The sequence below is a fragment of the Nocardia nepalensis genome, assembly GCF_048910785.1.
Lineage (GTDB): Bacteria > Actinomycetota > Actinomycetes > Mycobacteriales > Mycobacteriaceae > Nocardia > Nocardia nepalensis.
Genome location: NZ_JBKBET010000025.1, coordinates 1 through 46603, shown reverse-complemented (window position 1 = coordinate 46603; position 46603 = coordinate 1). Strand labels below are relative to the sequence as shown.

The 46603-nt window shown below is 64.3% G+C and carries 42 protein-coding genes and 1 CRISPR repeat array; of the genes, 7 read left to right on the top strand and 35 right to left on the bottom strand.

Annotation, left to right across the window (positions count from 1 at the left end):
* From cas1e to ACHQ4I_RS20560, 17 genes are all read right to left on the bottom strand, one after another.
* On the bottom strand, positions 1 to 827 hold an 827-nt coding region (cas1e, locus tag ACHQ4I_RS20640), incomplete at its 3' end, for a type I-E CRISPR-associated endonuclease Cas1e (protein WP_420771211.1).
* 2 nt (positions 828 to 829) lie between these two features.
* Positions 830 to 1513, bottom strand: coding sequence for a type I-E CRISPR-associated protein Cas6/Cse3/CasE (gene cas6e / locus ACHQ4I_RS20635; RefSeq protein WP_420770344.1), 684 nt, complete (start codon positions 1511 to 1513; stop codon positions 830 to 832).
* Between the two features lies 1 nt (position 1514).
* Positions 1515 to 2240, bottom strand: coding sequence for a type I-E CRISPR-associated protein Cas5/CasD (gene cas5e / locus ACHQ4I_RS20630; RefSeq protein ID WP_420770345.1), 726 nt, complete (start codon positions 2238 to 2240; stop codon positions 1515 to 1517).
* Entirely contained in the window at positions 2237 to 3358 is a 1122-nt protein-coding gene (gene cas7e / locus ACHQ4I_RS20625; RefSeq protein ID WP_420771210.1) for a type I-E CRISPR-associated protein Cas7/Cse4/CasC, read from the bottom strand. The genes cas5e and cas7e overlap by 4 nt, the downstream gene beginning before the upstream one ends.
* Positions 3359 to 3380: 22 nt before the next feature.
* Entirely contained in the window at positions 3381 to 4022 is a 642-nt protein-coding gene (gene casB, locus ACHQ4I_RS20620; protein WP_420773435.1) for a type I-E CRISPR-associated protein Cse2/CasB, read from the bottom strand.
* Positions 4019 to 5677 carry a type I-E CRISPR-associated protein Cse1/CasA gene (gene casA / locus ACHQ4I_RS20615; RefSeq protein ID WP_420773434.1) on the bottom strand — a complete coding sequence of 553 codons (1659 nt, stop codon included), beginning with the start codon at positions 5675 to 5677 and terminating at the stop codon, positions 4019 to 4021. The genes casB and casA overlap by 4 nt, the downstream gene beginning before the upstream one ends.
* Entirely contained in the window at positions 5674 to 8562 is a 2889-nt protein-coding gene (cas3, locus tag ACHQ4I_RS20610; RefSeq protein ID WP_420773433.1) for a CRISPR-associated helicase Cas3', read from the bottom strand. Before cas3 ends, casA begins: the two co-directional genes overlap by 4 nt.
* Before the next feature lie 331 nt (positions 8563 to 8893).
* Positions 8894 to 11062: direct repeats of the CRISPR family, unit length 29 nt; unit sequence CGGATCATCCCCGCATGCGCGGGGAGCAC.
* A 689-nt stretch (positions 11063 to 11751) separates the two neighbouring features.
* Positions 11752 to 11964, bottom strand: coding sequence for a hypothetical protein (locus ACHQ4I_RS20605; RefSeq protein WP_420773432.1), 213 nt, complete (start codon positions 11962 to 11964; stop codon positions 11752 to 11754).
* A gap of 38 nt (positions 11965 to 12002) precedes the next feature.
* The gene (locus ACHQ4I_RS20600) at positions 12003 to 12248 is read right to left on the bottom strand and encodes a hypothetical protein (protein WP_420773431.1); all 246 of its coding nucleotides are present in this window, start codon (positions 12246 to 12248) and stop codon (positions 12003 to 12005) included.
* Between the two features lie 30 nt (positions 12249 to 12278).
* Complete coding sequence (locus ACHQ4I_RS20595; protein ID WP_420773430.1) at positions 12279 to 12713, bottom strand: NUDIX hydrolase; 435 nt, start codon at positions 12711 to 12713, stop codon at positions 12279 to 12281.
* A 272-nt stretch (positions 12714 to 12985) separates the two neighbouring features.
* Positions 12986 to 13501 carry a phosphotransferase gene (locus ACHQ4I_RS20590; RefSeq protein WP_420773429.1) on the bottom strand — a complete coding sequence of 172 codons (516 nt, stop codon included), beginning with the start codon at positions 13499 to 13501 and terminating at the stop codon, positions 12986 to 12988.
* A 49-nt stretch (positions 13502 to 13550) separates the two neighbouring features.
* Positions 13551 to 13730 carry a hypothetical protein gene (locus ACHQ4I_RS20585; protein WP_420773428.1) on the bottom strand — a complete coding sequence of 60 codons (180 nt, stop codon included), beginning with the start codon at positions 13728 to 13730 and terminating at the stop codon, positions 13551 to 13553.
* A 166-nt stretch (positions 13731 to 13896) separates the two neighbouring features.
* On the bottom strand, positions 13897 to 15699 hold the full coding sequence (locus ACHQ4I_RS20580) for an acyl-CoA dehydrogenase family protein (RefSeq protein ID WP_420773427.1): 1803 nt from the start codon (positions 15697 to 15699) through the stop codon (positions 13897 to 13899).
* Between the two features lie 101 nt (positions 15700 to 15800).
* Positions 15801 to 16232 carry a hypothetical protein gene (locus tag ACHQ4I_RS20575; protein WP_420773426.1) on the bottom strand — a complete coding sequence of 144 codons (432 nt, stop codon included), beginning with the start codon at positions 16230 to 16232 and terminating at the stop codon, positions 15801 to 15803.
* A gap of 7 nt (positions 16233 to 16239) precedes the next feature.
* Positions 16240 to 17502: a cytochrome P450 family protein gene (locus tag ACHQ4I_RS20570; protein ID WP_420773425.1), complete on the bottom strand. Its 1263-nt coding sequence runs from the start codon at positions 17500 to 17502 to the stop codon at positions 16240 to 16242.
* A 14-nt stretch (positions 17503 to 17516) separates the two neighbouring features.
* A complete protein-coding gene (locus tag ACHQ4I_RS20565) occupies positions 17517 to 18746 on the bottom strand; it encodes a cytochrome P450 family protein (RefSeq protein ID WP_420773424.1) in 1230 nt (409 codons plus the stop codon).
* Between the two features lie 57 nt (positions 18747 to 18803).
* On the bottom strand, positions 18804 to 19562 hold the full coding sequence (locus tag ACHQ4I_RS20560; protein WP_420773423.1) for a TetR/AcrR family transcriptional regulator: 759 nt from the start codon (positions 19560 to 19562) through the stop codon (positions 18804 to 18806).
* Between the two features lie 826 nt (positions 19563 to 20388).
* On the opposite strand from ACHQ4I_RS20560, the gene ACHQ4I_RS20555 reads away from it, so the two are divergent.
* Entirely contained in the window at positions 20389 to 21402 is a 1014-nt protein-coding gene (locus ACHQ4I_RS20555) for a hypothetical protein (protein ID WP_420773422.1), read from the top strand.
* Positions 21403 to 21411: 9 nt separating this feature from the next.
* Here ACHQ4I_RS20555 and ACHQ4I_RS20550 read toward each other — a convergent pair whose 3' ends face one another.
* The gene (locus ACHQ4I_RS20550) at positions 21412 to 22452 is read right to left on the bottom strand and encodes an NAD-dependent epimerase/dehydratase family protein (protein ID WP_420773421.1); all 1041 of its coding nucleotides are present in this window, start codon (positions 22450 to 22452) and stop codon (positions 21412 to 21414) included.
* Between the two features lie 18 nt (positions 22453 to 22470).
* Positions 22471 to 23601 (bottom strand): M20 family metallopeptidase, encoded by a 1131-nt coding sequence (locus tag ACHQ4I_RS20545; RefSeq protein WP_420773420.1) that lies wholly within the window; start codon positions 23599 to 23601, stop codon positions 22471 to 22473.
* Between the two features lie 134 nt (positions 23602 to 23735).
* On the opposite strand from ACHQ4I_RS20545, the gene ACHQ4I_RS20540 reads away from it, so the two are divergent.
* Positions 23736 to 25025: an IS256 family transposase gene (locus ACHQ4I_RS20540; protein ID WP_420773419.1), complete on the top strand. Its 1290-nt coding sequence runs from the start codon at positions 23736 to 23738 to the stop codon at positions 25023 to 25025.
* Between the two features lie 58 nt (positions 25026 to 25083).
* Here ACHQ4I_RS20540 and ACHQ4I_RS20535 read toward each other — a convergent pair whose 3' ends face one another.
* Complete coding sequence (locus tag ACHQ4I_RS20535; protein ID WP_420773418.1) at positions 25084 to 25506, bottom strand: NUDIX domain-containing protein; 423 nt, start codon at positions 25504 to 25506, stop codon at positions 25084 to 25086.
* Between the two features lie 147 nt (positions 25507 to 25653).
* On the opposite strand from ACHQ4I_RS20535, the gene ACHQ4I_RS20530 reads away from it, so the two are divergent.
* A complete protein-coding gene (locus tag ACHQ4I_RS20530; protein WP_420773417.1) occupies positions 25654 to 26508 on the top strand; it encodes a phosphotransferase family protein in 855 nt (284 codons plus the stop codon).
* Here ACHQ4I_RS20530 and ACHQ4I_RS20525 read toward each other — a convergent pair.
* From ACHQ4I_RS20525 to ACHQ4I_RS20515, 3 genes are all read right to left on the bottom strand, one after another.
* Positions 26501 to 27148: a hypothetical protein gene (locus ACHQ4I_RS20525; RefSeq protein ID WP_420773416.1), complete on the bottom strand. Its 648-nt coding sequence runs from the start codon at positions 27146 to 27148 to the stop codon at positions 26501 to 26503. The two genes, ACHQ4I_RS20530 and ACHQ4I_RS20525, sit on opposite strands and share 8 nt — an antisense overlap.
* A complete protein-coding gene (locus tag ACHQ4I_RS20520; RefSeq protein WP_420773415.1) occupies positions 27145 to 28047 on the bottom strand; it encodes a hypothetical protein in 903 nt (300 codons plus the stop codon). The genes ACHQ4I_RS20525 and ACHQ4I_RS20520 overlap by 4 nt, the downstream gene beginning before the upstream one ends.
* Positions 28048 to 28175: 128 nt before the next feature.
* Positions 28176 to 29423 (bottom strand): glycosyltransferase family 4 protein, encoded by a 1248-nt coding sequence (locus ACHQ4I_RS20515; protein WP_420773436.1) that lies wholly within the window; start codon positions 29421 to 29423, stop codon positions 28176 to 28178.
* Positions 29424 to 30518: 1095 nt separating this feature from the next.
* Here ACHQ4I_RS20515 and ACHQ4I_RS20510 point away from each other — a divergent pair.
* Positions 30519 to 31058: a hypothetical protein gene (locus tag ACHQ4I_RS20510; protein ID WP_420773414.1), complete on the top strand. Its 540-nt coding sequence runs from the start codon at positions 30519 to 30521 to the stop codon at positions 31056 to 31058.
* 216 nt (positions 31059 to 31274) lie between these two features.
* The gene (locus ACHQ4I_RS20505; protein WP_420773413.1) at positions 31275 to 31472 is read left to right on the top strand and encodes a hypothetical protein; all 198 of its coding nucleotides are present in this window, start codon (positions 31275 to 31277) and stop codon (positions 31470 to 31472) included.
* A 432-nt stretch (positions 31473 to 31904) separates the two neighbouring features.
* Here the strand turns inward: ACHQ4I_RS20505 and ACHQ4I_RS20500 are convergent, their stop codons facing one another.
* From ACHQ4I_RS20500 to ACHQ4I_RS20460, 9 genes are all read right to left on the bottom strand, one after another.
* Positions 31905 to 33476 carry a class I tRNA ligase family protein gene (locus ACHQ4I_RS20500; RefSeq protein WP_420773412.1) on the bottom strand — a complete coding sequence of 524 codons (1572 nt, stop codon included), beginning with the start codon at positions 33474 to 33476 and terminating at the stop codon, positions 31905 to 31907.
* A 27-nt stretch (positions 33477 to 33503) separates the two neighbouring features.
* Positions 33504 to 35336, bottom strand: coding sequence for a glutamine--fructose-6-phosphate transaminase (isomerizing) (gene glmS, locus ACHQ4I_RS20495; RefSeq protein WP_420773411.1), 1833 nt, complete (start codon positions 35334 to 35336; stop codon positions 33504 to 33506).
* Positions 35315 to 37270, bottom strand: a complete 1956-nt coding sequence (locus tag ACHQ4I_RS20490) for an aminotransferase class III-fold pyridoxal phosphate-dependent enzyme (protein WP_420773410.1) — start codon at positions 37268 to 37270, stop codon at positions 35315 to 35317. The genes glmS and ACHQ4I_RS20490 overlap by 22 nt, the downstream gene beginning before the upstream one ends.
* Positions 37267 to 38349, bottom strand: a complete 1083-nt coding sequence (locus tag ACHQ4I_RS20485; protein WP_420773409.1) for an acyl-CoA dehydrogenase family protein — start codon at positions 38347 to 38349, stop codon at positions 37267 to 37269. Before ACHQ4I_RS20485 ends, ACHQ4I_RS20490 begins: the two co-directional genes overlap by 4 nt.
* 766 nt (positions 38350 to 39115) lie before the next feature.
* Positions 39116 to 40084 carry a nucleoside hydrolase gene (locus ACHQ4I_RS20480; protein ID WP_420773408.1) on the bottom strand — a complete coding sequence of 323 codons (969 nt, stop codon included), beginning with the start codon at positions 40082 to 40084 and terminating at the stop codon, positions 39116 to 39118.
* A gap of 194 nt (positions 40085 to 40278) precedes the next feature.
* Entirely contained in the window at positions 40279 to 40719 is a 441-nt protein-coding gene (locus ACHQ4I_RS20475) for a hypothetical protein (protein WP_420773407.1), read from the bottom strand.
* On the bottom strand, positions 40716 to 41045 hold the full coding sequence (locus ACHQ4I_RS20470) for a DUF4254 domain-containing protein (RefSeq protein ID WP_420773406.1): 330 nt from the start codon (positions 41043 to 41045) through the stop codon (positions 40716 to 40718). Before ACHQ4I_RS20470 ends, ACHQ4I_RS20475 begins: the two co-directional genes overlap by 4 nt.
* A 165-nt stretch (positions 41046 to 41210) precedes the next feature.
* Complete coding sequence (locus ACHQ4I_RS20465; RefSeq protein WP_420773405.1) at positions 41211 to 41681, bottom strand: hypothetical protein; 471 nt, start codon at positions 41679 to 41681, stop codon at positions 41211 to 41213.
* Positions 41682 to 41835: 154 nt separating this feature from the next.
* A complete protein-coding gene (locus ACHQ4I_RS20460) occupies positions 41836 to 42282 on the bottom strand; it encodes a hypothetical protein (protein WP_420773404.1) in 447 nt (148 codons plus the stop codon).
* 154 nt (positions 42283 to 42436) lie between these two features.
* Between ACHQ4I_RS20460 and ACHQ4I_RS20455 the strand changes: the two genes are divergently transcribed.
* Both ACHQ4I_RS20455 and ACHQ4I_RS20450 read left to right on the top strand, forming a co-directional pair.
* The gene (locus ACHQ4I_RS20455; protein WP_420773403.1) at positions 42437 to 43306 is read left to right on the top strand and encodes a DUF5753 domain-containing protein; all 870 of its coding nucleotides are present in this window, start codon (positions 42437 to 42439) and stop codon (positions 43304 to 43306) included.
* A 5-nt stretch (positions 43307 to 43311) separates the two neighbouring features.
* Positions 43312 to 43662 carry a DUF397 domain-containing protein gene (locus ACHQ4I_RS20450; protein ID WP_420773402.1) on the top strand — a complete coding sequence of 117 codons (351 nt, stop codon included), beginning with the start codon at positions 43312 to 43314 and terminating at the stop codon, positions 43660 to 43662.
* 115 nt (positions 43663 to 43777) lie between these two features.
* Here the strand turns inward: ACHQ4I_RS20450 and ACHQ4I_RS20445 are convergent, their stop codons facing one another.
* The 3 genes from ACHQ4I_RS20445 to ACHQ4I_RS20435 form a co-directional block, all read right to left on the bottom strand.
* Positions 43778 to 44659 carry a phosphotransferase gene (locus tag ACHQ4I_RS20445; RefSeq protein WP_420773401.1) on the bottom strand — a complete coding sequence of 294 codons (882 nt, stop codon included), beginning with the start codon at positions 44657 to 44659 and terminating at the stop codon, positions 43778 to 43780.
* A gap of 76 nt (positions 44660 to 44735) precedes the next feature.
* On the bottom strand, positions 44736 to 45590 hold the full coding sequence (locus ACHQ4I_RS20440; protein ID WP_420773400.1) for an aldo/keto reductase: 855 nt from the start codon (positions 45588 to 45590) through the stop codon (positions 44736 to 44738).
* Positions 45512 to 46465, bottom strand: a complete 954-nt coding sequence (locus ACHQ4I_RS20435; protein WP_420773399.1) for a JmjC domain-containing protein — start codon at positions 46463 to 46465, stop codon at positions 45512 to 45514. The genes ACHQ4I_RS20440 and ACHQ4I_RS20435 overlap by 79 nt, the downstream gene beginning before the upstream one ends.
* Positions 46466 to 46603 lie beyond the last annotated feature (138 nt).

Genomic DNA, 46603 nt, shown 5'->3' with positions numbered 1-46603 from the left:
AGATGCTGGATGTCGCGGGCGCATCGTTCGAGGATCTTCCCGTCGTGCAGGGCATCTCGGACTCGTCTTCGGGTAACGGCTCCGATGTCTTCGACGTCTTCGGTTGCGATATCGAATGCGATCGGTATGGTCACCTCGGCTTTGTACAGGTCGGCGATGTCGTAGACGAACGATCGGTGATGGCCTGTGTGCACGAAACCGAGGGCGGGCGAGCATCCCAGCGCGACTATGACCGAGTGCACAACGCCGTACAGTGCCGAATTCGCTGCTGAGAGAGCCTGATTGACCGGCTCACCGGCATCCCAGTCCTCGACGTCGTAAGTGCGCCGGTTCCATTCGACTCCGGTCCGCTGCGAGTGCTCGCGGTAGACCGCGCGCACGCGGGCGCCCTCGCGCCCGCGTAACTGTTGCATCGATAGTTCTGAGATATTTTCGCCCGGAAAGCGCATGGCATACATCGCCCGCGCGACCCGCAACCGCGACCGCGTGTTGGTCACGGCCTCTGCTTGTGCCTCCAGCAGACGGGAGGATCGCGATAGCCCCACGCCGTGGGCGTAATACCGGACGCCGCGTTCTCCTACCCACACCACCGTTGATCCACTGTCGGACATCAGTGAAATCGCTTGATGGGTGATCGTGGTTCCCGGGCCGAGCAGCAGCACGCCGATTGAGGCGGCCGGTACGTGAACGGTGCCGCGCTCATCGGTCGCGGTGATGGCGTTGCTGTCGCGGTTGACGACGCATCGATCCAGGTACAGGAACGAGACGCGGTCCGATATGCGTACCAGCTCTTTGGATTCCGAGGGTCTGCGCCCGATCGTGCCCACAGCTATTTGTCCGTCTGCGTTGGGTAGGCCAGTGTCAGCAGGCCGCATCCATATGATTTCGCTCGTCCGATTCCGAAGCTGAGTGAATGTCGTAGTGCGGCAACGTCGGTTACCTCGAGGATGCCTTCGAAGGTGGCGGTGGAGATGGTGACGCGTGTGTTGCCGCGAGTGAACCGTCGTACTGAGCGGTCGGTGATGGCGAGTTCGAATTCATTGTCGGTCGCGTCGGGTGCCTGTCGTGGCAGTATTCGGATTCCGATGCGGTCGGCTCGGTCGAGTAGCCATTGTTCTTGTTGGCGGGCGGTGACGTGGGCCAGGGGTTTGGTATCGGCCCAGCCGTCGCGTCTGCCGGAGTGGACGGGGTTGGCGGTGAGGCGGAATTGCCAAAGCTGGCCGACCGTGAGCCGGTCCAGGAGACGGTCGTAGGGTTTGGTGTCCCATGCTTGGGTGGTTGGCCATCCGGCTTGTTCGACGATGTGGGTGAGATCGGGTTTGTCCGGGCTGGCGATGTAGAGCAGGACGCGGTGGGGTCCGTAGTTGTCGAGGCGCCACAGGATTCGTCCCTCCTCGGTTGCCGCGGCCTCGGCGAATCCGCTGCACACCGCGGCGTGTAGTGCTTGTGGGGAGGACAGCAGTATTCGGGCGCCGCGGCGGCGGGGGTTGATCGGCATTCTGGTCAAAAACATCTCACACCTCCAGCACCGACATGGCGTCATGTTCGTCGCCGGGTTCGGTTGTGCCATGGGGATTGGGCACGGTGACGTTGCCGCGCACGACCGAGCGCCATTCGTACTGGCGGTGGTTGGGGTCGAAACTCACCGGTGTGTCTCGGATCATTTCGCCGTCGTCTTCGCCTTCGGCGGCGTCGCGGACGGTTGCCAACCGGACCATAAGGTCGCGGGTGCGGCGCTGGGTCCCGGTGCTGGCAAGCCAGGGGCGTTGTGCCAGCGCGGTCTGCAGGTCCTCGTCGAAGACTCCGAGCGCGATGGGTCCGGCGGGTGGGCAGGATCGGCGTCCGAGGTAGAGCGGGAACTCGGGACTTCGCACGGCGGCGTCGATCGCGCTGATGAGTCCGTGCTCGCCTTCGAGGACTGCGAGATAGACCGCGTCGGAGATGTAGTAGCGATACGACAACGGTAGCGAGGTCCAGGTGGTGGATCCGTCGCGTTCGCGTTTGGGCCGCTGCGCGGTCTGGAAGTCTCGAACCAGCTGCCCGGGTTGGTCGATGCGGACACCGAATCGCAAGCCCAGCAACGTTTCCAAGGGGTCGGTGCGGCGCAGGCCCTTCGCTGCCGCGATGAGCCCGAGCACCCCACTTTTGGTTGGCGCGATCTCGGTGCCTCGTCGCACGAATCGGCTACTGGCTCCCCACGATTGCAGCGGCCCGGCCAAGCGCAGGGCCACCACGGTCATTGATGGTCCCCGAGCCTGGTCCCGACCAGCGCACCTACTTCGGCGACGAGGTCGGCGAATGCGACGTTGGCGCCCAGATCGTCCAAACCGGCGGTATCCGAACCGAGTCGGGTCACCCAGCTCGCGACCGGTGTTTCGGAGTAGGCGCGTTGCACCTCGTGTGCCTCCTCACGCAACAGGTCCGCGGCCCTTTTGACTCGACCACCGGTATTCGATTCCCGCACCGGGCTTTCGAACGCGCCCACGAGGTTGATGGGTTGGGTGTCGCGCACCAGAACCACCACGGCCTCGGGCAGGGTGCGGTTGGCGAAGGTGTTCTGTTTGCCGGTGGGCATGGATCGCACGAAGGACATCAGGAACGCTTCGACCGCGCGGCGGGTCGCTTCCTCGTCGCCGAGGTTGTCGTTGAGCCGATTCACGTCGATGGTCGCGTACCGGTACAGGGTGGAGGAATTGAACTCGATGGTGCCGATCATCCCGGCCCCGGTCTCGTGGTCATCGATATGATCGTCGACGGCGGTGAAGTAATCGAACTCGGTCTCCACCGGATGCACACTGATGGCGTGGGCGACCTGGACAGCGGCGTCGACATTCAGGTCGGCTTGGTCGGCGACCATGCGACCGAACAAGGCGATATCCACCGAATGGTCACGATCGGCCAAGTCCTTGACCTTGGCTTCCCGCAATGCTTTTGCCACGTCCTCGGCCTCGGCCGCGGCGACCGCCGCCTCGGCCAAGGCCCGGATTTGATGGCGGCTGAGGAAGACCAGATATCCGGCTTCGTCGATGGCGTCTTTTTTCGGTGGTTTGACCGTGATTCCGATCGCCTTCATCACCTCCGACGCCAACGCAAGGCTGCGATCCGCCAAATCCTGTGACTGCGTAGTGATCTCAGCTGCCAGCAGGTCGACGACTCGTCGGGTGCGCACGCCGAGTTCGGAGCGATCCAGGTGCTCGTCGAAGGCGGCGCGGGTGGCGCGTTTCCACGCTTGGCTCGACACTCGCGCACGCCGCACACCGCCGTAGATAGCGGTCTTGGGGCTGCCGGTGTCGTCGCGGTTGAGGTTGCTTGGCGGCACGGTCTGCAGGATGTGGAGGTCGATCAGGGTACGGGTCATCGGAGCTGGCCTTCCGTGGGTGTCATTCGGCGGGTTCGGGGTCGGTGCTGTTCGGGGTGCGGTAGAAGTCGCGGCCCCAGACAAGCCGCACGCGTTGGGCGCGGCCGGGGGTGAGTAGATCGCTCACGTCGTCGGCCAACCGTGCATAGTCGAATCCCTTCTTGGCGGTGCGTAATTGGGTGACCAGTCCGCGGATGTGCACGAGCACCTCATCGATGGACTGCGCGGTGGCCACCGCCATGAACCTGCGCGCAACCGCGTCGGTGCTGCGGCCCTCGGTCTGTGCGAGCAACCCGATCGCCCGGCCGAAAGACACCTCAGGCACATGCGCGCGGCCGCTCATCGACTGCTGGTGCAGGGCGAACAAGGTGAGCACCGAGTGCGCGGCTTCCTCGGCGGCACTGGGCGTCCCGTCGTCGAATCGGTCATCGGCATGCAGGGACGCGGGCACCGCGGCGATGGTGAGATCCCAGATCTCAGGGACACTGCCCGCGGGTTTGCCCAGCCCGCGACGTAGTTTCGCCAGTTCCGCACGCGCTGACGATGATCCCCGCAGGTACTCGTCCTGCAGTCGGTTCAACCGCCATTCCAGGGCAGCTCCCAGACGCCCCAAATGCCGCTTCGGCGCGGCCGCAGCGGTTGGTTGCTCCTCGACGGTGCTCACGCCACCACCTCCTTCGATATCGAGCTATCCGATCGTGGGTAGGCCAGCGGCAGCAGCTTCCGCAGGGCGGCATTCAGCCACATTTCCGCTCGCGGGACGTTGAGTAGCTGACCGCGGACCTCTCTGCCCACCCACGCCGACGGCGGTGCCGCCGAAATCAGTTCCGCGGTAACCGGATATGTCGCATCTCGAACGTGACACTGCCATTGCCTGCGGGCCTGGTCGAGGTCACATCCAGGCGCCAGCGAGGTCAGCCATTCCCGGTAGGGGGCGTCCAATGCCGCGTACAGGCGCTCGCGGGCCCGGTCACCGGCACCGGATTTCGGCTCGGCGCCACCGGCCGCAGCGAGGTTCTCCGCGAAGCTCCACACCGAGGACGCGGTGCGCTCGGCATCATCCACCGCATTGGTCGCGGTCTGCCCGGCGGCGGGGCGATCCTCCCGCAGCAAAGTCACCGACATCGGCAACACGTCATCGACAATTTCGGCGAATGTCGCACTCTGCGAACCATATTCGGCACCGGTGATTCGAATCCGAGGCGTATAGCGTGGCGGCAGGACACCGGCGGAACCCAACTCGCCGATCCACTGCAATATCCCTGGCGCCAACCGCGGTTGCGGGTCCCCGCCGTTGTGGTTTGCGCGGCGACCGGAAGTCGCTGGCAGCATCGCGCCGATCCCCCGCCACACCGAACGCTCCGGATCATGGACCAACGGCATATAAACATCGGTCTTGTGCTTTTTCGTCTGCGGCTCGCTGTAGCGCCAACAGGTATGCGGGTCCATCCCGTGGCGATTCTGCGGCACGATCCTGTCCCCGTTGGCCAACACCACCCCGCTCACCCCGCCACGATCCCCCACCAACCGGATCCGTCGGGTCTGCCACGTATACAGGTCGATAGCCCCGTTGGGTGGGCGCTCCTCCCACACCGCGGTGTAACAATCCCGCTCCCATGGCGGAACATCAGCGACGCCGCCGATACGCACGTACGGGTTGTCCTCGTAGGCGACGAGATTCAACAGCAGCGTCTCCCGCAGGTCCTTACCCTGCGGCAGCACTCCCCCGATCTGCCCCGACCACCCCGTACCGATCGGATACCCCTTACCGTTCTTGACCGTCGCATCGCCCACGGCACCAGACTTGATCCCGGACGGATCGAACGCGTGCGCATGCACCAACCACCGCGCCGCCTCCGCAGCATCGATGCGGCGCAGATCAACCGCGGATCGAGTGGTGAACAGAGGTTGCCCGTTGGGCACATCGGCGACGATCTTCTCCAGCCCCGACACCTCATCCTTCGCCGTCCGCAAACCCGCGACCTGGAAGAACGGCCCCTGGGCGTCGAAGAGATCGAACCGGTGCCGCAGCGGCCCGACATACGCGCGAATACGATCCGTCGGCAACGCATCAGCGGCCCACAACTGCTCCCAGGCATCCACATCGGTCGGACCGTCGATCGCCCGATGCAGCACCGCCAGCAACATCCGCGTGATCGCGAAACCCTGCGTAGGAACCTCCCCACCAATCCGCGTCAAATCCCTTGCCTGCTCGAACAATTCAAGGATCGACAACTCGCGCTCGCGGCCATCGACGCCGAGCGCGATGATCCATGGTTCGTCGAGCAGGTTGAATCCGTGTTCATCTGCTGTACTCATCGACGGTTGCTCACTTCTGTTGGCTGACGGTCGGTTTCGGGCGGCTGTTGGCTGGTCGGCGACACCTCGAGCCCTCGATCCGGGGTGTAGCGGATTGCGCGTCCAGCGATTTCGCCGTTACCTTCGCCGTCGATGACCAACACGGGCAGGCGATAGATAAGTGGGGAGAACTCCCAAGCCTCCGGAGTACCCGCCCACAGCGCACTCTCGGCGCCTTCGTTGCTGAATTCCAGCGGCAGCCGCAATGAGCAGGCTGCGATGATCTCGGCCACATCGTCTGACGGAGTCACATCCCTCGGCACGGTGCGGCCGCCGTCTCCGTCCGCCAGCCACGCCGGGGTGAACCACTCGCCGGTCGTCGATTGCTGAACGACAACAACTTCCAAGCTGGGGGCGCCGTCGCGGACTTGGCCCTGACCATGCGAATCATCGTCAGTGTCACCGACATTCGCCGCGACCCAGCCGAGGATCGCCTTACCTGGGCGTGACGGCTGCTTGAGCTGGAACGTCTCGGCTTTCGCGATCCGGGTGGCGGACTTGTCCAGCCAACGTTGCCGCGCGTGCTCCATAGCCTGCTGCCACTGCGCGGGCCCCAGTTCCCCCGCCCCGTAGGCATCCTGCACCAACGGGGCGATGTCACTCGGCAGGTTGATCGTGGCGCCCAGCTTCGGTAACAACACCGCCGCCGCACGCAGCAATACGTGCTCACCGTAGATGTAGCGCGCCGCAGCCGATTCCAGCTCAGGCACACCGTCGGTGAACTCGACACCACTGATAAACGCCTGAGCCGTACGCACTTTCCGCGGCCGGTCGACCTGTTCTTCGCCGCGTTGATGGCGATGTAGCCTGCCCATGCGTTGCAGCAGCAGATCGATCGGCGCCAGATCGGTGATCAACAGATCGAAGTCGACATCCAGGGACTGCTCCACCACCTGCGAGGCGACAACGATATGCCGCTTGGGCCGCGCGAGGGCGCGGGTCGGGGATCCGAATCGGTCGAGCAGATCGATGTCCTTGCGCATCCGGTCAGCCGCGATGAACCGGGAATGCGCGATGCTCACCTCACCGGGGAAGTGTCGCTCGAGGTCGGCGGCTGTTTCCAGCACCCGGCGCACGGTGTTACGGACAATCAGCGCGCACCCACCCTCGGACAGTTTGTCCAGCAACAGAGTCGACAGTGCTTCTCGATCGTCATCAACCTCGCCGCCCAGCGCCCCGACGTGCACGCTCGTGCACCGAGCTGATGGTTCGACCGCTCGCGTGCGCACATCGTTGCCGCTGGTCCACGACACCATCGGATAGCCCACCGCGTCGACGGCTTCGCCGACCCCGTCACGAACGAAACCTCGCCGATAGGCCTCGAGCAGCGCTTGCCGACGATCCGCCGGCAGAGTCGCCGACAACGCGATCACCGGAACCTGGTATGCGCCAAGCCAAGTCAGCACCATCGTGAGGTAGGAATTCATGTAGGCGTCATAGGCGTGGACCTCATCGAGCAACACCACCTTCCCGGCGAGCCCGAGATGCCGCAACATCAGATGCCGCGATTTGAGACCCGCGAACAACAGCTGATCAATGGTGCCGACCGAGAAGTTCGCCAGCTGAGCCTTCTTACGACCGGACAACCACGAATGGGCCACGACCGCGTGAGACGCGGACACCGCGACGCCCCTCGCTCGATGGCCCTGGGATTCATCGCAGCCGATCTCGGCGTCCCGCATCCGCCCCGCGCGCACCAAACCCTGGAACAACCGATTGAACCGGGCCTTGCCATGACCGAGCACGATCGAACCACCGACCTGTTGACCATCGGCACCCAAAGCGTCGAGCCACTCGACCACCCGATGAAACATCGCATCGCTGGTCGCCTGCGTCGGAAGCGCCACCATCAAACCACCAGCGCCCCAACGCTCGGCCAAGATCTCCGCCGCCGCCAACGCAGCCTCGGTCTTGCCCTCCCCCATCGGCGCTTCGATGACCAACAATCCAGGTGTGGCCATCGACCGCGCAACCTCACACGCCGCGATCTGAACCGACCGCGGCTGCGCTCCCTCCGGCAACGAAAACCTCGACGCGAACAACTCCGGCACAGCGACAGGAATCCGCGACGGGGACCACGGACGTGGCAACGACAACGCGGCCAGCGCCCGAACAGACCGCCCGGAATCGGCAATCTCCGCTGGCAATCGAGCAGTGTGAAACGGGAAAAGCTCCTCGTTGCTGGCGATCCAGTCCGAAACGACCACGATCCCCGTCACCAACACCTGGAACCGCGCGGTCAACTTCAGCTCACGCCAACCACCCAGATACCTCAACACACCGGTGCGTTCTGCAATGCGGCCCAACAACTCTCGCTGCACCTGAACCCACACGCCCGCACCGAACAGATCCGGATACTTATCCGGAAACAACGGATCATCCTCATCCGGCGGCGCCCCATGATGACCGCCTAACACAACACCCCACGGCACCGCCCACCGACGAGTCCACCCCTGATCCACCAGCCACCGAATCAGCAGATGATGCCCCGCGACCGTGTGGTGCGCCAACTGCCGGTCCACCAATTCCTGCCGCACCATCGGCATATACAGGCCATGCTCACGCATCCGCTGAGCAAGACCCACATCCTGAATCGCGAACGCCGGCGTCGCTTTCCCGAGATCATGCACACCGGCCAAGAACCGCACCACACACCGGGCCGCCTCACGATCACCACCGAACTCCGCCGCCAGCAACCCCACAACATTCGGCGCGAGCCACTCATCGAACAAGTGCCCGGCAACATCAGCCGAATCGTCCATGTGCTGCCACAACGGAAGCCATCCCCCCGAACCGTTGGGCGACTTCGCCCACACCGCACGCGAAGCCTCGCTCAGCGCCAACATCCACCCCTAAACGATGGTCATCAAACTCCCGCCACGAGAGATGCAACCCAGCCTTGCACCCCCCACCGACAAGCTCTCCGGCCACAAACCCAAAACCGTGACCGCCGAGGAACTTTCGGCCACGCTACGCGCGACCCCAAGCCCACACACGCATTTCGCCCAATTGATCTCAACAACCCCAGCGGGCCTGAACCTGAACCACGTACACCGATCGTCGCCCATGTCCCCGGAAGGACAATCCGCCGAGCCCGCTATGTCGCCTTAGCTGTGGATTCAACCCCGCCGTGCGCGGGGACCACCGGGCGCGGAATTCGTCACGTTCCAGCCCCGCCGGATCATCCCCGCGTGCGCGGGGAGCACCAGCTGCTCGACGACAGCCAGATCAACAGCACCGGATCATCCCCGCATGCGCGGGGAGCACCGCACGGCCCCGAAAGCCGTTGCTGGGTACGACGGATCATCCCTACATGCGCGGGGAGCACGACCACGCGCGCTCATACAGCGCCGACCCGGTCGGATCATCCCCGCATGCGCGGAGAGCACTGCTTCGGAGGGTCCTGGATTACGCCGACGTCCGGATCATCCCCGCATGCGCGGGGAGCACGCGGTCAAGTCTCGGCCCGCAAGACGCTCGGCCGGATCATCCCCGCATGCGCGGGCGGGGAGCACGGGCGCGCGCCAAATCTGTTGTGTCGTCTACGAGGATCATCCCCGCGTGCGCGGGGAGCACCGCACGCTTCGCCGAAACGACCTGATCGGAACCGGATCATCCCCGCATGCGCGGGGAGCACGGCGCGGGCACCGCGCGGGGGCACATCGGTGATGGATCATCCCCGCATGCGCGGGGAGCACGCCCGAACCGGTGACGTGCCGGAATCCGAGCCCGGATCATCCCCGCATGCGCGGGGAGCACCTGCCCAGGCTGGCGAAATGGGCCTGACCGAGGGGATCATCCCCGCATACGCGGGGAGCACTCGAAAGTATTCGGCAATGTTGACTGTCAGCACGGATCATCCCCGCATGCGCGGGGAGCACGAGGTAGCCCAGAAAATCCAACGCGAAGCGTCCGGATCATCCCCGCATGCGCGGGGAGCACGTACGTAACGGATAGGACACGCAGGACAGAGACGGATCATCCCCGCATGCGCGGGGAGCACGATGGCCACGCCGAGGTCAATGTGGTCTTGCTGGGATCATCCCCGCATGCGCGGGGAGCACAAGATCGGCCGGTTCCATGACAGGCATGTGCGGGGATCATCCCCGCATGCGCGGGGAGCACAGCCAGGACTGAGCACACCGGCTAGACCATGGAGGATCATCCCCGCATGCGCGGGGAGCACGGTCACACCGCGGCATCTGCCGCGCCTGGCCTACGGATCATCCCCGCATGCGCGGGGAGCACATGCGGGAACTTTCGGACCCGACCGGGGAACGCGGATCATCCCTGCATGCGCGGGGAGCACCATAGGTCGCGTCGCGCTGTTCGTCATCGGTCAGGATCATCCCCGCATGCGCGGGGAGCACCGGATCCTGGGCCAGCGCCGTGGTCAGGTTTCCGGATCATCCCCGCATGCGCGGGGAGCACGAGTGGCTCGGTGACCCGAAGAGGGTCATCGGCGGATCATCCCCGCATGCGCGGGGAGCACCACTCCAGCACTGCTGTGACGCTGGTGTAGTGCGGATCATCCCCGCATGCGCGGGGAGCACATGTTCCTGCTGTTCGGGTCGCTGGTCTCGTTCGGATCATCCCCGCATGCGCGGGGAGCACCACTGGGCCATCAGAATGTCGATCGCGGGCAACGGATCATCCCCGCATGCGCGGGGAGCACGAGGCCCCGTTGCTCTACGGCTTTATCCAGGGCGGATCATCCCCGCATGCGCGGGGAGCACGGTACCAAGTCGGCCGCCGCGCTTCAGAGGGTCGGATCATCCCCGCATGCGCGGGGAGCACCGCCTTGTAGCGGGTCACGCTCGTGCGGGCACCGGATCATCCCCGCATGCGCGGGGAGCACGCGAGCCGGTAGCCGAACCCAGTCTCGACGAGCGGATCATCCCCGCATGCGCGGGGAGCACATTCGCCAAGGCTCGCGAGAGCGTACGCGACAAGGATCATCCCCGCATGCGCGGGGAGCACGGCGAAGTTGCCGTTCGAGCCGGTTATCGTGGCGGATCATCCCCGCATGCGCGGGGAGCACGCCTGGGACAACGTCGTCCACGCCTGGGACAACGGATCATCCCCGCATGCGCGGGGAGCACTTGGTGACCCACGAAAACACCTGCGTGATCGGCGGATCATCCCCGCATGCGCGGGGAGCACATCGAGACCACCGACGGCGATTACCGCGACGCAGGATCATCCCCGCATGCGCGGGGAGCACATCGGTCAGCACCTCGCGGGCGACGGTCGAGGAGGATCATCCCCGCATGCGCGGGGAGCACAAGAAAGACCAGGAGCGAAAACGCTTCCCGGTCGGATCATCCCCGCATGCGCGGGGAGCACACTTCTTGACCTGGCTTTTCCTTACACGATTCGAAGAATTTCAATCGGTTTGTTCACGTTGTCATCGCATCGGTTAGCTCCTCCAACAAGGCAGGGACAGCCGGGCACTCCAACGACGATATGCTGCTCGATGCGCACATGTCCGATCTCTCGGCTTATCGTCGGCTCGACAGCCCGCGTCCGAAAGCTGTCAGGATGGCATTCGGACACTGGCCTGTGCAGATAGCTGGCCTAATTGTGTGTCGGGCCAGGGCAATTCGTCGCAGCTGCCGAACCTGCAGTGGGATAGAGGGTGAACACATGGTCGCACTCGAGGTTGGAGAAGTGGCAGAACCCGGTGTCAGCGCCGCGCAGCCGCCGAATCGCCGAGACGACCGGCTCCAGTTTCACTCTGCGATGCGCGCCGCCGCGCACCCACACCACTGCGGCGCCGAGCACGAATCGGCGTATTCGTCGGGGGTGATCGCCCATGCCGGTCCTGCATCGGATAGGTTGGCGCGCTGCGAAATCCGACTGGGTGAGATCCGGTAACCAGTGGTGGCGGTCTGTTTCGTGATCGATGAGTCGAAACAGGGGACGAAACTGATCGCGTCCACTGCGGGGGAAGCTCGACAGATAATCCAGAACAGCGGCTGCCCGGCCGCACGGCAGGGGTCACCGCGGTGATGATGCCGACATTTCGGCCGCGCTCAACCGCATCGGTCCAGTGCGGCGACGATGGCAGGGTAGATTTCCTCGCCGTCGTAGCCGACGCGCCAGATGTTTCCGCGGCGGTCGCCGTCGAGGGAGATCCCGACCCGCAAGTAGGGATACACCTCGTCGAACAGGTCCAACCACGAATCGTCCAGGCGGATTCCGTTGGTTTGCAACGTCGCGCGTTGCACCAGCGGCTGTTCGGCCAAGGCGGAGAGCACCTCACGCAGGTAGGGCTGCCCGGCGCTCAGGGGTTCCCGCCGTGCAGCTCCACCACCAACCGACGACCGCCGAACAGCTGCGGCAACCGCGCTATGTCCTGCACACCGATACGGGCGCCGCCCAGGGATTCCTTGCGTTTCTCATAGCAGTAGAGACAGTCGATGTCGCAGGTCTGTCCGCGCAGCTCGAGGATCACCGACACCGCTGTCTCGGTTCCGGTTTGCGTCATCGTCAAGTACGCGCTGTCGTTGTCCCCGTCCACAGGGCTCACTCCCAACCAGAATCGGTGGCTTGGTCTGGCTCAGTCGACGAGGCGGCCGAGCAGAGCGCCCTGTCCCGATTGCAGGACGTGGGCCGCTTCAAGCGGAATCCAGAAGCATTCGAACCGTGTCGGCTCCGCCTCGCCGTCGTGGTCTTCCTGGCTTGCCCACCGGTCCGTCGCGTCCTGGCACACCTCCAGCTCGAAGAAGTGCCGGTGCTGGATCTCGAACCGGTAGGGGCTGATGTCGTACTCGGCTTCTCCGAGCTTGCGTACGATCTTGAACTCCGACAGCCCGGTCTCCTCCCGCGCCTCGCGCAGCGCCGCATCCTCGGGCGTTTCCCCGGCGCGAATGCTGCCGGCGGGCACCTGGATCCCGACTTCCTCCCACGAGTAGTCGGTGTGCCGGAACACCAGCAGCTTGCCGTCGCCAACGACGTAGACCAGTACCTTCTCCTTGACGACCTTCTCAGGCATCAGGGGCAAACCTTCCTGCGAATCATGGAATCAAGGTGGCGTGCAATAAGCGAGCTGCCAGACCGAGCCCAGCCCTGCGACGGCATGTACGGTCGTCTCCAGCCAGGCAGTCTAGTAGCGGATCCCAGGTGGTCACCCTGGCGCCACACCGTCGGTTCTGTCGTCAAATAGCCTGTGTTCCAAACATTTTCGCGCGGCGCGGCCAGCGAGCAGTAGTCATCCAGGCGACGACTCGAAGGATCTGTCCAGTGAGATCGTTGGCGGCGCCATTTCTACGGCCATGCCAGCCGTCGCTTCAGCCATGCTCGTGACACCTGCGCCGAGTGTGCTTGGTGGCGGCGAAAATTCGGTGATCGTGGTGGGGCGGGTTGGCGGCTGTTGTGCTCCCAGTAGCCGACCAGCGCACAGCTGACGGCGGCTATCGCCGCTGACTCGACATCACGAGTCGACGGATGCGCGGCAAGGATGGGGTCCGGGTCGACACCGCTGGCCGCGATCGATGGAGCCAGCGCGACGAGGTCGATCCAGGCTGCGCCGCGGCACGGCCACGACCAGTCGATCACTGCCACTGTGCCGTTGCGGCGCAGGACCATATTGTCCGGACGCAAGTCAGTGTGTAAGAGAGCGGCTGCGAACTTGTTGCGCCCACAGTTTTTCGGGGCCTTCACGATCTCGCCGCGGCCCCGGACGTCGTCGTCACCTGGGGGTCGATCGCTCGCAGCGTTTGACAGCCCTTGGCCGACGCCGGACAGCACCGGCTTGTGTGCCGGTGTCGGTTCCTGCGTCATCACCGATCTCGCAATGCTGGTTCTGGGCCTTCGATCCAGGTGCGGCCGGTCACCAGCATGCGGTACTCGCGTTGCGTGGCAACGACTCGGCGGCGGGCCAGGGTAATCCACCGCTGCCAGCCATCGCAGCGCACAGTTCGTTCACCGTCGGCAGTACCGACGGTATCGGCAGCTGCGGTTTATGGTTCTCGGTCTCGTCGTCGAAGTCGACGCTGGGGATCGGGTGCATTCCTGTCCTCCTGATTCGGTGCTGAGCAACTTCGGGCGAATCCCCCCACCCGTCTGCAGCTCATGGCTGAATTGCGTTGTCGTGTAGAGGGTCCGTGCGGGATGCAGGCAAGTCCGTCGTGCCGTCGACCGGCCCGGTTCGGGCGCCGGACCGGTCGACGGCGGGTTCACGCGGTGTGTCTGTCGGCGGCGCTCGCGCCGTTCCAGATCTGCCGGTACGGCTGCATGTAGTCGCGGGCGAACAACGGGGCACCGGGTAGCCTGGGGATGTCGAAGGCAGCGACGAGTGTCGGAAGGGAGTCGGCCAGGATGCCGCGGTGGCGGGCCAAGTCCTTGCAGACCTGTTCTGCCCCGGCGGTGGTCAATAGACCGTGCGCGGTGTACCAGCCGCCGCGTTCCCAGATCCGGTCCAGCGCATAGGCCGTTTCAGCGGAACAGATCAGCTGACCTGCGGGCAGGTCGGTCGCGGTGGACCCGGCCATGTGCAGGGCGGTCGCCGCGAGCCGTTCCCCGGTCGCGGTCGCTAGTTCGGCGGCTGCGGAGTCCGCGCCCCATACCGGACCGGCCGCGCCGAAATCTCCGCGGTGCAGGCCGTCTGCGATGGCGTGTTCGCGCTCGGTCAGCAACTCGATATGTGTGGGCAGGTGTTCGGGTGTACCGGGGAGCCGCAGCTCGAGCAGAGCGCGGTATTGGCGTCCCGCCGCCTCTCGCATGATCTGGTCGTCGCCCTCGGCGGTCGAGATGCGGTCGGTGTTGGCGTTCCAGTCGGGAATGTAGTTGCTGCGCAAGGTTCCCTGAGCACCGGCGCGGCGTCGGCAGCTGACCAGCACCTGGAAAGCGATGCCGGACAACAACGGTTTCGCCACCATCGGCCACAACGAACACCAGGTCGGTGCATCAGCGGCACGCAGATCTCGAAGTCGGCGGCCCAGGACGCTGGCTGCCCAGACCGCGGCCACCCCGCTGGCCAGGTCGCGTTGGACCGGGCCACGGTCGATCATCACTGTCCTGCCGGGTCGGCGTTGAGGCGCGTAGTTGACCAAGCCTGCCAAAGCCGCACGGGCACTGGCGATGGCGGCGTTGGGCAGGTCCAGGCGGCCGTCGTCGAGCACGGCGCTGGTGCGGGCGAACCGTTCTTCCAGCGGCACAGCACAGTGGAATTCCCCATCGTGGCTGATACCTGCCCAGTCCCCACCCAGCAGTGCCTGGCGGGGTAGTAGACACTGCTCGGGGTCGAACCGAATCAGCGCGTGATCCATTGCTGGGCCGACCGTCTCGGCCAGCGCCGCGACCTGCACACCAGGAGCCAACTGTCCGTCCGCGCCGCGCAACGGCAGCAGGAACGGCAACACCCCTTCATCGTGGTCACCGATGTGCAGGCGTGCTGTGACCACGACGATCTTCGCGACCGAGGAGTCCGCAACATTCGGCATGAACTTGGCGGCGCCGTCGGTGGGCGTCGCTAGCCGGAACCCGCCCGCTGCGGCGTCCCAGGTGGCGGTTGTGCGACAGTTGGCGCCGTTGGTACCGGCCAGTTCGGTCAGTGCCAGCACTCCCACCGCGGCACCTGTGTCGAGGTCAGCAGCGCATCGGCGCACGTACTCCGACTTGCCCGCCGCAGCGGCGACAATGGGCCCTACCAGGTTGAAATGCCCGCTGGAAACCGTCAGCACTGTCGGTGCCGCGATGGCAGCCCACTCGAACATGATGCCCCGCACGCGCGGGTCACTGGCGATGTCGAGCGCGGACCCGCCCATCGTCTCAATCATCACACGTAACAGATCCGGTGCGCGACGGGCTTGTTGGGCATACGTGAGTCCGAACCTCGGCACGTCCCCCACCTTGAGCACCGCCTCGCGCACCCACGCGTGCACAGGGCCGTCGAAGCCGACCAGCACCGCCCGCAAGGCGTCGACCACGGGATCGGCGTCGACCGGATAATTCGGTGTGACCATGGGATGTGTTGTCATGGCTTCCTCACCTTCGGGTTCTACCGCCAGTGACGCACTCCTCGCGCGGGTGTGCCGAGTTGCGTATCACCGAATATTTCTGTGCTGCACGACCTTTCGTGTCAGGCCGTGCAGCGTGCCTGTGGTAGTGCCGGGACGGACGCAATATCGACTGTGGGCCCGCGGACCAGACCTACCGCGCACAAGGCGTCGTCGCGGTCGCTGATCCAGTACCGGTCGATCGCGTCGAGGACTGCGAAAGCCTGTGCCGGATGCAAGGATTCGCAGAGCGTAGCGAGTGAGGCGAAGGCCACGCCCCACCGCTCGCCGTGGTGGGGATCTTCGGCGGCCCGCGCGCGGACCTCCTCTGCCATACGTCGGCCCGGCTCGAGCAACCACGAATCTTCGGCGTACGCCACAGGGCTTTCGAAGACATCGCAGAGAGTCAACGCCTGCATCTCGGTCAGCGTGACGGTGGACAGCTGGCGGTCGAAGAACGCGACAGCGTGAGCGTCGAGGACGGGATGCGGGACAGGACGGTAGATGGTGGTCATATCGTTCCTAGGCGGCGATGGGCAGAGGCGGGGATTTGGGGAAGGCGACGGGAAGTTCAACCAGGGCACGGTGGAAGGGCCCGGGACGCCAGACCAACTCCTCTTCGGGCCGTGCCAGCGTCAGTTCGGGCAATGCGTCGAACAGGTAATCGATGGCGATGCAGACGATTTGGATTACGGCATCGCGTGCTGGTTTAGGGCAGGCGTGCTTGCCGGTACTGAAGGCCAAACCCCAATCCGTGGTGAGGAATTCGCCGTTGTTGACCTTGGGGTCGTTGTTGCAGGCGGCCATGCTGATCACGACCGGCTTGTTCGCGGGCAGCCACACCCCGCCCTTGTTGATCGGTTGCGGCGGGTAGGACAAGCAGTAGTTGGCCATCGGCGGGTTGTAGATCAAGTTCTCCCAGACCGCGTCGATGGTCGGTGCACCGAATCCTTCTGCACCGCAGGCGAATCGGTCGTCGGTCAGCATCATCAACAGCGTGTTGACGATCAGGTTCACCGTCGGCTCGATACCCGCGCCGTACAGGGTGACCAGCTGGTTGATCAGTTCCTCCTCCGACAGCGGGGGTTTATGAGTGAGCAGCCTCGTGGTGATGTCGTCGCCGGGCTGAGCACGCTTCATGGCGATGAGTTGGCCGAGTGCATCGCCGAGCATCTTGTTGACGTGTTCGGTGTCGGTGGATTCGAACATCGCGGCCATCGCCGCTCGCACGTTGTTGCCGATATCGTTCGGACAGCCCAGCAGCCTGTTCACGACCGAAAACACCAGCGGCAGTGCGTAGCCGCCGATCACGTCCACAGTCCCGATACCGCAGAACGTGTTGATCAGCGGCTCGGCAATCCCGATCACCAAGTCACGCAGGGCCAGCTGATCGATACCGTCGAGAGCGGCATGGTTGGCGCCGCGATAGAAGGAGTGGATATCACCGGAGTTGCGCAGCGCGTTGGGCCGCCACCCCACCATCGGCAAGATCGGGCAGTCTGTGGGCACGGTGCGTTCCCATACACGCGGGTCCGCAGGGAAACGCTTGTCATCGTCGAGAATTTCCACCGCGAGGTGGTAGCCGATCACCAGCGTCGCTTCCACACCCGGCGCGAGCTCGACCGGCACCAGCGGCCCGTATGTACTGCGCATGTGCCGGTAGGCTTTGTGTGGGTCTTGCGCGAACTCGGGGGTGTGGAGGAGGTATCGATCGCCGGGACCGATCTCTTCGATGGGCACCAGCGGCGTGTCCGCTGTGGGAGCCGCAGGGGTGTTCTGCTGCACGGCTGAGGTCTCCTCTATATAGGCAGCGGGAGCGGTGCTGATGGCGGGAAGACCGCAGGTAGCGCCGCCGGTGCACGATGGAATGCACTGGGCAGCCATGCCAGCTCCTCGGCGGGCACGCCCAAGTGGATGTCCGGTAGTGCGTCCAGCATCTGAGCGAGGGATTCGTGCGCGATGAGCGTTGCTATCTGCTGTGCTGGGTCCGGGCATGCATGCTCGCCCGCACCGAAAGACAAATAGGATCGGTTACCCCGACGGTTATCGGTGCGCTCAACGTCGACCGCAGGATCGGTGTGACACCCCGCGAGGCTGATCAGAACCGGCTGGTGTGCAGGCAGGGTGTTGTCAGCGAGGAGCTTCATGCCCGTCGGAAAACGTGGGCACGCGTTGGCCAGCGGCGGATCGTTGAACAACACTTCGTCGATCCCGTCCTGGGTCGAGAGCGCACCGTCGAGCATGTCTCCGCCGAACCGGTGGTCGGTCATGAACAGCAGCAAGGTGTTCGCGATGAGGTTCCACGTCGGCTGTGTGGCGATCGCGTACAGCATGGCCAACTGCTGGGGTTCGGTGCCGCTGTCGCGGCTGTCGGTGTGCTCGAGCAGCCACGACGTCACATCCTGGGCAGGGGTGGCGCGTTTGACCGACACCGCGGCGGTCATCGCCTCGAGCAACATCTCGTGGCTGCGTTCGACCGCTTGTGGGTCGACCGCGCCGCGCATCGCCATGATCGCGTCGTAGGCATGCTCGGCTGTTTGCTGCGACAGCCCGAGCATGCCGTGAATCACATGGACCACGAGCGGGATCGCGAAATGGGTGAGCAGATCGGCCTCGCCGGACGCGCAGAAACCGTTGATCAACGCGACCGCGCAGCGTTCGACCGACCGTCCTAGCGCGTGCTGATCGACCCGTTCCAGGGCAGCGAACACCGCGCGCCGCAACCTGGTGTGCTCCTCACCAGTGCTGTGCAGCGCGTCCGGTCGCCACCCCAGCACCGGCAACCCTGCAGCGGGGGCCTTGCGCTGCCAGGCGCGAGGATCGGCCGAATACCCGGGGTCGTCGAGCACCCGCAGCGCAGCCCGATAGCCGGTGATCAATGTCGCCGGTGTTTGCGGCGCGACCTCGACCGGTGCCAGCGGCCCGTGATCGGTCCGCATGGCTCGGTAGGCCGCGTGCGGATCGGCAGCAAATGCCCTGCCGTACAGCAGTACTCGTGGCGCATCAGCGATCGGCGGGCCACTAACCAAGAGAGCACTGTCCTGGGGCGAAGGGGTCGAGGCAGTCAAGCGTCACTCCTGATTCGGTCACCGTGACCCGAGACGAGCCACGCACTGGTGACCGCCTTCGGGCATGGGAGGTGCATCGGAAAACCCGATATCGGCGATCGGCCGGGCTGTGCAAGGCGTCGTGATCACAGCGGCGACACTGGCCTGGCCGCGCGGGGATACATTGGCGCTCATGGTGCCGACCTCACTCGACGCTTCGGCGAGGACGTGTTCGACCAGTGTGCGTACGACGGCGGCGGTTTCGACAGAAAGAGCGCCCCGTTCCGCTGTGGCGTATCCAACGACACTGGTCAGTAACATCGCACTGGCGCTCTCCGGTGCTACGGCCGGTTCCACTCCCGCTTCACCCATAGCGGCTTCTATGAAAGCCGTTGCCATATAACGGATTTCATGCAAACGGTCACGGGATACGGCCTCTGGTGCGGCGGCGCCGAGATCGAGTTCGAGCCGCACCCATCCAGGGTGCGCGGCTACGAACAGCACCCATGCGGAGATGGTGGCGACAAGGTGACTGTGATTGCGGACATGGTAGCGATGCACACGAGCATGAGCGTGGCGAAATAGCTGCTCCAGCACGGCGTCGGCGACGGCAGGTTTGGTCGCGAAGTGCCGCGCGATCGCACCGTGGGTAAGTCCGGCGCGTTCGGTGATCCGCCGAAGCGATACCGCGGCATAGGAATCGGTGAGAAACAGATCGGTCGCGGTCGCCAGCAGACGCTGACGGGTCAGTTCGGAGCCGCGGGCGTGTGCGGTCCTCGTTGTGAAGGGTGCACTCATGTTCGACGCGCCTTACTGGTTGCGAGGGCAAGACGGTGCTGTGAGCTACGCGTGTCCGGCGTGGCTGCCACCAACTGATCGGCCGACGGCGGTGCCACCGGATCGACCCCAACAGACACAGGGGAATTCGATACAGCCGACCGCGGTGCCACGGCCACTTGCGGCGCGGAGTTCACCGGTTCAGCTCCGTTGCGGGTTGCATCAGTACGTTGGCACCGATCCGGCTCCGCACTGCTCGCAATACCATCGTGCGCGACGGCAATACATGTTCAGCGCCCATTCCATGCCTTCCTCCTCGTCCGGTCGACCTACAGCCCCAGCGGCGGCGATCACGTCCCCTGAATCGGTTCGTTCACTTCGGTCCGCGAAACTGGGAATCGCGTTGTGCTCCAGCGCCGGATGCTGTTTCACATTCGCGTAGCGATGTGGTCCATGGAGGGTTCGCAACTAGTTCTTTTCGGCCCACATATGGGCCATTTCGTGCCCGCCCCTCCCAGCACAGAGTGAAATGGACATATGTTGGCGGTGGGTGGAGGTGGGCATGAGCGTCATGGATAGGCAACCGCGTACTCGCTTGGAACAGCTCGTGATTCAGCGTCGGCTCGGTGTGGCCGATTTTCTGCGTGAGTTCGCCCGCAAAGCAGAGGATATCGGCGAGGATGTCGCGGTCTCTCGGTCTGCGGCGAAGCGTTGGTTCCAGGGCGGCGATGGTAATCCGCGCATAGCGGCGCGGCGGGTCCTCGAATCATGGTTCGGTGAACCGATCGCCGACTTGCTCGGTCCACCCGTGTCCCAGTCTCGACAAGTCACTGAACAGGAGCTCGCGGTGAACGCTGCACATGAATCGGTGAGCCACGCGATCGAATCGGCGGCGGCGCTGGATCCCTCGGCGTTGGAGCACCTGCATGCAGCTGCAGGCGCGGCGGCGCGGGCGTATTACATCACTCCGCCGTTGGAGATGCTGACCGATTTGGTCGCGTTGAGAGACACCATCTACGTGCAGCTCGATCGGACGCACAAACCGCTCCAGCAGGCTGAGTTGTATCTGCTGGCGGGCCAGGTGTGTGGGCTTTTGTCCTCGGTGTCTTGGGATCTCGGGTTGCTCGGTCCGGCTGAGGAGCAGGCACGTGCCGCGCACACCTACGGCAATGTCATCGATCACCCCTCGTTACAGGCGTGGGCTCGCGCGTTGCAAGTCACCGTGGCGTTCTGGTCCGGGTACCCGCGGCGGGCCGCCAAGATCGCCGCCGGTGCGCTCGAAACTGCGCCGATCGGGACAGCACGCGTGCGATTGCACAGTGTCAACGCCCGAGCTCTCGCACTGCTCGGAGCTCGCGGCGAGGTGCGCGATCAACTCGACGCTGCCACAACCGAACTCGACCGAGCCGGCAACGACCCCTTTCTCGACGAGATCGCTGGCGAGCTGGCGTTCGATCGAGCCCGCCGCGGGCTGTGCGCGGGTGCGGCCTACGTCGCGCTCGGCGATGGCGATCAGGCCGAACACGAAGCTGCAGCTGCGGTCGAGCTGTTCGCCGGTATCCCGGCTGATCAACGGTGGGGCGCTGGTGAGCTGAGCGCGCATGTCGACCTCGGTGCGGCTCGCACGCTTCGCGGAGACCTGGCAGGCGCGGCGGCCGCGCTGCAGCCAGTGTTCGCACTTGTGCCCACGCGCCGCACCGAAGCGATCGCGCAACGGCTCCATCTGCTCGCCCGGGTGCTGGGCACCTCGCGATACCGGGGTGCCACCGAAGCACTCCAACTTGGTGGGGCCATCGAGGATTTCACCTCGATCTCCTTGTCGCGCACGACGGCGATGCGGGCGTTGCCACCGCCCTCGTAACGCTCTCTTCTATTCGCTGCCGCAGTGATCGAACTGGGCGGCATCCCACAGCCCGAGCAGTGTTTGCTCGCGCTGTGGTGAGATCCCTAGTTCTCCAGCGCGTTCGTGTTCGATGGCTGCTCCACCATTGGTGAGCCATGTCCAGGTATCCGCGACAGTGTCTGCTACGGGGCGGCTGATGAACCCGGCCTCGACCGCACGATGAGAGTCGACCGCCCACGCGCCCTTGTAGGTTCTCCACAACGGGAGTTCGGTCCACTGGCGAATTCCTTGTGCCACAAGCCATTGCTCGTCGGTGACCCAGTCGAGGGTCGCGTTGCCGCCTGTAACGTCCAGGCAAGCGCGCAGCAGGTCGTCCATTGTTTCGTTATCTGGCGCTGTGAGGTTGAAGACTCCGGTCAGCTCTGGTGTGAGCGCGAAGGCTGCGACATCTCGCACGTCGACCGGCTGAATCGTGCGGTCGGGCCGACCAGGGGCAAGCACACGCCCGCCTCGGTCCATGCGCCGTAGCCACCATTCGAGTCGGCCGACGTATTCTCTGGGGCCGAGGATGACGCCGGGCCGCAAGAGAGCTGTTCGAGCGGGTCCGAACGTCTCGATCACGGCGCGTTCGCAACCGGCTTTGCCGAACCCGTAGGTTGAGGGGCCGGGGTCGCCGTCGTATCCGTAGTCCGGTCCGGCGTCCGAGGGGCAGTCGAGTACTGCTGATTCCTCGCTCAGCGGCTCGATGGGCCAACCCTTATACACTGACACAGTCGAAACCAGCACATAGCGATTGGCGACCGGTTCGAGGGTGCGTGCCAATTGCAAGGTTTCGCGCGGAACGAAGCTGGATGTGTCGACGACAAGATCCCAGGGACCGGCCTCGGCCAAACGCACCAAGTCGTCAGGGTTGGTGCGGTCGCCTCGGACGACGGTCACTCCCTCTGCGTCGGTGCCACTGTTTCCGCGCCGGAACGTTGTGACCTCCCATCCGCGCCTGACCGCCTGGCGGGCGACCTCGTGCCCAAGGAACCAAGACCCGCCCAGAATGAGAACTCGCGTCACCATGCCATTGTGGGGCATCGGTCACGCGGGGGTCGACCGTTGCCCCAGCCGATCGAGCAGCGCGGCGAGCAGCGCGGCACGTTCGGGCATCGCGTTGACGTCCACATGTTCGTTGCGGGCGTGCGGGTGCCCGCCGAGCGCACCGAGCCCGTCCAAGGTGGGAACACCGATCGCCGCGGTCAGGTTGCCATCGGAGCCGCCGCCAGATCGCACCGCATGCAACGGTGCCAACCCGAGTTCGCGTGCCGCAGAGGAGGCTTCGGCGTACAACCACCGCGCGATCGGCTCTTCGAACGGGGGCCGGTCGATCCCACCGGACACGGTCACCACAGCATTGGGCAGGCGCGGTGTGAGGGCATTCATCGCGCGGTCGACACGTTCGAGGTCCGCTGTGGTCCAGGACCGCGCATCTACTTCGCACCGTGCGTATTCGGGCACCGTATTCACTGTCGTGCCCGCCGCCAGGACGGTCGGAGTCACCGAGGTGTCGTTGGTGGCCAGATCAGCGATCGTAAGTATCTGGTGCGCGAGCTCGACGGCGGCATTCACGCCGAGTTCGGGCTCGAGCCCGGCATGGGCCGCCTTGCCGGTGACCTCGACGCGATAATTGGCGATCCCTTTCCGTCCGATCTTCACCGCTCCACCATCAGCGCTCGGTTCACACACGAGCACCGCGCCGGCCTTGCGTGCCTGATCTTCGATCAACTGCCGCGACGTGGTCGAACCGACCTCCTCGTCACTGGTCAGCAGAACACTGACATGCGATGAGTCGGAAAGGAGTTCGATCGCGGTGATCGCCTGAACGATCCCCGCCTTCATATCGAACGTGCCAGGGCCAGAAGCAATCCCGTCAGTGACCGAGAATGGCCATTCTTCGGTTGTGCCGACTGGCCAGACCGTGTCGAAATGGCCCAGCACCAGCACCTTCGGATCCTCGGCCTCGGCCACCAGGTGCACGTTCTCGCCCACACGCTTGAGCTGAACGGGCCGATCCAGCGCGGTCGAGAGCCATGGATGCAGAAGCGTGGCGCACGATTCCAGCTGGATTGGAGCGTTGGACGGTGACTCGCAATTCACCAGCACCTGAAGCCGGTCAAGCATGGTCGCAAACTCGCCGCGGGCCGCTTCCAATAAGGCGCTGTCGATGCTCACCTGCTGATCTTCCTACGTCGCGACATCGTCGCGACACCGGGTGTCAAAAGGGAACGCCGCAGTCGGGCCGGGGACTGTGGATTTAAGGGTGTTTCCGGCCTGATTCGCTGAGCGATGCTCAGCGGGAAGGTGCCGTGATGACGACACTTGATGCCGTGACGAGGAAGAAGGAGCCGGTGCAGGCTTCGGCTGAGGAGTTGGCGGCCCAGGAGCTGGTCCGGATGGCCAAGGCCCAGGGGTTATCCCTGACCGGGCCGAACGGGTTGCTCAAACAGTTCACCAAGACTGTCCTGGAAACCGCGTTGAACGAGGAGATGACCGAGCACCTCGGCTTCGACAAGGGCCAGGCCCCGACTGAGCGGGAATCGAACAATGTGCGTAACGGGTCTCGTTCCAAGACGGTGTTGACCGAGGCGACCGGTCAGGTGCAGATCGAGGTGCCCCGCGATCGTGAAGGGACCTTCGAGCCGCAGATCGTCAAGAAACGCCAGCGACGATTGACCGGCGTGGATGAGATCGTGTTGTCGCTGTATGCGAAAGGGCTTACCACTGGGGAGATTTCGGCGCATTTCGCCGAGATCTATGGGGCGTCGGTGTCGAAGGAGACAGTGTCTCGGATCACCGACAAGGTGATCGCGGAGATGCAGGAGTGGTCGAGCCGGCCATTGGATGAAACCTATGTGGCCGTGTTCATCGATGCGATCGTTGTGAAGGTCCGAGACGGCCAAGTCGCGAACCGCCCGATCTATGCCGCGATCGGTGTCACCGTCAACGGCGAGAAAGACATCCTGGGGTTGTGGGCCGGCACCGGTGGTGAAGGCGCGAAATTCTGGATGAGCGTGTTGACCGACATCCGCAACCGTGGTGTGAAAGATGTGTTCTTCCTGGTCTGCGACGGGTTGAAAGGGCTGCCCGACGCGGTCGGGACCGTGTGGCCGCTGGCCACGGTCCAGACCTGTGTCATCCATTTGATCCGCAACACTTTCCGGTTGGCCGGCCGTCAGCATTGGGATGCGTTGCGCCGGGATGTGAAACCGATCTACACCGCACCCAACCCCGCTGCGGCACGAGCGGCACTCGACGAGCTCGCAGAGAAGTGGGGCACGAAATACGGTGCGATCGTGCGTCTTTGGGAGAACGCGTGGGAGGAATTCATTCCGTTCCTCGACTACGACATTGAGATTCGCCGGGTGATCTGCTCCACCAACGCGATCGAGTCGCTGAACGCGCGCTACCGGCGCGCGATCAAAGCTCGCGGGCATTTCCCCACCGAGCAAGCCGCGCTGAAATGCCTGTATCTGGTGACCCGGTCCCTGGACCCGACCGGGGCGGGTCGGGCACGATGGACGATGCGCTGGAAACCCGCGGTCAACGCTTTCGCGATCACCTTCGCCGACCGCTGGCCCGACGCCCAAACCTACTGAGAGAAACCGCCGGAAACACCCTTGGCGAGATAGTCCCTCGGGCCGGGCGGTGGTGCGCTCAGCCCGCCCAGCTGTGCCAGACCGATCGGATTGTGGTGCTGATGAATTCCTTCATCGCGCTCGGGCGCAGATCGGTTGTCGGGAGTTGGGTCGTTGGCATCCACTCGAATTCGAGATGCGCTTCTTGGCTGGAGGGTTCGTCTTGCAGTTCGGTGTCGAACACGAGATTGATCTCGTGGTGAGTGGTCTCGTTGTCGTCGATGTAGCCGTGTTCGACGACGGCGATAAGGCCGACTATTTTGGCTCGGGCACCCAGTTCTTCGGCGATTTCGCGGACGAGCGCGGCTTCAACCGGTTCGCCGGGTTCGACGTGTCCTCCGGGGAGGAAGGCCCATTGCTTTCCGCGTTCGCGGGCCACGAGTAGCCGCTCGCCGTCGCGGATGACTGCTCGGGCGATGAGTTCGGTTGTGGCGGTGCCCATCTGGACCTTTCTGTCGGATGGTTCTCGTACCGTGTGGGGGTGATTTCGGAGCTCACTGCTGATGATATGGCGCTTGGGGTCGGGCAGGTCGTGGCTGGGATCGGTCGGGTGTTTCCAGTCCGGCCGTTGCGGCAAGGACGCAATCATGTGTCGTGGGTGATGTCGTCCTCGCGTGGCTTGCTGGTGTGCAAGGTGCTCGTCGGGCTCGGTGGGTCGCTGGCGGCTCGAATGGCCGAGCACCGCCGCCTGTGTGAGTACCGCGTCCCGGTCGCACCGTTGCTGGCGTTCGCTGAGGCGTGCCCGGCGGTCGGTGATCGGCCACTGGTGGTCCTCGAGTACGTATCGGGGATCGACGCAGAGGAGGCCGCCCCATTGTTGCCCGCTCCTGTCATGGTGGAGGTGGTGCGCAGTACCGGTGCCGCGGTTGGGCAGCTGCACCGTGTACCGGTGGCAGGGTTCGGTGATCCGGTCGTGGGGCTCGGGTCTGGGCCGCGGACGTGGCCGGAAGTGGTCGAGGGACGCACTCGACGGTTGTTGAAGACCTCCACGGCGGACTCCTCAGTCGCTGCGTTGCTCGGCTCGGCCACTGATCTGGTGTGCGATTTGGCCGCAGCGCTGACCACGGTGCACCCAGCTTCGTCGCATCTGGATGTGTACCTGCCGAATATCCTGCTCGATCGTCAGGGTCGGTTTCTTCGACTATTGGACCTCGAGCATCTGCGGTGGGTCGATCCGGTGCTGGACTTTGTGAAGCCCGCGATGTGGATGTTCGAGGATCGACCTGAATGGGCGGAAGCGTTCGCCAGTGGTTACACGTCGGTGGCGGGGTGGCCGCAGTTGTGGGAACAGCGGATATCGGTGGCGACGGGGCTGGAGTTGATCAGCGGGGTCGATTATTGGGCGCAGGTCGGCGACTGGGACATGTTCGAGGACTACTCGCGTCGGTTGGGGGTGTGGCTGGATTCTGATGGAGCTGAGCATGTTTGGTCTGCTTTCAGGTAAGAATGATCTTCGCGGCTTGGGTGGCGTAGCCGTCCCAGTCGCGGTCGGTGGTGTCGATGACCGTGCACGGCAACGGTGAGGTGCTGACCCACGACATCAGGCGGCGCTGGGCGTGGCAGATGTATTCGGCCCGCGAAAGATCGGTGTCACCGAATCCTTCAAGGTAGCGGGCCCATTTAGGGCTTCGATGTTGTCGTGTCGATTCAACGCACTGTTCCTGGATCCGGGTTTCGGGTACCTGCAGTGCTATCAGGTGCAGGCCCAGGTCGGCCAGACGCTGTTCGTGGTCGAGCAGTTCATCTCTATCTATCGGTAGGCGATAGACGGGCAGGTCGAAGGCCAAACATTCCAGGACAGCGGTCGGTGTCCATTGGGGGGCGAACCGGTGATCGGGCAGGGTGCTCGCGTGGAATCGCCGGTCGACCTGCTCGAGGAATCCAGTTAGCTCGTGCAGCCAGGACAGAATTCTGGCGATGTGGCTGTCGTGGTCGCCGCTGGTATAGGTGTGGGTGGTGATGGTCGCTGCCTGTGGCACCGCGACCATCGACTGGCAGTCCGCGGAGAGCAGCCTGGTCAGGATTCGCTGGTACACGGTGGTTTTGCCCGCACCCCAAACACCGGTCAGGACGCAGCCTCTCATGAGTTGATCCATTTGAGGATCGAGTCGCCCAGGTGCGGCAGTTGCTGGGGATCGGTCCAGGTCAACGCCAGTACCGGCACAGATGCCGCGAGCCGCGTCCACCACAGGTTCTCAGATGGGTGTGCGTGGTTGCCGTTGTGCGGGAACAAATTAAGCCAGTCCTCGCCGAGGGTGTCACCGCGACCGAAATCCATGTGTCGGCGCAGATACCAGCCGTCGACAACATCGGGTGGAGGTTCCGGCGAGCGGTCCACCACCACGATGCGATGCACCGGCGCATCCGAAACCGGTGCGCGCCCGAATATCTGGCCGACCTCGTCAGGGGTGAGTTCGGCCTTGCCTTCCACCAGGACACGCCCGCGAGTAGGGGTCATTGCGGGCCACGCCTGCCCGAGAAGTCGAGAGCCGCCCAGCCCCTCGGGGGTGAATCGCCACGCCAGCGGTACGGCGACTGCCCGCCAGCCCGAACTGTCGGCGATGACCATGGTCCGATCGCCGGATACTGGCGCCGCGCGTCGTTCGAGGAGTGCGGTGAGCATGGTTGTCTTCCCGGATCCGGCCTGCCCGCCGACAAGCACTCCGTCGGCGCCGACGACAACGGAGCCTGCGTGCAGGCTTGCGCCGCCGCGGTTTTCGATGCCGCGCATGACAAGCTGGCGAATAACCCTGGTTCCGATCGTCGCTGCGACGTTGCAGTCGGTGCCAGTGACTGTGATAGTCCCCGGTGCGGTCTCGACCACATGGTCATGGGTCCACTCGGGCAATAGAACTTCGTGGTTGTCGACGATCCACACCAGGTAGCGGTTGCCCGGGTGGGCGGTACGGCAGTCGATCGGTGGCCGTGTGTTCAACAGTTGGCGGCTGATATCGACGGCACGCGGATTACAGGCGATCGACACCGTTACATCCGGCCGCTGCCCCGAATCGCTAACGACGAAAGGATCGATGTAGGCGCGCATCCTTTCGGTCACAGCGTTGCTCGCGATCACTGCGCAGCTGCGACTCGTAAGGTCGAGTATCAGCCCGGTCATCGCGGGCCGCTCTGTACTCGTTGCCGGGTGAGGTGCACTGCATGTCCGGGCTTTGTGTGCCGGGGCGTACCGAGCGCGCCTTGGACCGCGTGCTCGGTTTTCCAGCGCGCTACGGCCATCGGGCCGAGGTCGACTGGCGACATGGCGCGCGTGGGAATGTCCATCCAGCCCTGACAGCAGCGCACCAGCTGAGTAGCGATGTGCTGCCAGGACAGTTCCTCGTCCACGACATCGCGCCCTGCCGAACCCAATTCGTGAAGCAGGATCGGGTCATCCAGTAAGGCACTTATCCGGGCGGCCCACTGGTCGAGGTCGTCCTCGATGACCACGCCGCGGTGATCTGGCGGCAGACCGGACGCAGCCTCGGAGGTCGCAAGGACGGGCAGTCCTGCGGCCATGTAGTTGACAACCTTCAACTTTGAGCCCGCACCCGCTGTGAGCGGTGCCAGACCCAACGTTGCATTACGCAGCGCCACACCGAGCGATGCAGCAGGTCCGCAGAATTCGAGTCCATCAGTCTCACGGGTAACCTCTGCAGGCCCACGACCAATCACTTGCACCCGCGCACAAGGGCGCAGTTCACGCAGGCTCGGGACGATATGGTCCCGAAGATGCTGCACAGCAATCTGATTCGGGCGATAGAACAAATTCCCCACAAAAACCAGCCGCTGCGTGTTGCATACCGAGCCCCAGCAGAACGAGTCGGAATCCGCCCCATTGGGAATGAGCTCGACACGTTCGCCAGGGACACCGGCACGCAAAGCGAGCATCAGTTCACGTTGCGCACAGGCAATTACCAGGTCGGCAAGGTCGAGAGCTCCCTGCTGCAATTGGGCTGCACAAGCGACAGCGTCGGGCGGTTCGTTCAGACTGCGGGCCAACGCGGCATCATCGTCGTGCACGTCGTATAGCAAGTGAGCGTGCAGAAGATCGGCCAATGGTCGGCCGACCGCTATCAGGGTTTGCGCCTCGCACACCGCGACAATGTCGACCTCCGCATCGAGTACACCGGCCACTGCTGCAGGGTTGTAGTAATCGTTCGGGTGCACCAGCACGACCTCGACGGGCCAGTCTGCCGCAGTACCGTAGTCGTTGCCGCGGTCGCACAGCAGCACTGTCACCTGGGCACCTACTCGCCGGCTGTGCTCAGCCAACGAGAGCACTCGTGCTGGCGTGCCGGCCAGCGCGTATCCTCGCTCGACGTTTGGCGAATCGAGCATGAACAACAGGTTCGGAGTCAGCACACTCAACGCGTTTCCTCAGTTGGTTGAATTTCGATCGCCATTGCACGGTCAGCTGCCCTAGAGGGCTTTTGGCCACGTGTCGGTCGATTCGGTGGTCAAATCGCCTGAGCTGCACCAAACGCGATGCGTCAGACGGGACGTCGTCAGTCCGCGCGGGAGGCGGTGGGCAGACACAAGCGTCGGTCACGGATCAGCACCTAGGGTGGGTGCTGTACCCCAGGGTCATTAGGGGCGATAGCAAGCCGAACTGCGTGTTCGTCGATCAAGGCCGCCAGTTCGCCTTGACCTGCAGTCGATTCCGTTCAGTTCGGTCCCGCCATCGGTGTCTCAGGCTGCCTCGGATAGCTCATTCGAACCCATTAGAGATGAGGCCCGAACAGGCGGCAGGGCTCATCGTTCACCCCACGACAGTGGAAACGGTGGCCAGCGCCGAGAGATACTGCTTGCACTCACCCCCATGCCCTGAATGCAGGCTCAGAACAAACGGTGCCCGTTTCCGATTCATGATGATGGGTTGAGTTCGGCAATCGCGATGCTCGATGGCCCACTGATCGCGGACATCCGACGAGACGAACAAGGTGTGCCTCCCCTGGTGGTGGACGGGTGCACCGCGGTACCGACCAGCCGTATCATGCCGAAACGGGGAATTGCGGTTAGGTCCGCTGGTTTACGTCAACCGAGACAACGGGAAGTCGTTTCGTACTCCGGCACCGGGTGCTGTTTCACCTTCGCGCGGGCAGGTGGTTCATGAACGGTCCACAACCGGTTCATTTCGGTCTACTTGTAGCCCATTTCGGACCGGGCTCTCACCAAAGTTGCAAGATGACTCGCCGTGATGTCGGTTCAGGCAGCCCGCGGCTTCGGTGAGCTGGTCCACTCCTCCTGCTTCGCCTCCTGCGTGCTCGGCAACGCAGGGGCACAACAGTTTCCGCGAACCCAACACTGCCCGACACACGGGCCCAATGCTGTTAACCAAACCACACCCATGATCATGAGGAGACAAAGATAATGAGTGAACCGGCTTCGACACGACCGGGAGCATGCAGCTCGGGCCCTGCGCCCCGTTCGCGCACGAGACCATCGAACGAGAGGCCAGTGCCGATACCAGTTGAACGTGTATTGGCGCGCACCGGGGATGTCGTCGCAGCGTTGGTCGGTGCTCGTGCCTACTGCGAGGGAATCGAGCTGTCGTTCCACCTTTACGTCCGGCCCGGAAGCGAACATTCGGCGATCAGCGGCTTCGGTAGCCATCCCAACGGCGTCAAGGACCAGTTTCTGATCGGTGTCGAATTCTCCGACGGACGCACGGCGACCAATATCGATCGCTGGCGCCTCGACGACGACGCGGACACCGCGATCCTGATGAGCGGCGGCGGCGGTGGGACCGATGGATTCAGCTCCACCACCTACTATCTGACACCACTTCCTCCGCCCGGACCGCTGACAGTGATCGCAGCCTGGCCCACCGCCGGGATCGCTGAGCAACGCGTCGAGCTCGACACTGAGGCGTTGCGGCATGCCGCAGAGCGTGCCGAAGTGCTGTGGCCCGCCGACAGCGAAACGAAATCGCGACAGGCGCCGCGCATCGTTCCTGATTTCGCACCTGGCGGTTGGTTCGAACGTGCCGTGAACTGAATTGATCCCCCAAAGTCGAGGTCGACGCTGCAGGTGCGTTGATGCGGCGGAGCTGAATAAGCAGATCGGGGCTTTTGACCTCGTGGCCGACGTGCGGGTCGCACAGATGCGGCTCCCGGAGACTGCGAGGGATGGGTTCCCACCGACGACGATTCGCTCAGACCGATCTGCCGTCAAACACGCTGACGTACCACCAGCAGACAGGGCGGATCGCTGATGGCAGACCCGTTCAGCCACATGACATTCGTACACGCTGAAGGCACGCTCGCGGAGTACCTGTGCCAAGTACACCTGATGGAACTCACCCCCGAGCGTGCACGGCAACTCCTCAAGATCCACCGCTACCACCATCCAGACGACTGCACCGTGCATGCCGAGGCGGCGTATCTGCTCGTGGCCGAGAACGAATCCTGAACGATGCCAACGCTGCTCGTCGCCATCCCGCGCAGCAGCTCCGTCATTTGCCAGTTCGCCGGTGAAGGCCGGGAAACAATGGACCTCGCTCCTGGAAGAGGTAGCAGACTCAGCGGGCAGGTCGATCCGGCCGGTCCTCGTGGCAGTTCTCGACCTGCAACGCAGCGCGGAGGCGCTCGACCGGCACGACATCGAAAAACTCGCTGTCAACTCCGGTTGAATTCAGGCGGAAGCGACACTCGCCGTCGCGCGCACGGTCATCAGCGCCATAGCCACACAACCTCGAAAACCCATGCCCATACCGAAGTTCAGTGACCCGACAACCTCGCCTTTCTCTACCGGGCGATTTGCCGAGCTCACCCCCATAACCGGTGATTTTGGGCCGCGCCCATTGATCCGCCGGGCAAGGTGCGCGATTCCGGGCTGGTGGAATCACAGAACATCCGAAGCAGCAACTCCCTCGAGGCGCACCAAGGGCGCTATCTCGGCGAGCGTTAGATCCTTTGTCCTACAATGAATTGGCCGCATTGCTGGTTTGTCGCTCGCGGATGTTGTGATGGTTGCGCCGAGCTGCATCGGTCGGTCGCGATAGCCGAGCGCTTCCCAGATGTGCGCTGCGAGGGTCGGGAGAATCGGGCCGGTGAGCAGGGCGATACCGGCCAGCCATGTTGCGACTTCGTTTGCTTCGTGCGGGTTGGTACCGAGCATCCACGTCTTCGCGAAATTCGTTGCGGCTGCGAGGTCCACGTGAGGTGGTGTGAGTCGACATTGTTGTTCGTCGAGTGCCTGCCCGATCCGGACGTGATCAACAGTCACCTGGGTCTTCTCCTCCAGAGAGCGCAGAGCCGGCGCGAGAATGCGGGTCATCCATTGCCGTAGCTCGTTGATGCGCATGAGGAGAGCTGCGGGAGTAATGTCGCCGATCCGCAGATCAAGTGGTTCGTGTGCGAGGCTGTAGCGCAGTTCGTCGGCAGTGACGCTGGTGTTGTCTATCAGGTCGCTGATCCAGATGCCGTGTTGTTTGCTGGTGGAGCATTTGGCGCCGTCGAAGTGGAGCATGTGATTGACCACGGTGTGGTCGAACGGTTTGTATCCGGCGGGTTCGGCCAGGACGTGGGGTGCGACGAGTCCGGCGATGGAGTTGTCGCTGCCGAACAATCCGACCACCGTCACCGGTGATTCGAGGTCGAGGGAGTTGGCGTGTCCGCTGGTATGGAGGAGTCCAGCGTAGAGGGCGTAGCCGTAGTAGGTGTTGGCCAGCACGTGCCCTGTAGGGAGGTCGGTGCTGGTGATACCCCAGTCGCCGGGTTGGGAGAGCCGGATGCGGGTGTCGGCGCGGTGCAGGAAATTGCGTGGCGCGGTGAGAAATCGGTCCGCGAGTCCTGTATTGGTCAGCGCCTCAAGAATGCTGTGTGGATCTGCGGGGCGAGCGAACCAGCTGTCGCAGCGTTGCCAGCGGATTGCTTCGTTGGTCAGGCGGCTGCGCGGTTGCTGGAGTTGGTCGGGGTGGAAGTGGTCACCGCAGGCGGTGCAGGTGTTGCCGCCCGCCGGGGCGCCGCAGGTGGGGCAGCGGCCGGCGATCCACACGCCCAGCATCGCCCGGCCGCTGTCGGCGCCGACCGGGATGGATTCGGGTTCCAGATGCGCCGCACCCTGACGCCGCAGCGTGTCGAGCAACTGTTCGTGCAGTTGGCGGTATCGGTTGCGGTGTTCGTCGGCGAGAGGGTCGATCCAGTGGTCGAATTCGATGCCGAGGGCATCGAGATCATGCTTGATGCCGGCGTGGTAGTGGCGGCAGATCTGTTCAGGGGTGCTGTCGCCGGTGACGGCTGCGAGGACCCAGTTTTCGTAGGCGTCGGTGCCGGTGATCACGGTGGCGGTGTCGCCGGTGCGGCGTAGTGCGCGGGCGATCACGTCGGCGCGCAGGTAGGGGCCTGCACCATGGCCGATGTGCAAGCGTCCGTTCGGTGTCGGGCACATCGGGATCAATAGCCAGTCGGCCACGGCGGAGCCCCCCTTTTCTGATGGTTGTCAGCGCACGGTGACGGATTTCGCCAGCGAGCGGGGTTGGTCAATTTCGCGTCCGAGGTCCAGGGCGCAGTAGTAGGCGAGTAGCTGTCCGGCGACCAGGTTGAGGATCAGGTCGGCGATGTCGTCGCCGTGGTAGGGCAATGGCAGGTATTCGGCGAAGACACCCAGGTCGTCGGCGGGAATGTCGGCGGGTCCGATGCCGATGACCGGGCCTTTGCGGGCGGCGATCTCGCTGACCGCGGCCAGGGTTGCCGCGTAGCGGTCTGGGGTGCCGGTATGCGAGGGCAGCAGTGCCACGGTGTAGAAGTGCTCGTCGATCAGGGAGATGGTGCCGTGTTTGAAGAATCCGGCGGCGGCGCCCTCGGCGTGGTGGTAGTTGACTTCTTTGAATTTCAGCGCGCTTTCGCAGGCGGCCGGGTAGAGGATGCCGCGGCCGAGGAAGAACCAGTCCGCGACGTGACTGTATTTGACGGCCAGCGCCTGCACGCTGGTGGCGGTCGTGGCGATGAACTCGGCCAGGGTGTCACCCAGGCGCGCCAGGGAGTCTTGGTAGGCGGTGTAGTGGCCGTCGGTGAGGGTGCCGTTGGCGTGGCCGGTTTCCAGCGCGAGCCGGGCCAGCAGTACGACTTGGCTGACGATGCTCTTGGTGGACAGCACGCAGATCTCTGGGCCCGAGCCTTGGGGCAGCCGGTGGGTGGCCAGTCGCTCCTGGGTCGAGCTGGGCACGTTGCAGATACTGGTGAGCACCGCACCGGCGGCGATCGCAGCGCGGCATACCTCGAGGGTGTCGAAGGTCTCCCCGGACTGTGAGATCGCGACCAGCGGGTCACCGTCGCCGAGCAATGCCAGGTATTCGGCCTCGTCGGACGGCAGCGCCGTCGCCCGTACCCCGGCGAGGCTCTTGAGCAGGTACTGGCCCATCGACGCTACGTAGAACGCGCTTCCGGCGCCGACGAGGGTCACCAGCCGATCCGGCGGCACGATGGCGCTGAACTGGTCCGCCGGTAGCGCGAGCGCGGCGCGCACGGCGGCGGGAGTCTCGTGGATCTCCTTGATCATCCAGTGCGGGTAGCGGCCCTTGTCGGCGCGTTCCTGCCGGGCGGCGAGCCGGGTGAATTCTCGCTGCACAGCTTCGGCGGTGTCACCGACAGCGGTGTAGACCTGCGCGGTGTCGGCGCGGACCGCGACGATGTCGCCGTCTTCGAGGAACAGCACCTCGTCGTTGATGCCGTCCAGGGCCATCTGGTCGGAGGCGAGGATGCCGCGGTGCCCGTCGAACGCGACGACCAGCGGGCTTTTATGCTTGGCACCCCACACCGTCGCGGGGTCGCTCGAGCTGATGACCGCCAGGGCGTACTCGCCGGCCAGCGCGGCGGTGGTGGCCGCGATGGCATCGCGCATCGACGCGCCGCGCGCGAGATGGCGGGCGATCAGATGTGCGGCGACCTCGGAATCGGTCTCGGAGGCGAACGTGATGCCCTCGGCCTCCAGCTCGCGGCGCAGCGCGAGATGGTTTTCGATGACGCCGTTGTGCACCACGGCGACCGCGCGGTCGTAGGACAGGTGCGGGTGGGCGTTGGCGGCGGTCACGCCACCGTGAGTGGCCCACCGTGTGTGGCCCAGCGCAAGTGTCGCCTCCGGCAGCCCGGACAGGCGGCCTTCGGCCAGCGCTTTGCCCACCGAGCCGGTGTCCTTGGCCACCGACAGCTCACCGTCGGTGAGGCAACCCAGGCCCCACGAGTCGTAGCCGCGGTATTCCAATACGGCTAACTGTTCGGCGGTCAGCCCGGTCACGGTGATCTCGGGCGAGGTCATCCCCACGATGCCGCACATGTTTGGTTGGTTCCTCCGTCGGTTTCCGGGCGAGATTGCGTCCGCGGTGTCAGCCGCGACAATGCGGCCCACAGTATCCCGGCGTATGCGGATGCGGTATCGGAGTCCGGATGGATCGGTCGTGCCGGGGCGAGGTAGAAATCGGCCAGCCGCCGCCACATCGCAGCAGCCCTGCTGATCCCGTGCCGATCGACCAGAGCATCGACCAGACGCTCCAGAAGATTCTCTCGTATCGGATTGCCCGCCGGGATCGGAACAAGTGTCTGCAGGATCGTGAACGCTTCCTCGAACAGTGCCGCCTCGTGATGGGGGCCGTCGTAGCCGATCTCGAAGTCGATGAGCACGACAGCGGACCCGGGGGTCACGATCGCGTTGCCCGGCCACCGATCCCCGATCACGATGCCGTGGTCGTGGGCTCGTACCACCAGCTCGTAGTGCCGCAACACCAGCCCGTTGATGATCGCCGGGTCGGTGTTCGAATCGGCCAGAACCGTGTGCAGCGCACGGCCGGGGATCCATCCGTAGTCCACCGCTCCAACCGCGTGGACGGCGTAGACGGGCGTCACCGGGACTCCGATCCGCGCCAGCGTCGCTGTCAACTCCTGCTGGGCGGCCGGACTGCGGGTGAGCACCCGCAACCCGGCGACCCGCAGTAACGCGCCCACATACTCCTCATGCGGGTTCGCCCGCACAGTCCGGCGCACCACACACCGCGCCCCCGTGCCGGTGCGGGCCTGCTCGATCGTCACCACGGTGGTCAACTCCTCGGCGGTCACGGCGCCGAGACGAGCGACCACGGCCAATCCTTCGCGGAGATCGTCGATCCCAAGCACCAGCGGTGGTTTGATCAGCAGTCGCCGGTCCAGGTCGGTGATGCGCACGAACAATCCGGCCGCAGCGCACGCGGCCACTGTCTGAGCCGCCCATGCCTCCCGCAACCGCGGGGATCGCAACGTCACGGTGGCGATCAACCCTGTGCGCCGGACCTCGAATCGATCTCTGTCGAACGCCTCGTCGAGCAGCATGGCGAAGTCGGTTGTGCGGTGGTTCATTTCCTGGCGGGTAGCGCACAGGTGGTCGAGTCCGGCCACCGCGGCAGCGCACGACACCGGGTGCCCGCCTGCGGTGAATTCGGCGTCGTTGTACTGCAGCACGGCCACCAGATCGCGGCGCGCGAGCACCGCCGCCAGCGGATACCCCGCCCCCAGGGCTTTGCCCAGACAGATGATGTCCGATCCCACTCCGCTCCATTCGCTGGCGAACAGGTGCTGACCCAGCCAGCCGAACGACTGCACCTCATCGGTGATCAGCAGGGTTCCTGCGGCGTCACAGGCTTCACGCAGCGCTCGCAGCCCAGCGCGAGCATCGGTTCCGGACAGGCCGTGCGCCACCATCACCGGGTCCAGGACCGCCGCGGCCAGATCTCGTCGGGTGGCGACCAGCCGAGCCAGCGCCATCGGATCGGGCTCCTCGGCCACGACCGTCGCGTTCGAGTCGGCCAGCATCCGGCCACGGTGGGTTGTGGCCATTCCCAGGGTCAGAAACGATTCACCGTGCCAGGCACCCGGCAGGCAGGCGATCGCACGCCGACGGGTATGCAGCATCGCCAATTTCACGGCGGTCTCCACTGCGTCACTGCCGTTGGTCAGTTTGGCGGCGACCACATCCACCCCGGCCGGGGCCACCTGGGCCAGCCTGTCGCACAACGTGAGGAACGGCTCACTGGCAAACCGCGACGACGCGAACTCCACCCGCCGCACCTGCTCGGCCACGGCGGCGGAGATCGGTGAAAATCGCTGTCCCCATGCAAGATTCAGTGTCTGGGCCGCCAAGTCCATGAACCGGCGGCCGTCGGCGACGGTGAAGAAACCACCCTCGGCCGCCACGATCGGCGGATACATCGCCTGCACAGCCGTCACGATCGTCCCGTTCATCGCCCCAGCACCTCGACTCCCAGCAGATCGCGCCCGAACTCGTCGAGCGCGAGCGAACTCATCTCCGCATGCGCGCAACCGGCCACAATGTCGCGCAGCGCCCGCTGCGCGCGGTGCTGGCGACCGACCAGACGAGCATCTCCGTAGCGGGCCACCAACGCGCACACCTCGAACGCAACCTCGCTCGCGTAGCGGGCCACCGCCCGCAACCGCCGATACGAGCTCTCGGCCACCGCACCGGTGTCGCTGGCCTCCCGCCACACCCGCGTCACAGCCTCGACACCGAGCGACCGCGCCGCGTCCACCGCCAGCCGTGACCGCGCGACCTGCGCCACCAGACCGTCCGGCACACGCCTGCTCGCGCCCCCATAGCGGTGACCGGCGTGGGCGGTGAACTCCTCAATGGATCCTTTGGCAACGCCGAGGGCGAACCCGAGATGTTTGATCGCTGCCCGCCGGAAACTGAAATGAGCGCCGCCACGCACGGGAGCCTCGACCGGATAAGGCCATACCCGCGACCACGGAATCACGACATCGGCGACTCGGTAGTCGACTGTGCCCGTCGCCGCCAGACCTGCCCCGTCCCAGCAGTCCACAACCTCGAACTGCGACGCAGGCACCACCGCAGCCAGCTGCTGGGCTTGCGGCCAGGGGCAATAAACCGGTGACGCGCATCGCCCGATCGCCAGCACCCAATCGGCGTAGGCGGCGCCCGTACCGAACGGCCACCGTCCATCCACACGCAATCCTGCCCGCGTCGGGACGACAGTGTTGCCGAATGCACGCTCCTGGAAAGCGATCAACGGAAACGGGCCCCCTGGAGGGAACACCGCGCCCACGGCGGCGGCAGGCAGCATCGATGCCGCTCGCGCGGTGCTGCCGGCCAGCGCCCAATACAGCCATCCAGTCGAGCCGTCGACCGCACTGACCGCCTCGATCAACTCCATCTCCGTCAGCGGCCCGACCTGGAACCCGCCCACCTCCCTCGGCGCCAGCGCCGCCAAAAGCCCCGTTTCCCGAAGTGCCTGCATCACCTCGGCGCCCACCAATCGCGTGTCCTCGCCAGCGTCGGCGCCCACGCGAATCACCTCGGCGACACCAGACACCGAGCTCAGCAACTTGTCACGAACCACACTGTCAGCCTCAACGACATCACCCATCACCGAACCCCCTTGCTTCCGTGCTGAATTCGCCATGATCCACTCGAAATCCTTGTCAGCCAACCAAATTAACGTCCACGAGCCCACTGTGTCCGTCGCGTCGATGCGGGTTGACCATCAGCCACCCGCGGGGAGATGCTCGCAACAACGGCCGGTGCCGCGAACAAAGGACATCAGCACCGAACCGCGACGGCGGTGAATTCCGCGCCGAAGGTGTGCATCACTAGTTGCAGGACCAGACACTGTGATGCTCAGTCGCGATAGCGACTCATCGCGCCAACCGCCGCGTCGATGGCGCTCACCAGCGTTGGTGAGGCACTCACCCAGGTTTGTCGTGTCATCAAGCTCGGATGAGGTCGAGACGTTCACGACACTGCCCGTGCCCTAGGAGCGGAGTCCTCGATGATCAGTGCTCCGCCCCACCCGCACGGCCTAGCGTCCCATGTGCGGTGTGCGCCGATCCGGTTGTCGCACACCGGGACCGAACCACACAACACCGCCGGACACGCCACACTGACCAAGCGGTTCTCCCCGTCGAATCGCGCGCGCCCACAATCGGCATACAACCGAACATGGTCATCGCCCACCGTGGTGTAGCTGGGTACGAGCGGGTGACAGGGGGAAGTCGTGCAGCCCGACAGAGAAGGCGTCCGAGGTGAATACGATTGGATCCAGCGTCGCCACTTCACAAGCACACCCCCTCATGCATCCATTCCACGAAGCCGTCGTAGTCCACCGCACACGCGACATCCATCACGCGCCCGTCGGGGTCGCGGTAGATGCGGGCGTCGCGTTCGATCCGGATCCGCTCGCGGGTAAAGGTGACGAACGGCAATCCGAGTGCGGCACTGAGGGTGAGCGGGTCGTGCATCCAACTGCCGCGCCGCCGCCCCCTTGTGCTCTGGTGCTGAAACCACGCGTCGAAATTCGCCGCCAGCAACGGCGCCCACCTCGGTGCGGTCGCTGATCGCAGCCGCGCCAGCAGTTCCCAGTCGGGGGTGACGTCGATCGCGGAGCAATTCGTGAAATCCGACAGAACCAGCTGGGGTGTGCGGACCAGACGAAGCGCGACACCTGCGGCGACGGGGTCGGTGTGGAAGTTGTGCGAAGCACGCGTCTTATCGCGGTACCGATCCAACCAACCCCCCATCTGCGTGACCACGATCCGCTCGGCGAGATCGGGAACCAGACTCAACACGGCATACAAATTTGTCATCGGGCCCATCCCGACCCACCGGATCGGGCCGTCGGTCGAAGCGCACAGTCGCACAAGGTTCTCCACGAGCCCATCGGCGCCCTCGAGAACGACGCCGCCCGGGTCGGGGATGACGGTCGTTCGAGAGGGTTGATCGATGAATTCGTCCATCACGAACCGGTGTTCGCCGCCGATATCGATTCCCGGGATAACCGCGACGCCGGGCAGGTCCATCAGATCCAGGACGTGACGCGCGAGCTGGGCGCGCCGCCCACGGGTCTCGTCAGCGGTGATCACAGCGAGATCAGTTTCGGTGTGTGCGGCGATGACCAGGGTGACGAAATCATCTGGGTCGTAACCGATATCGGTATCCAGCACCGTCAGTCCCGCCCCGGTGAGCGTGCTCGGCCGGGTCGTCTTCGACGGCTGCTCGGTGAGATCTCCTCGGTCATCGAACATTTAGCTGTACTCCTTGCTGTACGGGTTGCTCTGGTAGGTGTGGAGGGGCTGTGTCAGCGCCAGGTTTCGGGATCGAAGTCAGCAAAGATGCGTCGGATTCCGCCGCGTGGATCATCGACGTCGCCGTAGTGGCGGGGGATCATGTGCAGGTGCAGGTGGGCGATGAGTGGGAATGCTGTGGGAGACAGTGCTTCTCACCAGGGCACGGCGTGCCGGGGTAGTCGGCGGATATCGCAAGCGAGTTCGTCGGCTAAGTCCTGATACGCGCTCGCGGCCTCGGCGAGCCGCAGCGAGGCGTCGTAGAACAGCGGGTCCGGGGCAGCTGCAAGCGCGATACAGGTGTGCACGGTCAGCTGCGCGAGCTGGTCTATGACCTGTCCCACCGTGTGGGTGGCCAGACGCGCGGCGGGGAACGGGATCGGCGTTGCCGCCACGACCCATCCGTCGATTGCCGACAGCGAGCGAATGCGTTGCCAGTCGATGTCCTCGACCGCGCACAGCAGTGCATGTTCGCGGGTCTGATGCAGTATCGCGAGCTCGGCGGCCGCGTCCAGCATCGGATGGTCGATCATGTTGGGGAAGCCTCGACAGGCGCCCAGCACGGCATCCTTGTCGGGGAGTCCGGAGGGGGTCACCGGTGATCCCCTAGAGCTGGAAGTCGCCGTGCCCGCCGCGCGAGGTCGGTGGTCAGATCGGTGTAGCCGTCGACCAGTTCAGCGAGCCGGTACCAGGCTGCGTGCACGGCCGGGTCGGCGGGATCGATCGTCATCAGCAGGTGGTAGGCGTGTACCTGGGCCTCGGCCAACCGGGCTATCACCGCTCCCAACGTCTCGGTGTGCATGGTCGCGGCCGGATGCGGAAGCGGCAGGTGATCGGCAATCCACACATCCACAGCGAGTACGAGTTCATCTCTGCGGCAACAACACTCACTCCCGAAGGCGGTCAGACGCCGCTGGTACATCAGACCGAACTCATGCGCCAGTTCCGCTACTGGATGGACTCCTATGTGATGCCCGCGGATCGCCGAGCACAGCGCCTCACCCGACAAGAACAGCGCTACCGCTCCAGGTTCGGAACCATCCGAAACCGCTGCGCTCGTATCCGGACTTGGAATGGCGTGCATACCTCACCGCCACACCACAGAAGACCGAGCCGGGCCGAGGAACCGACGAGCAGCCGATATCACGCTGGTGCGCGAGGGCAACGAATGCGCAGTTACCGGCTGCGCCACCCAGTACCACCCGGTCGGATGGTCGGTCATCGGAAACCAGACTCGCTCGCCGGACTCCAGGATCCGCACCCCGCGCTCCTCCAGCTGGGCCAGGGTGTGCATACCGAGCCTGCCGCCCCACGCGGGGCCGACGAGGAAGACCCACTCACGATTCGGTCGTGAGTGACTGATGATCGGCACCGACACGCACCGGGTCTCCTCGAGAAGCTCCAAACGCACCTGCTTGCCGAGACCCGCGGGCATCGACACCGCACCCAACGCTGGAGTCGCGATCAACGACACACGCTCGAACGCACACGACACCGCGAAACCCAACCCGCGATACACGTGGGCTACCTCATGCGCACTGTGGCAGCTCTCGAACATCACCGCTCCCTCCGATGACGGCCAGCAGGCTCTGGGACGACCGAGAGGTGGGATCGCGACTTCTGGCGCGCTTCCGCCGCCACACGACAACCCCGCGCCACACCGGCCCTGAAAGGCACGATGACTGACGCCCGCTGCAGCGCCTGACCATGCATCATTGGGATGTCCTCTTCCGGGAACCGATACGCAGCCCGCCTGACTGGCGTTGCTTGGGTGGCGGCCATGTGCACTCGGTCGCGGCCATGCCGACAATCTCGAGCGCGGTCAGCCCCAGTGATTGGGCGCACTGCCGAATCGCCGACAGCTCCTCGGCGACGAGCAGAGCTGCAACTGCCTGATCTTCTGTGAGTGTCCGCCCCCGCAGATAGCTGACGACCCATCCGCCATCGCCAACGCTGCGGGCGAGGTGTGCGGTGCGGTCGCTGCGTAGCACCTGCGAATCATGGAGAACCGTCATCGCTGATCCCTGTTCCCAGTCGTTGTTTGCGTTCGTGCCGCCGTAGTCCGCCTGGTTCGACACGACCAGCAATCCGCGTTGGCGGCGGGTAGCCGGATTCAACTCCAATGCATCCTCGACGACGCTGTGCCGACTCGTTTTCATGGACCTACTTCAATCTCCGAAGAAACCTCGTATTACCAGGCGAGTACGCTGAGAGTAAACTACTTGAATCAAGTAGGCAATACCCTCTTGATGACAGATTGCAGGTAACGGTGCTGTACGGTGATAGCGGGCGCAGCCAAGGGAAGGGAACAAGATGGCGCACACGTCTCCCACCGTTGCCGGGTGGGAACTCATGCTCCGCATCCGCATGCAGGCCGAGGAACGTGGAGTGAAGGCTGTCGCGGTCGCGCGGGCTCTGGACGTGAGCGCTCAGTACTGGTCACAGTTGACCAAGGGAAAGGGCACCCTCGCCGAGGACAAGCTCAACAAGTTGCTGGATCTGCTGGAGTTCGATCGCCACGACCGGGCCGAGTTGCTGGCGCTGCGTGACGTCGCCAAAGGACGTCACCCTTACGCCCAGTACTCGGCGCTGTTCACAGAACCGTTGTTGCGTCTGTTCGGCCTGGAAGACGGAGCTCGCAGCATCCGCAGCTTCGAGAACGCCGTGATCCCCGGTCTGCTGCAAACCGAGGACTATGTGCGCGTCTTGATGCGCGCCAGCGTCACAATCGGACGGCAGATCGAGGTCGAACAGCGGGTTCAAGCCCGCTTACAACGACAGCGTCGCCTCAGCGAGCCCGACCCGCTCCAGCTGTCGGTAGTCATGGGTCAAGCAGCGCTGACGTATCAGGTCGGTAGCCCCGAGGTTCACAAGGCGCAGCTGGTGCACTTGCTCGAGCTATCGGACAAGCACCCGAACACGCTCGACCTCCGGGTCATCCCGTTCGAGACCGGTGGCACGTCGATAGCCAGCCTCAACGCCGCGACGTTCCACCTATTGGATTTCGAGAGCGCACGGCTGCCCACTCTGGGCTGGATCGAGACCGCCCTCTACGGCGAACTTGCCGAGGACTCCGCCCAGGTGGGAGCGCTGGAATACTTGTACGAGCAGCTCCATTCAGTTGCTCTCAGCCGGAGCGATTCGCAGCAGTTGATCAAACGAGCTGCAAGCCAGATAGGGTAAAGACCGTGGACACGCACTTCTTCAAATCGACCTACAGCGGTGGTAACCAAAGCTGTGTAGAGGTCGCCCATCGGGACGACATCGTGCTCATCCGCGACAGCAAGTACACCGGCCCGGCAGATGACCAGCCGATCTTGTCCGTGACAGCCGCGCAGTGGCCAATAATGCTCGATCTAGCCCTGAGCAGAATGTCTGGGAAGCTGGGCGACACCATGACGGTCACAGTCCACCACGATGGTGGAGCCACCATCATTGGACCAGGGATAACCGGACAGCGCATGGCGCTGGTGTACACCGCCGACGAGTGGGACGCATTCGCCAAGGGTATCGCCGACGGCCAGTTCGACCGCCGATAGCAACTGCCGCTGCTGGTGGGCGGGCACCTGAAGCCAGCCAGTTCCGCGAGCGACAGCAAGCAGAGATGCACTTCTAGTGCGCCCCTGCCTTTTCTGCGGGGAGGGTATGCCGAGTTCAATGACGTAGGTCTTCTACGAGTTCGGCTGCATGCTGTGCTGTCGGCTTGAAAGCCGGGGCAGAGGCAAAGTCGGGATCGTTGAGATCCTTGGAGCAGCAGAAAAGAGCCATGAGCTTGCCTGACCTGGTGGCCAAGTCGGCTCGTCTTTCCCGGAAGACCTTGTCGGCCAAGGTCGGAACCATCAGCGAGTTCGTCCACAGTGTCGCCGCATCGAGACCTCGCGGGGCGAGGCCGAAGTCTTCCCAATCGAGAATCCAGCAGTCGGGCGCAGTGAGGTTGGACCAATTCAGGTCCGCATGGGCGGGCACCCACGGCTGATTGTTGATCATCGTGTCGACTTGATCGGGAAAAGCCTGTTCGATCGTCTCAGTGACCAGGGCCTGGATGATCAGCTTAGTGTCTGGCGTGGCTACGCGTGTAGTGCGCTGACGGGCAAGGCTATCCAAGGAGCTGTTGAGCGTGCGCCACCACTGCGGCGACAATTCGGGTTCAGTGAGCGGGTATCCGATCGGCTTCGCGGCCGGCCCGGTGACCAATGCACATTCGTCGGCCCGCCAGAGCACTCCTAACGATTCGTCGAGCCAGGACACCGCTCGGTACCACTGGGGCTTTGCGATGCCCTCCAGCAGGGCTGAGGCTTCGATTCCGTTGTTGACCTGCTCTTGGCTGGCCGCCTTGTCCAGTGGTCGGGCCTCGATCCGTACCCACGTGCCCCGATCGGTGCGCACACCGACCGAACGGCGCTTGCGCACGATGGTGGATTCGTCGAAACCCGTTCCGAGGCGGGCCTGTACCTCGTCGATAAGCTTGTCGACTGACTGTTTCCGCAGGTCGCCGGTATCGGCCCCCTGCGTATGACCTGACAGAGCGTCTGCCACGATCTAGCTCCTCAGCGGTGGATGTGTTGGCTGAACCCAACGGCGTTTATAGCGCGACAGGACTTGTTGCCCGCCTTCAGGTATCAGCTCGGATGAGTTCGCGGTACTGGCTGATGGCGTCGGCCGCGACGTCGACGTCGGCCGCAGCCACCAGTTCCGTCAAATGTGCCGTGTCACCCGTTCCGACCGCGATCCGCGTCACGGACGGCAGTTCAAATGCGAGCCGAAAAGCAGCTTGCGGTGTGGAACATCGCTGCTGTCGTGTCAAGAATGCGGACAAGTTCGTCGTTCGCCACACGGTTTCGGCTGTACCGCCCCCGAAGGGACTCATACCCCACCGCCCAGAAGCCGTGATCCCGAATGCCTCACCGATCTCTTCCGCTGCCGCCAACACCGAGTCCGGCACCGTGAGTCCAGCGCGGACGAGCAGGACAGTTGGAAGCCGATCAGGTTTGCTGGCCGCGAGTACGTTGACCAGCGGGCGGGGGTCCCACGACGAGATGCCCCACGCTGCACAAAAACCCGTCGACACTGCTTCGGCGAGGTAGGCGCAGGCGCCCGCCAAACGGTCGGCACCCTCGCCAGTCGAGAGGTGGGCGAGAGTGCGCTCCGGATTGTGCAAGAACACCACATCCGGTGTCCGGCCGAGATCCTCGCTGGATTGCTCGACAGCGACGCGCAACCGTTCGGGCTCAAGGGAGTGCACGGTGTGCCCATCCGGTCCCGGGAAGAATCCAACCTTGGTCGACACGGTGAACTCTGCGAGCAGGTCCCCGGCGGACTGGGCGAGCATCCGGTGTGAGGTGAAACCGCGGTAGTTGTATGCGGTGTCCACGCCACAGATGCCGAGTTTCAGGGCGTGTTCGAGCAGGTGCCGGTCGGGATCATGCCGGTATAGCCCGAGGACAACGCCACGGTCAGTTCGGCGCACACGCCCTCCTTTATCAGGCTTTCTGCAAGAACGACGGCGTCGATGCCCGTCGTCGCGGTCACGGTGGCGAGGTCGATCGGATGACCGGCCAGCAATAGCCGAAGCGCCGGTTCAGCCTGCGCGGCGAAGATCATTTTCTTGCCAGCAGCCAGCACATCGACTTCCTGTCCCCGGACTTCGATGCGTGGGGAGAAGTCCGTCAGGCACACAACGGCTTGTGGCGGGCCGAATACTCCACCGGTCGCGACGTGGCGGGGTGGTTGTCGTTCATGCTCTCGAGCGGCGAGATACGCCGAAATCGGGTAATCGGCGAGTAACTGCGCCATTCCGGCCACGAGACCGTCCTCCTGCGCGGCGCGGTCGGATGTTTCCCACCGGTGCAGATCGTGTCGGAATGGCTCGCGTTCCCTACTTCGGTCCGCCACCCAGGACATCCAGTCGACCCCAGTCCGTTTGACGAATCCGAAGGTCACGTGGAGGCTGTACCCCGCTCCGCGGTCGGTGCGAGTGGCCTGGTGCCAGAACCCGCGCGGAATATGCATCACGTCGCCGGTCCGCAGTGTGCCCGACCACAGGATCTCTTCTGGCGGAACTATGTTCGGCTCAGCGTCCCGGTACATCGGTACCGGTCGTGAGGCCGAGCGGACCTCCCATGATTTCTCCCCGCCGATCTGGACGATAATGACGTCGTGGTCGTCCCAATGGAGGGAAAACCCGGCAGCGTCGTTGGTGGTCAGATACGTATTGACCTGAACTATTTCCCGGGACCACCACTGCAATGCCCGACAGGCGATCTCCATGGTCGGGTCAAATGAGTCCAAGGAGTCCAGCACCAAGGAGCAGCCGGACTGCATGAGCTGATTCAGGCGATCCATATTGGCTACTGGAAGAACCTGTGACCGTCGGGTCACAAGCTGTGTCAGGTATGCATCGGGGTGCAGCTCATTCCCGTTCTGAAAGCATCGGAACTGTGGAGGTGACACCGTGCGCCGCATGATTATGTCGAGCAGCCT

What these genes read in the sequence shown, in the direction of transcription:
- ACHQ4I_RS20480 (WP_420773408.1), bottom strand. Translation starts at nt 40,084, where the DNA reads ATGTTCGATGACCGAGGAGATCTCACCGAGCAGCCGTCGAAGACGACC.
- casA (WP_420773434.1), bottom strand. Translation starts at nt 5,677, where the DNA reads ATGAGTACAGCAGATGAACACGGATTCAACCTGCTCGACGAACCATGG.
- cas5e (WP_420770345.1), bottom strand. Translation starts at nt 2,240, where the DNA reads ATGACCGTGGTGGCCCTGCGCTTGGCCGGGCCGCTGCAATCGTGGGGA.
- ACHQ4I_RS20465 (WP_420773405.1), bottom strand. Translation starts at nt 41,681, where the DNA reads ATGTTCGAGAGCTGCCACAGTGCGCATGAGGTAGCCCACGTGTATCGC.
- ACHQ4I_RS20580 (WP_420773427.1), bottom strand. Translation starts at nt 15,699, where the DNA reads ATGACAACACATCCCATGGTCACACCGAATTATCCGGTCGACGCCGAT.
- ACHQ4I_RS20525 (WP_420773416.1), bottom strand. Translation starts at nt 27,148, where the DNA reads ATGAGAGGCTGCGTCCTGACCGGTGTTTGGGGTGCGGGCAAAACCACC.
- cas6e (WP_420770344.1), bottom strand. Translation starts at nt 1,513, where the DNA reads ATGTTTTTGACCAGAATGCCGATCAACCCCCGCCGCCGCGGCGCCCGA.
- ACHQ4I_RS20490 (WP_420773410.1), bottom strand. Translation starts at nt 37,270, where the DNA reads ATGAACGGGACGATCGTGACGGCTGTGCAGGCGATGTATCCGCCGATC.
- glmS (WP_420773411.1), bottom strand. Translation starts at nt 35,336, where the DNA reads ATGTGCGGCATCGTGGGGATGACCTCGCCCGAGATCACCGTGACCGGG.
- ACHQ4I_RS20470 (WP_420773406.1), bottom strand. Translation starts at nt 41,045, where the DNA reads ATGTACCAGCGGCGTCTGACCGCCTTCGGGAGTGAGTGTTGTTGCCGC.
- ACHQ4I_RS20435 (WP_420773399.1), bottom strand. Translation starts at nt 46,465, where the DNA reads ATGGATCGCCTGAATCAGCTCATGCAGTCCGGCTGCTCCTTGGTGCTG.
- ACHQ4I_RS20535 (WP_420773418.1), bottom strand. Translation starts at nt 25,506, where the DNA reads ATGGGCACCGCCACAACCGAACTCATCGCCCGAGCAGTCATCCGCGAC.
- ACHQ4I_RS20505 (WP_420773413.1), top strand. Translation starts at nt 31,275, where the DNA reads ATGGCAGACCCGTTCAGCCACATGACATTCGTACACGCTGAAGGCACG.
- cas7e (WP_420771210.1), bottom strand. Translation starts at nt 3,358, where the DNA reads ATGACCCGTACCCTGATCGACCTCCACATCCTGCAGACCGTGCCGCCA.
- ACHQ4I_RS20560 (WP_420773423.1), bottom strand. Translation starts at nt 19,562, where the DNA reads ATGAGTGCACCCTTCACAACGAGGACCGCACACGCCCGCGGCTCCGAA.
- ACHQ4I_RS20585 (WP_420773428.1), bottom strand. Translation starts at nt 13,730, where the DNA reads ATGCACCCGATCCCCAGCGTCGACTTCGACGACGAGACCGAGAACCAT.
- ACHQ4I_RS20460 (WP_420773404.1), bottom strand. Translation starts at nt 42,282, where the DNA reads ATGAAAACGAGTCGGCACAGCGTCGTCGAGGATGCATTGGAGTTGAAT.
- ACHQ4I_RS20590 (WP_420773429.1), bottom strand. Translation starts at nt 13,501, where the DNA reads ATGACGCAGGAACCGACACCGGCACACAAGCCGGTGCTGTCCGGCGTC.
- cas3 (WP_420773433.1), bottom strand. Translation starts at nt 8,562, where the DNA reads ATGTTGGCGCTGAGCGAGGCTTCGCGTGCGGTGTGGGCGAAGTCGCCC.
- ACHQ4I_RS20550 (WP_420773421.1), bottom strand. Translation starts at nt 22,452, where the DNA reads ATGGTGACGCGAGTTCTCATTCTGGGCGGGTCTTGGTTCCTTGGGCAC.
- ACHQ4I_RS20595 (WP_420773430.1), bottom strand. Translation starts at nt 12,713, where the DNA reads ATGCCTGAGAAGGTCGTCAAGGAGAAGGTACTGGTCTACGTCGTTGGC.
- ACHQ4I_RS20575 (WP_420773426.1), bottom strand. Translation starts at nt 16,232, where the DNA reads ATGACCACCATCTACCGTCCTGTCCCGCATCCCGTCCTCGACGCTCAC.
- ACHQ4I_RS20455 (WP_420773403.1), top strand. Translation starts at nt 42,437, where the DNA reads ATGGCGCACACGTCTCCCACCGTTGCCGGGTGGGAACTCATGCTCCGC.